Here is a 57,449-nt window from a genome sequence, read left to right on the forward strand (position 1 = left end):
GCCACCGACGTGGAACTCCATGCCCGCAGCCCCCGCAGCAACCCCCGATGGCCTGCTACCGGGACTTTCGTCCACCGCAACCACAGGCGGCCGGCGCAGCTCGCCACGTCCTTCCCGCGTCTCCTCGGCGTGGACGGACTGGACCTCCACGTCACCGACCTCGACGCCGTCCACGGCACCCCGGTCATCGACCTCGCCCCCTACTTCCCGCAGATGGGCCCCCGCGGAACGGTCACCGTCCCCGCCTGGCCTGGCGAAATGCTCACCCACTACTGGGACCATCACACCAACCGCCCCGCATAGCCGCGCACCGCCCTCCGGCTCGGCCAGCAGAGCGGGGGCGCCGCACGAGGGCGACGTAATGGCGGAATCAGGCACGACCACTCCTCGGTGATGCGACGCGGACGGGGCGGGGGCTGGGATTCAAGGGCTAGCTGGCGGACGCGCTGGCCATGGCCGTCCGCAGGAGCGGGATCAGGCAGACACCGTTGGTCAAGGTGGCGGGCTTCGGCTCGCTGGATGCCCAGGGCCAGGTGTCCCAACGCGATCCGCCCGAGGGCGGGAGAGTGATACGGCCACCTGGGCCCGACTCCACGCGCACACCGGCCACCCCCATCAGGGGCCTTGCGGTGTCTGGTGCGACGAGCAGCACCTTCTCGCCGCTTCTGTACGCAAGGGAGGGGATGGGAGGAAGGGTCTGGTCTCGGCGGTCGGCGAGGACCAGGAGATCCGAACCCAGGGCGGCGGGCACGATGACCGCGTCGAACGCGGAGCAGGTCGTCTGTAGTTCAAGACCAGGCGCCTCCTGCATCAGCGAGAGTGCGCGCCCGGCGGAGACGATTCCGGTCCCCAGGATCAGCGGCCAAGCCAGCACGCTCTCGTAGGCGAACAGAAGGCCGGGGACGTTCTTGCTGATCGGTGGCCAGTGGGCGGTCTGGAGCGGTGTCACAGCGCCCCACCTCCTGTCGCCGGTTCGGCGGCTGCCTGGCGCTGAGTCAACTCCGCACCGAAATGGCCGCATAGAGAAGGTGGCCCGCGGTGGCCTCGCGGTGCGCTGGTCGTACGGTTCGAAGGATCTCTTCTGCACATCGAACGACCCCTCCGTTACGTGGATTGGACTCCTGAGGCCCCATCAGGCTCAGGCAGTAGGTAAGAGTCGCCACGGCCCGTCTGGGCCTCAACCGTCGCACCCGCCGGATCCGGCGCATGCGGGGACAGATTTTGGGAATCTCACGGTTTCTCCGGCGCATCCGCCGGAGAATCGGGGGAACCCGAGGCGCTGCTGGGCGGTGCCCCTTGATCGGAGCCCACGTGACGACACCCGCGCTTCCTCACCGGCCAAGTTGTGCGCGCGCTATCCGTGTCCGCGAAGAGCAGGCTGGGCGGTCCCATCACGACATCGCCGACCTGATCCACCAGCACTGCGGAGTCTCGCGTCTCCGGGCCTACCGCCTGGCCCTGGGCAAGACGCTGGCCGTCGCTGGTGCAGAGGTCCGCACCCTGGCTCTGAACCACGACCCCGAAGGGCCTCGGGTCGAAGGCGACCAGCTGAGCTCCTGGGAAACCGGCGGGCGAGAACCACGAAGGGCCGTCGTCTCCGTGTTGTGTGCGTACTACGGCGCCACGCCACGCGCACTCGGTCTCTCCGGCGAGCCGCCGTCCGCCGGCCCCTCCGAGGAGGCGCTGCTCCCAGTACCTGCCGTTGCGAGCCCCTCGTCACTGGCAGACCGCGTTGATGCCGCACGACGGTCGACGAACTCGGCTCTCGCGGCGGGCACGGTCGCCGGCGGGCAGATCGACCTCTTGGACGAGCGACTCCTACTCCTCCGGAGGCAGTACCTGTACACGCCCCCAGAAGCCATGCTGACCCAGCTGCTGGAGGAGCTCGACGACGTCGAGGGCCTGGTGCGCGAGCGGCAGACGACCTCCGTGCACGTCCGCCTGACCGAGATGACGGCCCTTTTGGCCACGCTGATCGCCGACTCCCTCATGAAACTCGGCGACCTGCGCCGCAGCGGCGTCTGGTACGAGACCGCCCGATTCGCCGCGGAGGAGAGCGGCAACCTGGACCTACGCGCTCGAGTCCGGGCACAGGCCGCGATGCTGCCGTACTACTACGGCCCCCTCGATACCGCCATCGCACTCGCCCGCGAGGCAAGACTCCTCACCCGGGGCCGGCCGACCGCAACAGCAGCATTCGCCACGATGGCGGAGGCGAGGGCGCTGGCCCAGATCGGCGACAGCGCCCAAGCCGAGCTCCGGCTCCGAGAAGTGGCGACGATCTACGAGCGCCTTGCCACCGGGGCCGATGACGATGCCTTCGCCTTCCCCCGGCGCCGGTACCTGCTCTATCTCAGCGGCACGTACACCGCCCTGGGCCGAAGCTCGGCGGCGATGAAGACCCAGAGCGAAGCCATCGCCCTCTACCCGGTCACGACGGGGATTGACCCAGCCCTCCTGCGACTGGAGACAGCCATCTGCCTGGCTAGAGACCGCAGCGGGACCGAGGCCTGCCAGTTGGCCGCAGCCGTCTTTCTTCAGGTTCCGGAAGAGCACCGGACCCCCATCATCAGCGCGCGAGCACGCGGCGTCATCGAGAGCCTGCCGGGGTCGAACGGGAGGACGCGTGCGGCCATGGAGCTGCGTGAACTTCTGGCTATCCCCGGCGGACCGAAGTGACAGTTGGGCCTATCGTCAGACAGATTGACCCCATGACTGCACTGCGGACAGCACCCGGCGGCTACACCGAAGCGGACATGCGAAGCATCCTGCACCAGGCTTGCACGACGGTCGGCCTGGACGCCGAGGGCGCCCATGTCCTCCGAGGACACACCAACGCCGTCCTGCGCCTCTCCCGCCACCCCGTCGTTGCCAAGATCGCCCGGATCGGCACCCCGCCCGAAGCCGTCGAGCGCACGGTGCGGTTCACTCGCTGGCTGATGGACGCAGGGTTTCCCACAGTGCCTCTTCTCGAATGCGACCAGCCGGTCCTCGTCGACCGACGGCACTCGGTGACGTTCTGGGCCTACCTGCCCCAGTCGGGAGCCTCCGTGGCCGCGGAGCAACTGGCCAAACCGCTCCAGATGCTCCACACCCTCGACCATCCACCTTTCGACCTCCCGGAGCACGACAACGTACGCGCGATCCGGCGATCCATCTCAGCCACCTCGACGCTGCCGGCCTCCGATCTTCGATTTCTGTCCTCCCGCGTTGATCAGCTTGAGGAGGCGCTCGGCGAGGTCGCCTTCGAGTGCCAACCGGGCGTCATCCAAGGAGACCCGCAACACCGCAACGCCCTGCACGCGGCCGGGGAGTCGGTGGTCCTATGCGACTGGGACACGGCGGCGATCGGCCAACCCGAATGGGACCTCGTCACGGTCGAGGTCCACTCACGCCGATTCGGGTACGGCAAGCCGCACTACGACGATTTCGCCGCAGCGTACGGATTCGACGTGACGAAGTGGTCAGGTTACGAAACGCTCCGTGACCTCAGGGAACTCCGCATGATCACGACCAACGCACGAAAGAGTGGTCACACGCCCGGCAGTATCGACGAGGTCGAGCGACGAATCGGCGCCCTTAGGCGAGGCGAGAAGGACCTCGGGTGGCGGATCCTGTGACGAAACACGAACGTCCTGTGTGATCCGCCCAGCCCCCAGCTCCGGGCGATTCGCGGTCACCGCACTCGTCGGAGCTCTGGCCTCGGCAGCCCTGATGGCCCTGCTCCTCGACCTTGTCGACACCACACGCGTCTACGAAGGCACCGACACCCGCGCCTTCGGCCTGCTGCTCGGAGCGCTCGCCGCCATGCCGGCCCTACGGACGCGGATCGCGACGCTGTCCCCCGGACGGCGGGCCGCCTCGTGCTCCTTCCGGCGGGACTGCCGGCCGCCAGCTGGGCACTGGCCTCCGGCACCGGACAGCCATTCCTGTTCCAGGGCGGCCTGCTCCTGCACTCGGCGCTCGCCGCCACGCTCATCGCCCTGCTCGCACACGCCCTGGCCACCCCACTCGCCCGGACACTGGGCAGCAGGCCGCTCACCCGCTTCGGAGGACTCTCCTACGGGGTCTACCTCTGGCACTGGCCGCTGATCCTCCTCCTGGACCACACCGTCCCCCAACTGGACGGCTGGACCCGGACGCTCTGCATCAGCGCGCGTCCAGATCGCCTTGGAGGCTGCGGCGTGACCATCTCATGGCGTAGAGCGCTGTCCTGGACAGCGCGGCGGACCCACCGCAGGGCACCGGGATTTCGGGAAACCGGTGCGGCACCCACGGCGGGTTGGTGCGTTGCGCACCGCGTGATGCCCGGTCTCAGGCCGCCAGGCCGAGGTCAAGCAATTTGGCCGCCTGGCCGAGTGTCCCGGGCATGAGGTGCCGGTAGATCTTGAAAGTGACGTCTATATTCTTATGTCCCATCCATTCGGCGACATCTGTGATCGGGATTCCATTGCTCAGGCAGTTCGAGGCAAAGAAATGTCGGAGGCTGTAGATTGTCAGGCCGGCGGGGGCAGGTGAACCGTGCTGCTTCCTGAGCCGTTGCCATTGGTTTTGAAAGAGATACGGCTGAAATGGGCGAGCGGCGTCCCTGGGGTGCCGGAGAAGATAGCCGTCATTGGTTCCGTGCTTTTCGGCGAACCAGTTGATTGTGTCCCTGACGCGCGGGGGGAGTGGAACTTCGCGGTAATCCCCAGGCTTTCGATGTTTGAGCGGTCCGTACCTCTTGGTGGTCTGGTTGACCTGCTCGGTGATCCGATAGACATCGTCCGCGACCAGGTTGCTGATGTTGACCGCAGCGGCTTCACCATTGCGCAGCCCGCATCCGCTCATCAAGTCGATCAGTAGCCGGAAGGTGTCGTCACCGCTGGAACGTAGTGCTGTCAGCTGACTCGGATCCGGGATGACACTGCGGCTCGGCGTGTACTGAGGAGCCTTGACCCCATGCAGAGGGTTATCTTCGAATATCCCTAGGCGATGTGCATCAAGCAAGATGGATGCGAGCTTATCAAAGGCGTTCGATTGTGCTGCTGCGCCGATCCCGGCGGATTCCAAGTTGCGAATGAAGTCTTCGACGACCTTGTGGTCAAAACTGTTCATTCGCCGCCCGCCCAGAGCCGGCAACAGGTGGTTGTCGAGCAAAGAATCGAGGTGTCTAACTGAAGACTCGGCTAGATGGCGCTGCCCTGCTCTCCACTCGGCGGCGTACTCGCGAAATCGCATCGGCCCGTATTTTTCGATGCGTTCTATCTTCGCCTGGCTTCGCGACCTATTTCTCTTTGTGTCGTAGACTTCCGTGAGTCGCCTGATGGCCTTCTCTTGGGTGCCGAAGCCCGATTCTTGGATCTGGCGCCCGGATGCGTCGCGAAACCGAATCCGGTAGTCATGTGGGCACTTGGACCACCTGGCCTGTAGGTGATCGCAGGATTTGAAAAAAGTTCCCATCCCGCGGACCAGCTTGTTCGTTGTCACCTTGCGAATAATCCTCTGCTGTGAGTTGTGTCTATGACTGTCAGGGAGGAGTTACAACGCAGAGGGAACCTTCTGCTGGCCGATCCAGACTTGAACCTCGGACACCTTGAATTGGATCTTCGCGTTGCGACCGTTTCCGAACTTGTACGGCATCAGACCTGCGCGCGCGGCCTCTCGATAGACCCAGGGCAGGGACATGTTCAGATGTACTGCAAGTTCCTTCGCGGTCATGAACTGTGCGGGCGTGCTGGCCCTCCTGTCGGCTAGGACGTCGTTAGATCCAGGATGCGAAAAAACCCCGGTTTGGCTGACCGGGGATCATCGGCTATGTAGGAGGAGCCGGACAGTGGACCCGGGGGCGCATCTTGATTCCGGGAAGGTGCTCGTGCCGGCGCAACCGCGCGTCACGCAGCCAGCCCGGCGTCCAGGAGTTTGGCGGCTGTGCCGACCGAGCCGGGCATGAGGTGGCGGTAGATCTTGAAGGTGATGTCGATGTTGTTGTGCCCCATCCACTCGGCGACGTCCGTGATGGGGATGTTGTGCGTGAGGCAGTTCGAGGCGAAGAAGTGACGGAGGCTGTAGATGACCATGCCTTCGGGTATGTCGAGTTCACCTCCTCTCCTGAGCCGCTGCCACTGGTTCTGGAAGAGGTAGGGCTGGAAGGCGCGGCCGGAGTCCTTTGGATGCCGCAGCAGGTAACCGTCGGTGGTGCCGTGCTGCTCGGCGTACGACTCGATGACGTTCCTTGGTCCGCTGGGGAAGGGGCACGTCTCGGTACTCGCCGACTTTGCGGTGCTTGAGGCGGTCGTATTGCTTGGTGACTTGGTTGACTTGCTCGCTGACGCGGTAGACGTCGTCGGCCACGATGCTGTTGAGGTTGACCGCCGCGGCCTCGCCGTTGCGGAGGCCACAGCCCGTCATCAGTTCCACCATTAGTTGGAAGACGTCGTCTCCCCTGCGGCGTAGGGCGCGGAGCTGCTCAGGTGAGGGGATGACGGCGCGCTTGGGGTCGTACTGGGGTGGACTGACGCCCAGGAGGGGGCTGTCCTCGAAGATGCCCAAGCGGTGCGCGTCGAGGAGGATCGACTTCAGCTTGTCGTATGCGTTGGACTGTGTTGCTAGGCCGATGCCGTTGCGCTCCATCGTCCGGATGAAGTTGTCCACGACCTTGGGATCGAATGTGCTCATCCGCCGACTCCCGACGGCGGGGTAGATGTGGTGCTGGAGGAGCGAGTCGAGGCTGACAACTGTCCCGGGACCGAGGTGACGCTGACCGGCCTTCCACTCGGCGGCGTATTCCTCGAAGCGCATCTGGCCGTACTTCTCGATGCGCTCGATCTTGGCTTGGCTCGCCTCGTTCGCAGGGGAGGAGGCCTTCCTCGCTTTGTAGACACTGGTCAGTCGGTCGATGGCTTCGTCGGAGGTCTCGAACCCCGACTCCTCGACCTGGCTTCCGGCGGCGCCTCTGTAGCGGACCTTGTAGAAGTGCGGGCAGTTCGCCCATCTGGACATGGCGTGTCCGCAGTCCTTGAAGTAGGAACCCATCCCTCGGGCAAGCTGCTTGGTTGCCATGCGCGGCCTCCACGGATGCTGATGCTGACGGTTTGCTGACCGCCGACGATCCGAAGGTTTGCCTGAACTGCGAAAACGCTTCTACGCATCAAGTTCGAGTTCAACCAGATCTACCGTCGCCTGGAGAGCTCGATGACGGAGGCCGCGCAGTTCACCGAACTGCTGCTGACTCCGCCGACCGTGCTCGACCCGGTGGCGCCGGAGCCGCTGCGGTCGCAGGCCGCCGACGTGCGTTTCGAGCGGGTGGACTTTGCCCACGCTGGTGCGCAGCCGCTCTTCGAGGGCCTCGACCTGGCCGTGCCCAGCGGGGCGAAGATCGGTCTGGTCGGCCGGTCCGGCGGGGGCAAGACCACGCTCAGCCGGCTGCTGCTGCGGATGACGGACATCGACGGCGGCCGGATCCTGATCGGGGGTCAGGACATCAGCAGGCTGCGCCAGGCCGACCTGCGCAGCCTGATCGCCTACGTACCGCAGGACCCTGCGATGTTCCACCGCACGCTGCGGGACAACATCGCGTTCGCCCGGCCGGACGCCACCGACGCCGAGATCCGACGCGCGGCCGATGCCGCGCACGTCGCGGAGTTCGCCGACGCCCTTCCGGACGGCTTCGACACCATGGTGGGCGAGCGGGGGGTGAAGCTGTCCGGCGGACAGCGCCAGCGGGTCGCGCTCGCCAGGGCGATCCTGCGCGACGCGCCGATCCTGTTGCTCGACGAGGCGACCAGCGCCCTCGACTCGGAGAGCGAGATCCTCGTCCAGGACGCGCTGTGGCGGCTCATGGACGGGCGGACGGCACTCGTGGTGGCCCACCGGCTGAGCACGGTCGCCACCATGGACCAGCTCGTCGTCCTCGACCGCGGACGGATCGTCGAGCAGGGCACGCACCAGGAACTGCTCGCCGCGGACGGCGCCTACGCGAAGCTGTGGCAGCACCAGTCGGGCGGCTTCCTCGACGGCACCGCCGCGCGGGCCGACCTGCGCTGAACCGGGCCCGGCGGCTTCTTCCCCGCCGGGCTCAGGCGTCCGCCGGGTGGACCACCTCCACCCCCCGGGACCGGAGTTCCTCGACCACCGGCGAGTCCTGCGGTGCGTCCGTGACGATGAGCGCGATCTGCTCCATCGTGCAGATGCGTCCCAGCGCCGCGCGGCCGAGCTTGTCGGCGGTCGCCACCAGGATCACCCGTTGCGCGGCCGCCACGGCCGCCCGCTTCACCTGTACGTCGTCCAGGTTGTACGCGGTGGCGCCCTGGACCGGGTCGACGCCGCAGCAGCCCAGGATGAAGGTGTCGAAGCACAGGTCCTGGAACGTCTGGACGGGTGTGCGGCCGTAGAAGGAGAGCTCTTCGGGGCGCACCTGGCCCCCGGGCAGCACGAGCTGGATGCCCGGATGCCCGGAGAGAGTGAAGGCGGCGTGCAGGGACAGCGGGGTGACGGTGAGCTTCCGGCCCGCCATCGCCTTGGCGACGGCCACGGCCGTGGTGCCGGTGTCCAGGGCGACGGTCTCGCCGTCGGTGAGCAGTTTCACCACCGTGGCCGCGAGGCGCTCCTTGGCCTGGGCGCCGGACATGGCGCGGACCGCGTACGGCGGCTCGACCCCGCCCGGCAGGCTGCTCACCGCGCCGCCCCGCACCCGGCGCAGGGCCCCGCGGGACTCCAGTACCTCCAGGTCGCGGCGGATGGTCATCTCCGACGCACCCGTGGCCGCGGCCAGCTCCGCGACGGTCGCGCGGTTCTCCTTCATGAGCAGCGCGACCACGAACCTGTGTCTCTCCATCACGTTCATGTGTCTGCTTTTAGCACAGGGAGGAGCCCGTCGGGGACGGGAGTGCACACGGTTTCTGTGGCAACGAACATCAAATATGAGTAAAGTTCCTCGCTGTGTGTGATGTGGGGGCTCTAATGAACATCATGAATGTTCCTTCGATCAAGCAACGATGAGGAGAGCGATGTCCGCCACCCATGGGGCCCAACCGTCCGAGAAGGCGAAACCGCTGCTCAGCACCGTCGCGATCGTCGCCTCGTGTGCTGCTTTCGTGGTGATCGGCGCCCTGCAGGCCCTGTACGGCCCCGCGATCCCGGCACTGCGCGACGAGTTCGGCATCAGCCCCGCCGTGGCCGGGCTCAGCCTCAGCGCCCACTTCGTCGGCGCGCTGCTCGGAGTGCTGATCTACCACGTGCTGCGGGGGCGGCTGGGCAACCGCACGCTGCTGGGCGGCTCGTACCTGCTCATGGCCGCCGGCGCGGCGGTCTTCGCGTTCTCGCCGAGCTGGATCCTGGCCCTGGCCGGCACCCTCGTCATCGGACTGGGCTTCGGCGGCATCGACTACGGTCTCAACCAGCTCTTCGCCATCGGGTTCGGACGCCGCAGCACCGCGATGCTGAACCTGCTGAACGGCCACTTCGGGGTGGGCGCGATCGCCGGCCCGGCCCTCGTCGGCTGGCTCGGGGCGGAGAGCTATCCGGAGATCTTCGTGGGCATCGGCGTCGTCTGCCTGCTCATCCTGCTCACCCTGGGCGGCGTGGCCGCCCGGGAGCCGGAGCCGGCCGCCGCGGAGGCCGGCGGGACGGGCGGAGCGCGCGTTCTGCCCGTCATCGCCGCGTTCATCGGGGTCTACGTCCTGCACGTGGCCATCGAGACCGGCGTCGGCGGCTGGGAGCCCACCCATCTGGAGGCGGTCGGCTACGGCGCGGCCACCGCGGCCACCGCGACCTCCGCGTACTGGGCGGCGATGACCATCGGCCGGTTCGTCATCGTCCCGCTGAGCCTGCGCTGGTCCGCGCCGTCCATCCTGACCGTCTGCTGTGCGGGCATGGCCGGTTTCCTGCTGCTCGCGACCGTCCCGGCCCTCGCCCCGTACGCGTACTTCGGCGTCGGCCTGATGATCGCGCCCATCTTCCCCACCTGCCTGCCCTGGCTCAACCGGGCCGTACCGAGCGTCGCCGCGGCCGGGGCGTACGTGATCGCCGCCTCGATGATCGGCGGTGTGGCCTTCCCGCCGCTGCTGGGCGGGGTGATCGACACGATGGACGTGCGGGCGGCGCCGCTGGTGCTGTTCGTACTCGCCGCCGTCTGCGCCGTCCTCAGCGTGTGGCTGCGCAGGAACGCCCCCGACCCCGACGCGGCCCCGGCCGCCGCCCCCGGCGCCGATCACGACACCGAGGCCAGCCCGGACGCGGTCCCGACGCGAGGAGCCCAAGGATGAGCGCCGTGAGAGCCGTCCTCTTCGACATGTTCGGCGTCATCGCCCGCCTCCAGTCGCCCGCGTCGCAGGCCGTGCTGGAGCGCACGGCCGGCGCGGACCGCGAGGCGTTCTGGGCGGCGTACTGGTCGCGGCGCGCCCCGTACGACCGCGGGGACGTCTCCGGTCCCGCCTATTGGAAAGGCGTCTGCGACGCCCTGGACATCCCGCTCGACGAACGCCTGACCGCCGAGCTGATCGCGGCCGACGTGGCGAGCTGGAGCGAGGTCGACCAGGAGTGCGTGGACCTGCTCGGCGCCCTCGCCGGCCAGGGCCTCACGCTCGGGCTGCTGTCCAACATCCCCGAGGAACTGGCCGTCCGGTACGAGACATACGAGCCGTGGCTGAACCTGTTCGCGGTCGTCGGGTTCTCCTGCCGCATCGGCAGCGCCAAACCCGAGCTCGCTTCCTACGCCTGGTGCGTACGTGAACTGGGGCTGCCCGCCGGGGAGATCCTCTTCGTGGACGACCGGACGGACAACGTCGTGGCGGCCCGTGAACTGGGCTTGCGGGGGCATGTCTTCACCTCCACCGGGGCGCTCGCCGCGCTATTGACTGGCTGAAATTCCCGGTACGCGAAGTGACTCGCATGTCCCGAATTGGCACTTGCCAGCGTCACTTGAGATGTGATCGTATGAATGAGCAGGCGCCGATACCCGATCTGACCGGGTAAACAAACCGGGCCGCCGCCACCGGTTAATCGACCTCCGGTACGGCGGCCGCCAGTTCCCTGCCCCTTTGGATGAATCATGCATTGCTCTCACAGTCTTGACGTCTTTCCCTTACCTGCGTGAGAAGGAAAAATGGCCAGCACCGTTGTCACCGATCACCTCTATTACCCCGTCAGCGAGCGCAAGATGGAGCGGGGTGAGGGCGTCTACCTGTACGACGAGGACGGGAAGCGCTACCTCGACTGCGCGTCGGCCACGTTCAACCTGAGCCTCGGCTACTCCCACCCAGCCGTCATCGCGGCCATGAAGGACCAGCTCGACAAGCTGGTCCACCTGACCTCCTCCTACCAGAGCGACCCGATCAACGGGCTCGTCCGGCGGCTGGTGGAGACCTCGCCGGCCGGACTGACGAAGGTGCACCCCAAGGTGTCCGGCGGCTCGGCCGCCAATGAGGGGGCCATCAAGATGGCCCAGCTCGCCACGGGCAAATCCGATGTCATCACCCTGTTCCGCAGCCATGTCGGCCAGACGATGATGATGACCTCGATGTCCGGCAACTCGTTCCGCCGCGAACCGTTCCCCAACCTCTTCCCGGGCAGCCTCCAAGTGCCCGACCCGTACTGCTTCCGCTGCTTCTACGGGCAGCAGAAGGACACCTGCGGAATGATGTGCGTCGACCGCCTGGAGGATTTCGTCGACTACGCCAGCAGTGGCCGGGTCGCCGCCGTCCTGATCGAGCCGATATCCGGAAACGGCGGCAACATCGTCCCGCCGGACGGCTACATGCAAAAACTCCGGGCATTCTGCGACGAGCAGGGGATCGCCCTGATCTTCGACGAGATCCAGACCGGCATCGGCCGTACCGGCCACATGTTCGCCGCCCAGCACTTCGGCGTCGAGCCGGACGCGATCACCACCGCCAAGGGCCTCGGCGGATCGGGCGCGCAGGTGGCCGCCATCATCACCAACGAGCGGCTCGCCGGACTCCCCGCGAACCACCACTCCTTCACCTACGGTTCCAACCTGCTCGCGGCCGCCGCCGCGAACGTCACGCTGGACATCGTGCGCCGGCCGGAATTCCTCGCGAACGTGACCAGGACCGGCGACCACATCATGGAACGCCTCCGCGACATGCAGCGCCGCTACCCGGCCATCGTGGACGTCCGCGGCGTCGGCCTCATGATCGGCTTCGAGATCGCCGAGCTCGACGGCAAGCCCGCCGTCAAACTGACCAACCACCTGGCCGACAAGGCCATGGAGCACGGGCTGATCCTGCGCACCTCGCGCTACGGCTACGGCAACGTCCTCAAGATCCGCCCGCCGCTGATCCTCACGATGGCCCAGGCCGACGAGATCTGCGACAAGCTGGAGAACCTCTTCCTCGCGGAGCTGACCCGATGAAGGGGCAGCAGGAGCTGAAGAAGCTGCTGACGGAACTCGGCGGGCACGTCCGCTCCGAACTCCTCCACTACGCGGACCGCGGCCTGGCCCGCCAGGTCCACGGCGACTCGCCCGGCGGCGACGCCCAGTTCGACGTGGACGAGGTGGCCGAGCGGGCCGTGATCGACTACCTGCGCGCACACGCCGGGATCCCGCTCGCCCTCTACACCGAGGACGGATCGTACGTGGAGCTCGCGCCCGACCCGCAGGTCCTCCTCGTCGTCGACCCGATCGACGGCACCCGTCCCACCTCGGCCGGGCTGGAGATGGGCATGGTGTCCATCGCGGCCGCCCCCTACCGCGACGGGGCGCCCACCCTCGCCGACGTCAACGCCGCCTGCCTCGTGGAGATCAAGAGCGGCGCCTGGATCTACGGGGACGAGGAGGAGGGCCTCTCCAGCGGCGGCTTCCGCACTCCCGTGCCGCGCCTGAGCCGGAACACCGACCTGGCCACGATGTTCTGGTCGATCGAGTTCAACGGCCACCCGATGCGGCTGATGACCGAGGCCTACGCCCACCTGGTCGACCGGTCGGCCAACACCGGCGGCATCTTCGTCTTCAACAGCAGCACCTTCTCCATCTCGCGCATCATCACCGGCCAGCTCGACGCCTTCGTGGACATCGGCAACCGGGTCCTGCGCGACCACCCGCAGACGGAGGTCGACTTCCTGCGCGCAGGCCGCGGCTCGATCTTGCACCTCTTCCCCTACGACATCGCGGCCGCCGTCTACCTCGCCCGCCTCGCCGGGGTGGTGATCACCGACGCCTACGGCGACGACCTCGGCCCCACCTCCCTGGTTGACCTCGGCCCCATGAACCAGAAGTCGTGCATCGCCGCCTCCACCCCCGAACTCCACAAGCAGCTGCTCGACGCCGTCCACTGGGACCTCGGCGGCACCACCACCCCGGCCACGAGGGAGACATCATGAAGGCGCTGACGCTGGGCCCCGACCGCACGCTCGCCCTGGTGGACCACCCGAAGCCCGAGGCCGGCCGGGCCGATGACGTCGTCATCCGCGTCACGCAGAGCGGGATCTGCGGGACCGACCGCAGCGTCCTCGTCGGCAAGTTCCCCGCCGAGACCGGTGTGGTGATGGGCCACGAGGCCGTCGGAATCGTCGACTCCACCGGCCCCGGAGTCACCCGCTTCGCCGTGGGCGACCGGGTCATCGTCAACCCCACCCTCTACTGCGGCACCTGCCCCACCTGCCTCGAAGGCCACTTGAACTTCTGCGGGCACAAGACGGGCACCGAGGTCGGCCTGGACTACGACGGTTCCTTCGCGGAGTTCATCCGGCTCCCCGAACTCTTCTGCCACGCCATACCCGACGGCATGAGCTTCGACCGCGCCGTCGTCGTCGAGCCGCTCGCCTGCGCCCTCAACAACCTGGAAGCCGGACGGCTCGCCGCGGGCGAGACGGCGATCGTCGTCGGCGGCGGGCCCATGGGCGTGGTCACCGCCATGGCCGCCCAGCTGTACGGGGCCCGGGTGCTGCTCGTGGAACCCGACCCGGTGCGCCGACGGCTCGACCGCGAGGTGTTCGACGCCCCCGAGTTCGGCGGCCGCGTCACCGTCCACACCCCCGACGACGGCGAACTCGCCGAGCGGGGTGACCTGGTCGTCGACTCCGTCGGCAGCCTCCTGGAGCAGAGCATCGGCTACGCCGCACTGCGCGGCCGGGTCGTCATCATGGGCTTCAACAGCAACGCCTCCGCCACGGTGCGCCCGCTGACCCTGCTCCAGCGCGGCCTGCAGATCATCGGCGCGGGCGACTACAACAGCCAGATCTTCCCCAAGGCCATCGAACTCGCCCGGACCCTGCCGCTGGAACGCGTGGTCACCCACCGCTTCCCCCTCGCCGACCACGAAGAGGCGTTCAGGGCGCTGGCCGCCGTCCCCGGTGCCGAGTACACCGCGCTGAAGGTCGTCCTCGTACCCCCGCACCCCGGGGCGGCGGCATGACCCGGATCCACGACGCCCTGGTCCCGGCCGCGGGCCGTCCCGTCGTCATCGGCGAATACCCGTACTACCGGGCCGACCCCGCCAACTGGGCGGCCAACCTGCGCGAGTTGCGCAGGCTAGGCGTCGACGTCGTCTCCTGCTACCTGCCCTGGCGGTTCCACGAGACCGGCGAGGGCGCGGAGCGGACCTTCGACTTCACCGGCCGGACGGACCCCCAGCGCGACGTGACCGGGCTCCTCGACCTGGCCGCCCGCGCGGACCTGGCCGTACTCCTCAAACCCGGCCCCTTCATCCACGCCGAGGTCCAGCTCGGCGGACTGCCCGACCGGCTCTGCGGCCCCGCACACACCCCGTACCGCGGCCTGACCGGAGCGGTCCTCACTTCCCAGAACAAGCCGCTGCCCAGCCTGCTGGACCCCGCGGTCCGGGCCGAGGCCGAGACCTGGCTGCGTGCCGTCGCCGACGAGGTCGTGGCCAAGGCCGCGGCGCCCCACGGCCCGGTGGTCGCGCTCCAGCTCGGCAACGAGGGCATGGCCGGCGAGGCCAACCTCCGCGTCGACGCCCAGGACGCCTCACCGGCCGCCCGGGAGGCCTTCGCGCACTGGCTCACCGGGCGCGGCCTGGCCGCCGAGGCCGCACACGCGGCCCAGGACCTCGACCGGTGGACCGGCGCCCTGCGCGTGCTGTGGTCCCAGTGGTGCGGCCACGCCATCGTCGGCCTGTGGGACCGGATCTCCGCCCTCTTCCCGGCCGGTCCCGCCCGACTGGCCAACGTACCGCTGGCGAGCACCACGGCTCCCGGAGCACTCGACGCGTGGGCCGCCCGGCAGCGCGCCGTCCAGGGTTCCCGGCACCTGGCCGGCCACACCGAGTGGGTCGGAAACCCGGCCCGCGACACCGAGGCCTTCTCCTCCCACTTGACCGGGATCCTGCTCGGCGACACCGACGTGGTCGAAGCCAACTGGGGCTTCACCTGGACCGACGAGAGCTACGCCCAGCCGCGCACCCCGGTGTTCAACGCGCTGCTGGCGCTGCTCCTGGGCTCCACCACGGTGAGCGTCTACACCGCCTGCGCCGCGGGCAACTGGGGCGGCCTCGTGGACATGGACCCCGCGGGACTGCGCGCCGAAGGCGTCGACCCTGCCCTGCACGCGCCGCCGTACTGCCCGGGAGCCCCGCTCACCGAGGGCGGCGCGCACACCCCTAACGCGGAAGGGCTGCGGCTGCTGGCCGCCTTCCTCGACCGCTTCGGCGCCCTGCTCCTCGACAGCGAGCTGGAGCGCGACGCGCTGGTCCTCGTCGACCGGACGCTGCCCGAGGCCGGTGCCTGGCAGCGCGACGGCCGTACCCCGCTCGGGGAACTCGCCGACGCCGTACGGGACCAGCTGCGCGACCGCGGCCGGCTGATCGGCCTGGGATGGCTCGACGAGCACTCCCGGCAGGCCGGGGACGGCCAGGGGATCCCCATCGGGATCCTGCGTGCCGGTGCCCCGGACGGCCCCGGGGCGCCGGACACCCCCGCGGTACCCGGTGAGCTGAGGCTCGCGGCGGGTGCCCCGGCCGACGGAGCGGTCGCCGCGTTCGTCGCGGCGCTGCCCTCGGCAGGCGCGACGCGCCGTACGTCCGAGCACCGGCGGGCGGTCGTACTCGGCCGGACCGGCCCCGGCGCCGTACGGATCACCGGCGCCTTCAACCCCACCGACGGAGACGACCGGATCACCGGCCCCCACGGCGGCTGGGAGCTGGACCTGCCGGCGGGTTCCGCCGCCGTCGTCGTCACCCGCGGTGACGCCCTGCTGGGATGGCTGGCCACCCCGGCCCCGCCGTCCACCGCACCCGTCGCCCTCACCTGGGCCGGCGAACGGGCCGACGCGCTGCGCGTCGCGGCCTCCTGAGAACGCGGACGGCGGGACAGCGCACCTGACAGCGCGCCTCCCGCCGTCCGCCCCTCCCTTCACACGGCCGTACCGGTCGTGTGAAGGGAATTTGGCGGACGTATGGAGAAGCTTTGGAGGCCCTCTCCAGGATGGGGAGCACGAACCCCGATCCTGCGAAGGAGGTGCACAGATGAAGAAGATCCAGATCCGTAAGGCCGGCCCCGTCCGCCTCACGTCTTCCGCTTGTTCGGTCTACCCGAACCCCGCCTGAGCCCGCGTCAGGTGAGTCCGGCGCCGGTGCCCCGGCCACGGCCGGGGCCCGGCGCCACCCGGGGGAGCGGGAGGAGCCCCGGGAGCAGAAAAAGAGGGAGCGGGAAGAGAGGCAGCAGGAAGAGAGGGAGCAGCGCCATGGCGGACCACGATCTCCGCAGTTCCGACGACGCGCCGCTGGCGCTCCACCCGCTGGTCTACCTGGAGGACGGCGGCGAGGTCACCATCGGCCGTCAGGACACCGACTCCTACGCGATCTTCCCGCCCGACGGCGCCGAGCTGGTACGCCGTCTGCAGGAGGGGGCCACACCCGCGCAGGCCGCCGACTGGTACGAAGCCGAGTACGGAGAGCGCGCCGACGTCACCGACGTCGTCGAGGCCCTGTACGAACTCGGCTTCGTCCGCGCCGCGGACGAGGAACCGGCCGCGGCGGAGCCGGTGCGCTGGCAGCGGCTCGGACGGGCGGTGTTCTCAAGGGCGGCCTGGATCTGCTACGGCGCGATCACGGCCTGGGCGGTGCTGCGCATGCTGCTGGAGCCCGGTCTCGTACCGACCGCGCGGGACTTGCTGTTCAGCGACTACTACGCGGTGATCAACGTGGTCCTGCTGATCGTCGCCGTCCCGCTCATCGCCGTCCACGAGCTGTTCCACGCGCTGGCCGGCCGCCGCCTCGGCATCCGCTCCCGGACCCGGATGTCGTACCGCTTCTACTTCCTCGTGGTCGAGACCTCCCTGGACGGCCTGGTCGCCGTGGAGCGCCGCAAGCGCTATCTGCCGATCCTGGCCGGAATGGTCGCCGACGTCGTCCTGATCAGCCTGCTGATCACGGTGGCCGATGTCTTGGGGCCGGACGGCGGGACCGCGCTCGCCGGCCGGGTGTGCCTGGCCGTGGCCTTCGCCGCGGTCATCCGGCTGCTCTGGCAGTTCTTCCTCTACCTGCGCACGGACGTGTACGTGCTGATCACCACCGCGCTCGGCTGCGTGGACCTGCACACCACATCCGTACGCCTGCTCCGCAACCGGTTCAACCGCCTGCTGGGGCGGACCCGTCTGCTGGTCGACGAGGACGCGTGGCACCCCGTGGACCGGCGGGTGGCGCGCTGGTACTCCTGGCTGATCCTCGCCGGGTACACGATCAGCCTGAGCACGTTCCTGCTGGGACTCGGCCCGGTCTTCTGGCAGATGATCACCGCCTCGCTCGACCGCTTCGGCGCGGGCCACCGGGCGGACTGGGTCCTCCTGCTCGACTCCGCCGTCTTCCTGCTGCTGACCTTCGCCCAGGTCGGCCTCGCCCTCTGGATCGCCGTCAGGGAGCGCCTGCGCAGCCGGCGGTCCCGGCTCGACCACGTCATCGCCTGAATCGCCCGAGGGAACGCCCGGACGGGTCCCCCGACGGCCACTCTGTGAAAGGCAGGCCCATGAGCGGCCACTACTGGATCTCCGCTCCGCAGCGCTCGGAGCGTGACCGGCTGCGGGCCGGCCTCGAACTGCCTCCCCTCCTCGCGGTCGTGGACGCACACCGGCGGCTGCGCGGTCCGTACACCGCGGCCGGCAGCCTGCTCCGGGCCGTGGCCCCGCAGGCGCTCAGCCGCCGGCCCGCCCTCGCCGGCCGCCACTACATCGAACTCCAGGAGAGCACGCCGGAGTTGAAGCCGCTGGTACCGGCTATCACCCGCGCCCTGGAACAGCAGTCGTCGGCTCCCGGCGAGGTCAGCCGCTACCCGGCACGACTGCACTCATTGCGGGTCGCACACGGCCTGGTCGACTTCCTCCTCACGGCGCTGGCCGATCTCGGCGACGGGCCGCGGACCCTGGTGGTGGAGAACGTCCAGCACGCCGACGCCACCGACCAGGAGTTCCTGGCGGCGGCCGTGCGGAGGATCCCGGCCGGCCTGCTCACCCTCGTGGTGTGCTCCGGTGCCGAGGAACTGGTCGATCCGCCGGGCACGCTCTCCGTCTCGCTGCCCGCCGCGCTAGAGGCATACACGACCAGGATCACCGGAACCGACCCCGGCCCCGGCCCCGGCCCCGTCCCCGAGGCCGTGTCCGCCGGGACCATGGCGGCACAGCGGTACGTGGACGCCGACGGAGCCGACGACGACCCCGGGCTCCTCGCCGCGTACGAGCAACTGGCCCCCGCCGAACGGGCCGCCCTGCACGACCGGCGGGCCGCGGAACTGGCGGAGCGGGTGGAGGCGGGCGAAGCCTCGCTCAGGCTCGGCGCCCTGCCGTACCACCTCATGCGCGGCGGCGACCCCGGCGGCGCGGGACTGGACGCCCTGCGGTGGGCGCTCGACCGGTGCAAGTACCTGGGCTTCTACCACGCGGCCGCCGAACTGGGCGAGGCGGGCCGACGGGCCGTGGACCCGGCGGAGCGCCCCGACCTGTGGTGGGTCTTCATCCGGGAGACCGGGGTGTGCCTGGCGGCCGCGGGCCGGCCCGACGAGTCGGCGGTCCTCCAGGAGGAGGCGCGGACGGCCACCACCGATCCGGCGCACCACATGAAGCTCGCCTACGAGATCGGGATGCTCTACGCCCGCCACTACCCCGAGGAGCGCCGGGACGAGCGCAAGGCCCGCGCCTGGGTCAACCTGGCCATCGCCATCGCGGACCTGCTGCCCGACCCCAAGGAACGCGCCTTCTACTCGGTGTTCAACCGCAACGGCCTCGCCCTGGTGGAGGTCCGGGCCGGGCGGCCCGACGAGGCGCTCCGGCTGCTCGACGAGGGCATGGAACGGCTGGACCGGGAACTCGGCCTCGGCGAGCGGACCTGGCACCGGGTCGGGCTGCGCTACAACCGGGCCCAGGTCAACGGCATGAGCGGCCGACTGGAGGCCGCCCTGGAGGACTACGCCGAGATCATGGACGCGGACAACGACTTCGCCGACCACTACTTCAACCGGGGCAACATCCTGCGCAAGCTGGGCCGCACCGAAGAGGCCATCGCCGACTACGAGACGGCGCTCGGCCTCGAACCGCCCTTCCCCGAGGCGTACTACAACCGGGGTGACGCCCGGATGGAACTGGGCGACGCCCAGGGCGCGCTCGCCGACTTCGACCGCACCCTGGAGCTCGACCCCGGGCACGTGGAGGCGCTGCTCGGCCGCGCCGGTGTGCTGGACGACCTCGGTGACACGAAGGCGGCGCTGGACAGCGTGGCCGCCGGACTCGCGCTGGCCCCCGGCCACCCGCATCTGCTCTGCCTGCACGGGCGCCTGCTGGCCGAGGACGGTCGGCCGGCGGAAGCCGCCCGGGCCGTCGAGGCCGCGTTGCGCAGCGATCCGAAGCTCGCCGAGGCCTGGGCCGTCAAGGCCGAACTCGCCTACTCCGCAGGTGATCTGGGCGCGGCGACGGCGGACTTCGACCGCGCCGTGGAGCTCGCCGACCGCCCCGAGTTCCGCTTCAACCGGGCCGTGGTCCACGAGGCGGCGGGCCGCTTCACCGAGGCGGCGGCGGACTTCGACGCGGTGTTCGCCGCCACCGAGGACCCCGACGCGCTCAGCCACCGGGACTCCTGCCTCCTCGCGGCCGGATAGGACGATGAGCCTCCGGCAGGGCCGGGCCCCGCGCGACCGGGCCCGGCAGGACCACGCCGCGCAGGATCCGGGCAGGCACGAGCGGGCCCTGCCGGAGCAGGGCCCGCTCGCGGAGCGGTTCACCGAGGCGATGTCACGCCTGGTGTCCGGGGTCGCCGTGGTGTCCGCACGGCGGGCCGACGGCCGGCCGTGCGGGCTGCTGGTGTCCTCGGTCTGCTCGTACAGCGTGCGGCCGCCCTCCGTGCTGGTGGCACTGGCCCGCAGTTCGCGGACCTGCCGCGAGCTGGACCCGCGCCCGGGCACGCCTTTCGGGGTCCACCTGCTCGGCGCCGCGGACGCCGCCCTCGCCGCTGTCTTCGCCGGCGGCGCGGAGGACAAGTTCGCCGGTCTGCCGTGGAGCTGGGACGACCGGGTGCCCCGGCTGCTCGGCGTGCCCGTGTACCTGAACTGCCGGGCCGGGGCGGTGTTCCCCCACGGTGACCACGTGATCCTGGTGGGCGAGGTGGGGGACTGTGGCCTCGGCGAGGGCGAGCCGCTCGTCTACTACCGGCGGAGGCTCGACTGGCTGCTGGGCTGACGGGCCCTGGTCGCCAAGGCTCACGACAGCGTCTAGCCGCGGAGACACCGCTCGTGCCCGGCGTTCGCGGGCCGTCCGCCGCCCAGCAGCGTCCGCTGCGCCGCCTGGAGCGCGGGGCCGGGCTCGATGCCCATGCTCTCCACGACCGCGCGCCGCGCGCGGGTGTACGCGTCCAGTGCCCCGGCCCGCCGCCCGGTGTCGGCCAGGGCGAGCATCAACTGCTCGTGGAACACCTCGCGCAGCGGATGGCGGGCGCAGAGCTCCTCCAGCTCGCCGACCACCTCGCGGGCGCGGCCCCGGCAGATGTCCGCGCCGATCCGGTCGTGCACCAGCGCCAGGCGTTCCTCCTCCAGCCGCACGCCGTAGTGCGCGGGCAGTCCCGACTGGCCCAGGTCCCCCAGCGGGGACCCGCGCCACATGGCCAGCGCGTTGCGGAACTCCTCTCCCGCGCCCTTGCAGTCCCCCGAGGCGAGCAGGCCGCGGCCGAGCGCGGCCGCCTTGCGGAATCCGTCCAGGTCCAGTTCTCCCGGCCCCACGCGCAACAGGTAGCCGGAACCGGCGGTACGGAGGAGGGGGTGCTGCCGGGCGTCCCGGCCGCCCTGGCTGTGCCCGGGGTCCAGCGTCCGGCGCAGCCCCGATACGTACATCTGCAGGGCTGCCACGGCGGATCTGGGCGGCCGGCCGTCCCAGAGTTCGTCGATCAGCGTGTCCACGGAGAAGGTCTTGTTGGCGTGCAGCAGCAGGAGGGCGAGCAGGGCCCGGCGCTTGAGGGCCGTGGGGGTGCACGGGCGGCCCGCGAGGTGCACCTCTACCGGGCCCAGGATCAGGTACCTGGGGCGGTCCGCGTCGGGAGCGTGCTGTCGGACACCGTAGGCCGTCGTGGATCTCGCCCGTTTGGCTAACACCGCGTGCCACCCCATGTCGTGTCGGCGCCCCAGGGGCGCCTGTCCTGTCGGTCGACGTGCGAGCCGGATCCCCCCGGGTACGCATCGTCATGGATACGGGGTCACTCGACCGCGTGTCACCAGCCGGAACAGGCCAATCGGGACCGGCGGCAGAATCCGGCCGTCACGCGACGGCACCCCGGACGCGGTGCGTCCGGGGTGCCGTCGGCCGATTCGAGGAGGGGGCGGTCAGCGCTTCTCGCGCTTCATCCGCTCGGTGGCCTTCGCGGCCGTCTCCTGGACCTTGCCGGTCATCTTCTCCGCCGTGCCCTCGGTCTCCATGCGCGGGTTGTCCGTCGCATCGCCGGCCGTTTCCTTGATCTTGCCCTTGGCCTGCTTGGCCTTCGCCTTGGCCTGTTCCTTGTCCATGATGGGAATGTCCTTCCGCCGGCGGTACGCGGGCACCGCAGGTTCGACTGGCTTCCGTCACCGCCCCTGCCCGCCACCCGGCACATCATGCGCCGTCGAGGCGTATCTCCGTGGCTTCTGGGAAGGTGCAGGTAGCAGGACGGGAAGGGTGATGCCGGATGATTCCGGGAGCGGACAACGAACGCTTCACCGTTGGGGTGCAGACCGTGGACGGAGGGGTCGTCCTCGAGCTGGCGGGGGAGCTGGACCACGACACGGCGCAGCCCCTGCGCGACGCCCTCGACGAGGCTGTCACCCAGGGCGGCCGGCTCGTCGTGGACCTGTCGCGGCTGGGCTTCTGTGATTCCACCGGCCTGAACGTGCTGCTGCACAGCAGGCTCTCGGCGCAGGAGGCCGGCGGCAGCCTGGAACTGACCGGGCTGCGCGGGTCGGTTGCCCGGATGTTCCACATCACCGGCGCGGACGGGGTCTTCCCTGTGCACGCCGATGTGGCCGAAGCACTGAGCGGGGGGACCGGTCCGCCCGGCTAGCCGGCGGATCCGGGCTGCACGGGTACGCAGCCGCGCGGAGTCGGATGCGCCACGATGTCGACACGGAGGAGTCTGAGCGTCATGGAGGAGCGGGGGTCACCCGACCGCACCTGGTACCTGGTACTGGAGGGGGCCACCGACGTCGTGACGCGCAGCCGTGAATTCGCCCGTCGGGCGCTGGCCGCCTGGCACTGGCTCCCGGCCGCCACGCCGGAGGACAGGGACACGGCCGAGGACGTCCTCCTGCTGGTGTCCGAGGTGGTGGCCAACGCCTGCCTGCACGGCGGCGGGCCGGGCGCGCTGCTGCTGGACTGCGACGACGACCGGCTGCGGATCGAGGTGACCGACGGGAACCCGGCGCCGCCGGTCCCCCTGCGGGCGCGGTCGGCCTCGAGGTCCGGGCAGCCCGGCGGGCACGGGCTGCTGATCGTGGACCGGCTGGCGCGCAGCTGGGGTTCCCAGCCGAAGCCGGACGGCAAATGCGTCTGGCTGGAAGTGGCCGCCCCCGCCACGGCCAGGAATCCCGTCAGCGATCCAGGGCGGCAATGACCTCGTCGGTGGCGCTGACCTTCCCGATGCGCGGGAAGACCTTGCCGAAGCTGTGGGCGTGGGAGTCGGGGTCCGTGTCGGCGGTGGCGTCCTCCACGAACACCAGGTCGTAGCTGAGCTCCCAGGCCGTCCGTGCGGTGGACTCGACGCCGACGCTTGTGGAGATGCCCGCCAGGACGATGCGGTGGATGCCGCGCCGGCGCAGCTGGAGGTCCAGCTCGGTACCGGTGAAGGCGCCCCAGTGGCGCTTGGTCACCACCACGTCGGCGAAGGCCGCGAGGTCGGCCGGGATCTCGGAGAACGCTGCGGGCGGGGCGGCGGCCGGGCCCGGGCGGTCCACATTGGCGGTGGGCAGGTCACCACCGTCGGGGGACCAGGCCACCCTGACGAGGACCACGGGCAGCTTGCGGGCGTGGAACGCCTCGGCGAGCGCGATCCCCTTCTTGAGGATCTCGGCGGCGGGCCTGGTGATCGGCAGGTCCAGGATGCCCTTCTGCAAGTCGATGACGACCAGGGCGGTGTCCTCGCCCAGGGCGAGGCGGTTCGGGTCAGCAGTCATTTTCCCGACATTATTGGACATTCGGGCAAAGTCGCAAGGCTCTATAATCCGAACATGTATGCGAATGTGGGGGAGTTCCGGCCTGCTCCGACCCCGGCGCTGACCGGGGCGGAGCTGGCCCGCTGGTACTGGACGCTGGCCGAGCTGAGCGCGCTGGCGCGCGCGATGGGCCTGTCGGCCGGAGGCGGGAAGGCCGCCGTCACGGCCCGGTTGGCCGCCGCGCTCGACGGCCTGCCGCCCGAGCCCGCGCCCCAGGCCCCCACCGCCCGCAGGGGCGGCCGCCAGCTCGCCCGCCCCGTCGACCGCACGACCGTGATCCCGCAGGGCCAGCGGTGCAGCCAGGTGCTCCGGGAGTTCTTCGTCCGGGAGATCGGGCCCGGCTTCCACTTCGACGCCTTCATGCGGGAGTACGTGGCCCAGGGCGCGGGCCGCACCCTCGCCGAAGCCGTCGCCCACTGGCACGCCACCCGCGCGAGGGCGGCCGAACCCCAGGAGGTCGCCGCCCAGTTCGAGTTCAACCGCTTCCTGCGCGACTGGCACGCACACCACCCCGACGGCGCCCGCACCGAGGCCCTGGCCGCCTGGCGGGCCCACCGGAGCCGCCCCCGCGACTGACCCCACCCCTCCGCGGGAACGGCGGGTCGACCTCGGCGGCCGGCAATACTCACGCGGCGCCGTCCGGCTCCGGTACGGGTCCCGGTACGGCCGCGGAGACCGGCTCCGGCAGCCGCCGGGCCAGCGCCCACGCGAGTACCGGCAGGACGGCCAGCGGCACCAGGGCGACGCGCAGGGAAGCGGCGTCGGCGGCAGCGCCGATCAGCGGGCTCGCGAGGCCGCCCACGCTGACGGTCAGGCCCAGGGTGACCCCGCCGGCCGTGCCCATGCGGGTGGGGAGGTAGTCCTGGCCCAGGGTGACCTGCAGCGAGAAGGGCACGTAGAGGGCGGCGGCGGCCAGCGCCGCGCACGGGTACACCAGCGGCAGCGGCAGGAAGAGGATCCCGGCGACGGCGGGCACGGCGGCGGCGTAGGCACGGTGCACGGTGGTCACGCGGCCCCAGCGGCCGGCGAGCCGGCCGCCGAGCAGGGTCCCGCCCGCGCTGCCCGCGAACAGGGCGGACAGCGCCACGGCACCCGCGGTTTCCCCGCCGCCGCGCTCGCGTACGTACAGGGCGACGAAGGTGCTCAGGCCGATGAAGACGACGGAACGGACGATCACCACCAGGCACAGGCGGAGGAAGGCGGGCCGGTTCTCCTCCGGGGCGGTCGCCGGGGCCTTCTCCGGCCCGGCGGCGGGGGAGGCGGCCGCGGCGGTCCGGGCCGGCGGCCGGTTGAGGAGTACCCCGAGGGCCGCCGGGAGCGCCAGCAGACACCAGCCGGCCGGCCCGGGCGCAGCCAGGGCGCCGGCCACCAGCAGCGGCGCGCAGGCGAAGCCGGTGTTGCCGCCGAGCGCGAACCAGCTCATCGCCGTGTGCCCGGTCCCGCCCACCGTGGTGCGCACCAGCCGGGCGGCCGCCGGGTGGTAGGCGGCGACGCCCAGCCCGGACAGGGCCACGGCGGCCACCGTGGCCGGATAGCCGGCGTCCAGCCCGACCAGTGCGATGCCGAGCCCGGCGGCGCAGGTGGCCAGCGGTATCAGCCAGGGCATCGGGCGGCGATCGGCCAGCATCCCGAACAGCGGCTGGACCACGGAGGAGAGCAACGAGGCGGCGAGCACGATGCCGGACGCGGCGGCGTACCCGTACGCGCGCTCCGCCACGAGGAAGGGCACGAGCGCGGCGACGGCGCCCTGGTAGACGTCCACGCACGCGTGGCCTGCCGAGAGGGCGGCGGTGCGGCGCCGGACCGGAGTTGTTCTGATCACTGGCTTCACCGGTCGAGGATCGCCCTCGCCACAGGTGTCGCGCTTCCGATAAATTGCCTGGTGATGCAGAAGAACCGCCAGCAGGGCATCCGCCACACGCCGAGGGCCGCGACCAGCATCCGCGAGCTCGACACCGGCAAAGGGATCGATCCCCACCGCCACGACGACCACCAGATCGCCTACGCGGGTTCCGGGGTCCTCTCGATCACCACCGACGCCGGCACCTGGGTGGCCCCGGCGACCCGTGCCCTGTGGATCCCGGCCGGGACGGTGCACGAACACCGCGCCTTCGGGCGTACCGACCTGCACTCGGTGGGCCTGCCGGCCCGGGTCAACCCGCCGTGCCTGGACGCGCCGGCCGTGATCGCCGTCGGCCCGCTGCTGCGCGAGCTGATCCTGGCCTACACCCGCGCCCCCGAGGACACCGGCCCCGAGCGGCGCCGGCTGCTCGCGGTACTCCTCGACCAGCTGCGGGCCTCGCCGCTCCAGCCGCTGCACCTGCCCGCCCCGGCCGATCCGCGGCTCGCGGCGGTGTGCGCGCTGCTGCACGCCGATCCGGCGGACCCCCGCGGGCTGGCCGCGCTCGCCGCACAGGCGGGAGCCGGGGCGGGGGAGCGGACGCTGAGCCGGCTGTTCCGGGCCGAGCTGGGCATGACCTTCCCGCAGTGGCGCACCCAGCTGCGACTGCACCGGGCACTGCGGCTGCTGGCGGTCGGCACGCCGGTGACGGCAGTCGCCCACCGCTGCGGGTGGTCGTCCGCGAGCGCCTTCATCGACGTCTTCCGCAAGGCCTTCGGACAGACGCCCGGGGCCTACGGCCGTCCGTAGCGCAGGAGTACGACGCCGTTGCCGAAGGTGCGCGTGCCCTCCAGGCGCAGCGGCACCGGGTCGAAGTCGACCTGCGGGAAGAGCGGCTTGCCGCGCCCGATCCGCACCGGGTGCACACAGAGGTGGTACGCGTCCACGAGGTCGTGACGCAGGAACGAGGCGGCGAGCTCGGCCCCGCTCAGGGCCAGGTCACCGCCTGGGGCCGCCTTGAGCGCGGCGACCTCCGCCGGTACGACGTCCCGGACGACCGTGGTGTTCCAGCGTGCCTCGGTCTGCGGCAGGGTGCGCGAATACACGTACTTCGGCATGGACCGCCAGATGCCGGCGAACTCGGCCATCGGTCCGGTGTTCGCTGGGTCGGCGTCGGCGGTCGGCCAGAAGTCGGCCATCAGCTCGTGCGTGACGCGGCCGCTCAGGAATCCGCCCATCGTGCGGACTTCGTCGTTGAAGTACTGGTGCAGCTCCTCGTCGACGACGTGCCAGTCGATCTGCCGCTCGGGTCCCTCGATGTATCCGTCGAGGGAGACCCCCATCATGAGGACAATCTTCCGCATGAGGACTCACGCTACATACTGACCGGTGTGAAGACCGAAGACGACACCGTGCTGTTCGACATCGAAGGCCGGACCGGGGTGGTCACCCTCAACCGCCCCAAGGCCCTCAACGCCCTCACCCACCCCATGGTGCTGCGGATCGACGAGGCCCTCACCGGCTGGGCGCAGGACCCCGCCGTCCAGCAGGTCCTGATCCGCGGCGCCGGTGAGCGCGGCCTGTGCGCGGGCGGGGACATCCGGGCCATCCACGATGACGCCAGGGCCGGGAACACCGCCTCCGCGGACTTCTGGCGCGACGAGTACCGCCTCAACGCCCGCATCGCCCGCTACCCCAAGCCGTACATTGCCCTGATGGACGGCATCGTGATGGGCGGCGGTGTCGGTGTCTCCGCCCACGGCCGCGTCCGCGTCGTCACCGAGCGCTCCCGCGTCGCGATGCCCGAGACCGGCATCGGCTTCGTCCCCGACGTCGGCGGGACCTGGCTGCTCGGGCGGGCGCCCGGCCGGCTCGGCACCCATCTCGCCCTCACCGGCTCGGCCGTGGGCGCCGCCGATGCGCTGCTGTGCGGACTCGCCGACCACTTCGTCCCCGCCGGGCGGCTCCCCGAGCTGACCGCCGGGCTCGCCGCGGCCCCCGTGCACGAGGTGCTGGCCCGGTACGCCGCCACGCCCCCGCCCGGTGACCTCGCCGACCGGCGGGCCTGGATCGACCACTGCTACGCCGCGGACACCGTCGAGGAGATCGTGGACCGGCTGCTCGGCCAGGGCGAGCCGGCCGCCAAGGAGGCGGCCGAGACGATCCTGGCCAAGTCCCCGACCGCGCTGAAGGTCACCCTCGCCGCCCTGCGCCGGGCCGCGGCCCTCGGCTCGCTGGAGCCGGTGCTGGCCCAGGAGTTCCGGGTCTCCTGCAACGCCCTGGCCTCCCCCGACCTGGTGGAGGGCATCCGGGCCCAGGTCGTCGACAAGGACCGCAGGCCGCGCTGGTCGCCTCCGGCCCTCGCGGACGTGGCCGACGCGGACGTGGAGCGGTTCTTCGCCCCGCTCGGCGCCGGCGACCTCACCTTCGGCTGAGCCGGGGCCGTGCCGGCCGGCAGGCCCGGCCGGCGCAGGTCCTGACGATCTCTCATATTGCCTCTGACCTGGCTCTTTATGCTGTTCCGGCGTACGATTGACCCCTTGGGAAAGGGGACTTCATTGGACCGGAACATACGCTCGGTGGACGACGTGCTCGCCCTCTTGGACGGCCTGTTCGCCTCGGAGGCCGACCGCTGGACGACCGAAGGCGCCTCCTGGTGGGACGGCTTCTACGCCGACCGCTCGAAGCCCGTGCCGTTCTTCGTGGCGAAGCCCGACGAGAACCTGGTCTCGTACCTCGACCGCGGCCTGATCACCCCCGGCCGCGCCCTCGACCTGGGCTGCGGGCCCGGCCGCAACGCCCTCCACCTCGCCTCCCTGGGCTTCGAGGTGGACGCCGTCGACCTGTCACCGGAGGCCCTCGCCTGGGCCGGGGAACGCGCCCGCGAGGCGGGGGCCGACATCCGCTTCCACTGCGGCGACGCCTTCGCCCTCGCCGCCACCGAGCTGACCGGTCCGTACGACCTGATCTACGACTCCGGTTGCTTCCACCACCTGCCGCCCCACCGCCGCATCAGCTACCGGGCGCTCCTCGACCGCGCCCTCGCCCCCGGCGGCCACCTCGCCCTCACCTGCTTCGCGTCCGGCGAGATGGGCTCCGAACTCTCCGACGCCGCCTTCTACCGCCAGGCCCGGCTCGACGGCGGACTCGCCTACACGCCCGAGTCGCTGCGCTGGATCTTCTCCGACCTCACCGAGGTCGAACTGCGCCGCATGCGCGACGAACCGCCCGCGTCCCCGAACTTCGGAGAGCCCTTCCTCTGGACGGCCCTCTTCCGCCGGGCCGTCTAGGCTCTTCAAAGACACGGCTCAGCGGTAGCCGGCGGCGTCCGCCGGGCGCCCGGGGTCCTGGACCTCGACCATGTACCGCCAGGCGTCCGGGCGGCTGCCGTCGAGGTCCGTGAAGCCGTAGACCCGGGCGAGCCGGCCGCTGGAGAGGGACTGACCGTTCCAGCGCGCCACGTCCGGGTCGGCGGCCAGCGCCGCGACCGCCCGGCCCACGTACGACGGGGTCTCGGAGATGCAGAAGTGGGGGACCGACGCCAGCGCGTCCCGCCAGTTCTCCTCCGTCACACCGAAGTTGTCGAGCATCATCTCCGAGCGCAGCCAGCCCGGCGTCAGCGCCACCGCCGTGGCCCCGCGCGGGCCCAGCTCGTGCCCGAGGGCGAACGCCATGCGCAGGACCGAGGACTTGGCGATGTCGTAGAAGAACGACACCCGGTAGCGGCTCGCGTTGTACTCGGCGGTGCCGTCCGTCATCTCCACCACCAGCCCGCCCGGCTCGCGCAGCAGCAGCGGCAGCGCGTAGTGGCTGGTGACGGCATGGGTCTCCACCGCCAGCCGCAGCAGCCGCAGCCCCTTGTCCAGGTCGTGCTCCCAGACCGTGCTGTCCCACTCGAAGAGCAGCTCCCCGCCCCAGATGTCGTTGACCAGGACGTCGAGGCGCCCCTGCTCGCCGTCGATCCGCCCGACCAGGGCCTCGACCTCACCCGGCACCAGGTGGTCGGCCACCACGGGGATCCCGCGCCCGCCCGCGGCCGTCACCAGCTCGGCGGTCTCCTCGATCGTCTCGGGCCGGTCGTACTCCGACCGCTTCCCGCGGGTGCTGCGCCCCGACACGTACACGGTCGCGCCCCGCGCGCCCAACTGGACCGCAATGCCCCGGCCCGCGCCCCGCGTCGCCCCGGCCACGAGGGCGACCTTGCCTTCGAGTGTGCGCTGTGCTTCCGCCATGGCCCGACCCTACGACGCCTCCCCCCGCCTCGGCCCGCCGAACACGGCGACCCCCGCCAGGGACAGCAGCAGCCCCCCGGCCGCCGCGCCGAGGGCCGCTCCCGGCCCCCGCAGCGTCCAGGCCGCCCCGAAGAACAGCGAACCCGCGAACCGGGCCAGCGCCTGCGCCGTCTGGAGCACGGCGAGCCCGGTGGTGCGCAGTCCGGCCGGGAGCAGCGGCCCGGCCGCGGCCATCAGCACCCCGTCGGTGGCCGCGTAGAACAGGCCGAGGAGTACGAGGACGCCGCCGGCCAGCGCCGGCCCGGCCGGGACCGGGGCCAGGAGCAGCAGACAGGCGCCGACCAGCGGCACGTGCCCGCCGAGGAAGACCCTGCCGCGGCCGAACCGGTCGGCGAGGCGCCCCGCGGGCAGCGCGGCCAGCAGGAACACCGCCGCCGTCCCGACGGGCAGCAGCGGGAAGTACGCGGCCGGCATGTCGAGCCGGCGCTGGAGCAGGAGATAGAGGAAGGCGTCGCCGACGGTGAACAGGCCGAGCACGGCCGCGGTCGCGCAGAGCCGCCCCAGCCCCGGGATCCGTACGAGCGTGGCGACGCCCGGCAGCGGGGTGCGGACGGCGGGCGCGGGAGCCTCCCGTACGAACAGGACCAGCACGACCACCCCCAGCACCGCGACGCAGCAGCTCACGGTGAACACGGTCGCGTACCCGTCCACCACGGCCCACAGCACCCCGAACGCTGCGAGCGGCCCCAGCAGTGCGCCCGCCGTGTCCAGCGCGCGGTGGACGCCGAAGGCGCGGCCTTGGGCCTCGGGCGGGCAGGACAGGGAGATCAGCGCGTCGCGCGGGGCGGTACGGAGGCCCTTGCCCGCCCGGTCGGCGCCGAGCACCACCGCCACCGACCAGGGGGTGGCGACGGTGAGCAGGGCCGCCTTGCACGCGGCGGAGAGCGCGTAGCCGCTGCCGGCCACGAGTTTGCGGCGGCGGGTGCGGTCCGCGACGCGGCCGCCCGCGAGACGGAGCAGCGCGGTGGCGCCCTGGTAGAGCCCGTCCAGGGCGCCGAACGCGAGCGGGGACATCCCCAGCCCGGCCACCAGGTACAGCGGCAGGACGGCGGTGACCATCTCCGCCGAGACGTCCGTGAGCAGGCTGACCAGGCCGAGCGCGAACACCGTGCCGGGGACGGCCCGGAGGGGGCCGCCCCGGGCCGGAGCGGGCCCGGCGATGTCCGAGCCCCGGCTGGTCGACAGGTACACGGATGCCTCCTCGGGAGTGTCCGGAATCGGCGGGTCCAGAACCCGCGGGTCCAGAACCGGCAACGGCCTACAACCAGTTGATGGTGAGCGGGAAGGCGGCGGTGACGGTCGATCCCGTGGAGTCGGTGGCGGCGGCGGTCACCTGGACGGTGCCGCTGCCCCACGGCTTGCCGCTGATCCGGCCGCTGCCGGCGTCGACGGTCAGGCCCCAGGGCAGGCCCGTGGCCGCGTAGCGGATCGGGGACTTGCCACCCGTGGCACTGAGCTGGATGGTGCAGGACTGGTTGAACTTGCAGGTCTGCGGGCCCGGATCGGCGAGCTTCAGGTCACCCGGGGTGGGGCTGGGGGTCGGCGTGGGGGTCGGAGTCGGTGTGGGTGTCGGCGTGGGTGTGGGTGTCGGAGTCGGCGTGGACCCGCCGAACACCTCGCTGATCGGCTGGACGTTGGCCGCGTTGCCGGCGTGGGTGGCCGTGCCGAAGAGGTCCTCGAAGGTCCGCAGCAGGTGGTGGTGGTTGAACGCGGTGGTGTACTTGCCCGTCTTGACGTTCGCGCCGTAGAAGACGGTGGCGATCTGGTTCGAGCCGAGGTAGTTGTCCTCGTCCCACGTCAGCACCAGCAGGCTGTTGTTGGCCTTCGCCCACTGGGCGTAGGCGTCGATGTTGTTCTTGGTCCACGTGTCGCCGGTGCCGACCGAGCACGAGTGCATGTCGTTGCACTGGTTCGGCACGACGAAGGACAGGTGCGGCAGGGCCGCGAAGTTGTTCTGCGGGAACTGCGCCCAGGTCTTGCCCGTGTTCAGCGGCACGTTCTTGAAGGCGAACCACGGATTGTGCTTCTGCGCGTACTGGCCGTTCGTGCAGGCCGTGGAGCCCTCGCTCGGCAGGTCCTCGTTGTAGGTCGCGAAGGTCTTGCCGGCCGCGATCAGCTCCTGGCCGAGGTTCGCCGCCGTCATCGACTGCGGGGTGTAGCAGCCGTCGCCCGTGATGCCCTGCGTGGCGCCGGAGAAGAGGTTGAAGTAGTTGGGCTGGCTGGGGTGGGTGAGCGCCTTCATACCGGTGAGGCTCGCGCCCGCGTTCGCCAACTGGTTGATGTACGGGGCGTTGGCGCTGCCGATGATCTCGCCGTACTGCTTGTTCTCGTACACGACGACCACCACGTGGTCGTAGCTCGGAAGCGCGGCCGCGGCCGATGCCACGGCCGAACCGGTTGCGGAACCGCTTTCCGCAGCCTGGGAGTTGGCGACGGTGAAGGCGCCGAGCAGGCCGAGCGCACCGAGTCCGGCCACGAGCGCGGACCAGCGGGACCCCCGTCTCGGGCGAGTCGCGGGTGAGGGAACGGGCATGGGTGATTCCTCCTCGTAGGTGGTGTCATTCCTCGCGCCGGGCCGCACCGGCCACGGCGATGTTCAGGAAGCGCGGTACGGGCCGCCCGCGGTCGCGGAACTCCTCCGCGACCGCGGCCCGCACTGCCGTCAGCCGCGCCTCCGGCAGCAGCACCAGCACGCTCCGTCCCGGCTCCGGTCCGGGCGGCCAGGCGCTCAGCGCCCCCGCCCGGCGGGCACAGGCCACGGCCCGCGCCAGCTCCGCCGCCCGGTCCGTGCTCCCGGAGCCGCGTACGGCCACGAGCACCAGCCGCGCTCCATAGGCGGCCGGGTCGAAGGGGACGTACCGCTGCGGCCGGGGTCCGGCGCCCAGCAGCAGGGCCGTGCCGGGCCGCGCGAAGAGCACCGCCCGGCGCAGGGCGTCGTCCCCGTCCGGCAGGGCCGCGGCCAGCAGCCGGGCCAGACCCGAGCGGTCCGGCTCTTCGCCCGGACCGGTGTGTACGTCGGCCACCGCCAGCGCCACCGCGCATTCGGAGGGCTCCGCCGTGGCCAGCCCGGCGGCCGCCGTGAGCGAGCCCTGCACGTGCAGGTCGGTCCCGCCGCGGCCGAAACCGGCCCGGGCCAGCGCGCGCAGCACGGCGTACGGCCGGACCGCCCACGCGGGGGCCGCGGGCGGCGCCCCGGACAGGGTCAGCGGCAGATCGCAGCTGTCCGCGGGGTGGCCCAGCGAGCTGAGCCGCACCAGGCCGTCGGTACGCGGCGCCGCCGCGGCGGCCGCGGGCCAGCCCGCCGCCGCGACCAGACCCGGGGACCCGAGGTGGAAGGCGTACGGCGCGCTCCACACGGCGGCCGGAGCCCGGCCGTGCGCGGCCTCCAGGGCATAGGCGACGAGCCGGTAGAGCGGATCGGCGGTGGCCCGCCGGGCCAGGTCGCCTCCGGCGCGGTCGGCGGCGGAAACGGTGACGCCGGGCTTGCCTTCGGCGGGCGTGTGGGCGGTGGTGCCGGGTTCGGCGGCGGTGGGCGCGGTGGCTCCTGCGGTGTCGCGGCGCGTGGCGGCCGGGGCACCTGGTGCGCTGCGCGAGTCGGCGGTGCCCGGCGGAGCCGTTGCCGTCGCACGGGCACCGGCGGCTTCGGCGGCCGTCACCGGGCGTCCTTGCGGGCCAGGAGGCGGTAGGCGTTGCCGCCGTCCGTGGTGCGGGCGGCCGCCGTGCGCAGGGCGTCGAGCAGCACCGCGCCGGCGAAGAACGGGAGCGACGCCGCCCGTACCGCGTGGGCGCGGGCCCGGGCGCGGGGCGTGGGCGGCGGGCCCCACGGGCGGTCCGGGTCCGGGGCCAGCCGCGTCGCGCTGAGCGCCACCGCGCCGACGAAGTCGTTGCCCTGGTGGGCTTCACCGTGCTCCTCGGTGAGCACGGTGAAGCCCCGGTCGGCCAGCGCCTCGCGCAGGTTCGCGGCCGGCACCAGGTGCTGGTGCTGCGGCTGGAACCACGGCAGCCACGCCGGGCCGAGGAGCCGGGCCATGCGCGACTCCGGGTCGGGGACCTCGATGGTCAGGTACCCGCCGGGGGCGAGGACGGCGGCCGCCGCGTCCAGTTCGGCCATCGGATCCCGGGTGTGCTCCAGGTAGTGGTACATGCTGACCACCTCGTACTGGCCCGCCAGCTTTGACGCGAACTCGGGGAACTGGCCCTGGTACCCGGTCTCCACCCAGCCGCGGCGCTCGGCCGCACGGACCCCGTCGCCCATGTCGAGCCCGTCGAACCGGGTCCGCGGCCAGACGGCCCGCGCCGCGTTGCAGAAGTGGCCGTGCCCGGTGCCCACGTCGAGCCAGGACGAGGGCTCCGTGTGCGGCAGCAGCATCCGGGCGCGCGCCCGGTAGGCGGGGCCGAGCCGTCCGAAGAGCGTGCCCGCACCCTCTCCGCCGCGCCCGTCGTAGAAGTCGCGGTAGTAGAACTCCAGTCCCTCCGGGCTCAGTCGGGGATTCTGGAAGACGTGCCCGCAGTCCCCGCACCGCTCCAGGGTGAACCGGCCGGGCTTGCCCTGGAGCAGGTCGGGCACCCGGACCCGGACGCTGAGCCGGGGGGAGCCGCACCACGGGCAATCCGGGCGGCGCGGTTCGAGGAAGCGCCCGGTGCCCGCCGCCAGGTCCGCCCGGTACGCGGCGGCCCGCGCCGTGTCCGGTCCCCCGGACGGGGTACGGGTGACCGCCGCGGCCGTACGCAGGGCAGCGCCGAGGGAGCGCAGCGGCCGGGCGGCGGTGGCCCCGGCCAGATCGGCGGGGCGCAGCGGGGAGCCGGGCCCGCCGAGGGCGAGGTACGGCTGGAGCCAGTACAGCCCGGCCGCGGCGGCGCCCCACCGGCCCTGGCGCAGGGCGACGCCCGCCAGCAGGGCCAGCCCGGAGAGCTGGGCCGCGGCCAGCGCCCCCGGCGGCAGCCCCTGCGCGCGCAGCTCGGCGGCCCGGGCCGGCCCGGTCGCCTCGGACTGCGGTCCGCAGCTCAGCGAGGGAGCTATGGCCAGGCCCGTGGCCCCGGCGGCGTACTCCTTCAAACGGCGGGTGAGCGCGAGGAGTTCCGCCGGACCGGGGCGCGGCCCGCCCGGTTCCACTCCGGCCCGGTCGAGCACCTCCTCGGCGACCAGCACGGCGAAACCCGCGCCGCGCCCCTCGCCGAGCCGGTCCTGGCGGTAGCGGCCCGGGTCGACCAGCCGCAGCAGCCCCAGGGCCCGCTCGGCGGCCAGGTCGGCCGGCAGCAGGTCCAGGACCCGCAGCCCCTCCCGGTCGGCGTGTGCGCAGGCGGCGAGGAAGGTCACCGCGTCGGGTTCGACCCCTTGGGCGGTGAGCAGCCGCCACCCGGCGGCCCGGGGCACCCCGGCCGCGCCGGGCGGGACCGAGGGCAGCACGGGGATCGCCCGCAGCCGGCGGCCGGCCCGCACGGTGCCCGCGCCGAGCGCGGCCAGCACCACGGCGGAGGTCCACCGGACGCGGGTGATCGGGGGTGGCGTCATATCAGCTTCTCCAACCGGTCGGCCGCGGCGGCGGCTCCGCCCGCCGCGGCGAATGAGGCCTGGATCCGCCGGGCGGACCGGCGGTGGCCGGGCTCGTCCAGCACGGCCGTGAGCGCGTCGCGCAGTTCCTCGGCCCGGGTCCTGCCGAACCGCACCCGGACCCCGGCCCCGGACTCCACGACCTGCCGGGCCACGATCGGCTGGTCGTCCCGGATCGGTGCGACCACCAGGGGCAGCCCGTACGCGAGGGCCTCGCAGACGGTGTTGTGGCCGCCGTGGCAGACCACCGCGTCCAGGTGCGGCAGCAGGTCCAGCTGCGGGACGCTCTCCTGCAGCAGGAGGTGCCCCGGTGCGGACCCGACCAGTGCGGCCGGTGCCGCCAGTACCAACTGGACCTCGTCGGCGAGGCGTTCGGCGGCGCCCAGCACCGCCGCGTAGAACCGGCCGCCGGCCTCCTGGTTGAGGGTGCCCAGCGACACCAGGACCCGTCGCCGGGCCGGATCCAGGCGCTGCCAGGGGAATCCGGGTGCGGGCGGCCGGGCTCCGAAGGCCGGGCCGACGAAGGCGTAGTGCGGCGGGAAGCCGTTCCGCGCCCCCACGAGTTCGGGAGTGGAGAAGACCAGGACGAGCCGGTCCGAGAACCGCGGATCCCAGTCAGGTGCATCCGGCCCGAACTCCGCGAGCAGGCCGGATATCTGCCCGGCCACCCATTCCCCGACCTTCGGGAAGTCGGCGAAGGGCCGGGTGAGTTCGGCCGAGGTGCTGGCGGACGTCGCCCACGGGAGGCCGAGCCGACGGGCCACCAGCGGCCCGGCCAGGGCCTGCTGGTCGGCGACCAGCAGGTCGGGCGCGAACTCGTGGACGGCCCGGGTCACCCCCGGGACCATCGCCCGGGCAAGCGGCACCAGTGCCTCCTCCCACAGGAACCGCAGTGCCCCGACTCCGCGCAGGTCGCGCCAGCGCTCGTGCAGCGTCGCGTAGCCGCCGCCCGCTTCCTCGCCGGAGGGCAGGATCCGGGCCGACGGGGGCAGCAGCCGGGCCAGCACCGCAGCCGGTCCGGTCCAGGCGGTCTCGTGCCCCCGGGCGGCCAGTTCGGCGCCGACGGCCACGGTCGGGTTGACGTGCCCCGCCAGCGGCGGCACGGTGAAGAGCACCCTCACAGGACCAGCGCTCCCGCCCGCGGCCCAGCCGCCGCCGAGACCGCCGCGGCCGTCGCGTCGAGATGGGCGAGCACGGCCTCCCGCAGGGCCCCGCTGCTCTCCTTGAGGACGTCGTGGCCCAGGTCCGGCAGGACCCGCAGCCTGCCGTGCGGCGCGTGGCGGACCAGTTCCCCCGCGCCCGGCACCAGTTCGGAGTGCTCGCCGCAGACGACCAGCACCGGGCAGCGCAGCCGTGCGTGGTCGGCCGCGGTGAAGGTGCGGCTCGCGGCGATGTCGTCGATGAGCGTGGTGCGGTTGAGCAGGTCGTCGGCGATGGCCGTGAGATGGGCGGCCTTGCGCAGGCGCAGGGTCAGCAGCTCCGTGGGTACCGGGCTGTCCTCCAGGCTGAGCGCGGCCGCCGACAGGGTGTCGACCATGTTCTCCACCCAGGCGCCGCCGAGAGGGGGTTCTAGGAGGGTGAGGCCGGCGACGAGGTCGGGCCGGGCCAGGGCGGCGTGCACCGCGAGGGTCCCGCCGTAGCTGTTGCCGACCAGGTGCACCGGGCGCTGCCCGAGGTCCAGCGCGCCGAGCAGCGCGAAGAGGTCCCGTACGGCGGTGCGGCTGTCGTAGCCGGTCGCGGGCCGTTCGCTACGGCCGTGGCCGCGCAGGTCGTAGAGGACGGCCTCGTGCCCGGCCCGGGCCACGGGCACGGCCAGGGGACAGTAGAAGGAGGACAGGTTGTCGACGACCAGGCCGTGCAGGAAGACGACCACGGGCCGGTCGGGGCGGGCGGCCCCGGCGGTGGCCGGGAGCCGCTGGACGTGGAAGCGCAGGGAGTTGGCGGGGACGACGGCCATGGCGGGCTCAGCCCGCGGAAGCGGCCGGGGCGGCCTGGGTGGCTGCCGACCGGGCGAGGGAGGCGTGCGTGATCCGGCCGATGTGGGTGACGAGTTCACCGACCGACATGGCCAGGATGGCGTCCATGTCCTTCTCCGCCAGGAAGCCCATCAGGTCCACCTCGGCGCCGTAGCGTTGGTGGAGCAGCTCGGCGAGGGCGACGAACTCGATGCTTTCCAGGGCGAGGTCCTCGTTGAACGTCGTCTTCATCGTGACCTCCTCCGCGAGCAGGTACTCGTCGCCGACGATCTCCACGAGCATTCCGGTGATCTCGGCGAGGATGTCAGGTGCCATGACGGGTCTCCGTGAGGTGGAAGGGGACGGGGGACGGCGCCGCGCCGTGGGCGGTCCAGGCGACGACGTGGTCGAGCGGGGTGAGGGCGGGCCGGCCGGCGGGCTGATCGAGGGGCTGACCGGCGGGCGGACGGGCGGACTCGTCGGTGGGGACACGGGTGGTGCGGACCGGGTACGGGTGCCCGTCTGGGGAGCGCACCAGCAGGGCGCCGGCGTCCGGATCACCGGACACCCGCCAGTCCCGTGGCCGGCCGCCGAGCCCGCTGCCCGCCGCCTTGGCAGCGGCCTCCTTCGCGCACCACAGGGCGGTGAGCGCGGCCGGCAGGCCGGCGCCCTCGCAGGCAGCCAGCCGCTCGGCGAGGCGGAGCTCCTCCGGCCCGAGGGCGATGCGGACCAGCGCGTCCGGGTCGGCGGTCACCGGCTCCACGTCGATGCCGACCGCGTCGGACGGGTGGGCGAGAGCGACCGCGATCCGGTCCTTGTGGGCGATCGACAGCCGGAAGCCGCGGGTGAGCGGGCCCTCGGCCACGGGCCGGCCCGCGGGGTCGTTGCCGACCGCCACTTCCACCGGGAACACCGGCCCGGCCCCGGCGTCCCACAGCAGCCCGCGCAGCGCGTCCTTTGCGGCGATCCGCCCCAGCAGCCAGGGCGCCCGGGCCCGCGGCGACAGCCTCTCGTACACCGCCCGCTCCCGCGCGCCGAGGTAACGGCGCATCACCAGCTCCTGCGAGGCGGGGTCGGTCCAGCGGCGGCGGGCCAGGCACCACCCCTCGGGCCGGGCCTCGCCGATGCCGCACACCTCCGGGGTGAACTTCATCGGCCAGACCCGCTCGTCGGCGCCGAACCGGCGGTACGTCCACCCTTCGATGCGGGCCCACACCTGGCCCGTGGCACGGCGCAGTTCGAGGTCACCGCGCACGGTGACGTCCCGTACCTCCCGGATCCGGGCCGTGGTGGACACCAGCTCGCCCGGGGCCGGCGGGGGGCCGAAGAAGCGGGCGCGGTCCACGGTGGCCGGGAACACCAGCCGGTCCACCGGCAGGCGCAGCTGCATCCAGTGACCGAACAGCTGACCCGCGGCGTCGAGCAGCGCCCCCGGGTCGGGGAGCGCCCGCAGCACGCCCTGGACGCCGTCCTGGCCGACGGCCCGTACCTCGTGCACCCCGGCGAAACGGGGTCCGTGGAACATCCACCGGTCACGGTAGAGCGCCTCCGCGCTGACGGGGGCCGGACCGGGGTCGCGCAGGGGTGTGGTGTCGGGCGCGGGCGGCTGGCCGTACCGCTCGCCGAGCAGCACGACCACCGAGGCGAACTCCCCGAGGACGACGCGCGACCGGCCGGGCCCGTCATCGCGGACGGTGACCTCGACGTCGACGGCCGGTTCGACGGCCAGCCAGCGCAGGGCCCGTACGTCCTCGTAGCCGATGACGGCGAGGCCGGGCGGGGCGTACCGGAGTGCGGCCTCGGCGGCCAGCTCCAGCATGGTGGTCATGGGTACGACGGGGAACCGGTCGGACTCCTCCGGCCAGCCGTCCGGCTGGAGGTACACGCAGTGGTCCCGTACGTAGGGCAGCGCGGCGAGCGAGCAGTGCAGGGTGTGCCTCCCCGCGGCCCTTCCCGAACCGTCGGGGCGCTGCCCCGCACCGGGCCCGCCCCCGGGTTCCGCCGGTCCCACGGGCCCCCCGGGACCTGGCCGGGGTGCGGCCGACCAGGCCTCGGTGACCGTACGCGCGGCCGAGCGGGTGTCGTCCAGCACGGTGTCCAGCGCGGAGAGCAGGACCGGGCGGTGGCTGACGGGCACGCCGTGGACAGGTGGGCCGGGCGGTACAGGTGGGACTGAGGGGACAGGCGGGATACGCGTGGCTGGTGGCGCCGGTGGCGGCGTGGGCCACAGGCCGCGCAGGGAGTCCCGCGCGGCCTCGTCCAGCCGGACCAGGGGCGAACCGAGGTCCAAGGCCACGGCCCGCCCCGGCCCGGCCGGCGCGGGGACGGGGCCGGTGGAATCACCGGGTCGCGGGCCCCTGACGGCGCCGGGCCCCGGCCGTGCCGACGCCGATCCGGCCGTGTCCGACAGCAGGTCCCAGCGCGGTGCGTGTCCCTCGGCCCAGAGCGCGGCGCAGGTGCGCTCCAGCGCCGCCAGGCCCGGGAGCCGGGGGGAGGAGGTGGACACCGAGAGATGGGGACGGTCGCGCAGGGTGTCCTCCACGAAGCCCGGCAGGCTGCCAGGGCCCAGCGTGACGAACTGGCGCACGCCCTCCTCCTCGTACAGCCGCAGCGTCAGTTCGCGGAACCGGACCGGCTCCAGGAGGTGGCGGACCACCAGGTCCCGTACGTCCCGCGCCCCGGCGGGGAACGGCGCGCACGTGGTGGCCGACCAGACCGGAAGGGACCCGGGCCGCAGCGGCAGGCGGCCGAAGGCGGCGCGGACCTGTCCCAGGTACGGCTCCCACATCGGGGTGTGGAATCCCGAGCGGAACGGCAGTTCCCGGCCGAGCACCCCGTCGGCGCGCAACCGGTCGACCACGGCGGCCACTTGGTCCGGCTCGCCGCATATCACCGACTGGTGCGGGCAGTTGTCGTGACTGACCACCACCCGGTCCAGGCCGTGCAGTGCCGCTTCCGCCCGGTGCGCACCGCAGCCCAGCGCCGCGTACACGAGGTCGGGGACCAGCAGGTCCGACGGCCGCAGCTCGTCCAGGAAGGTGTCGGCCGCTTCCTGCGGATACATCCCGGCGGCCACCATCGCCGCCCACTCGCCCAGGCTGTGGCCCGCCAGCACCTCGGCCCCGATGCCGAGCGCGGGCATGACCCGGGCGAAGAAGCGGCCCGTGACGATCGCGTCCAGGGCCCGTTCCACCAGGGACGTGCCCCGGGTGAGCCGGGGCCGCGCCGTGCCGAGCCGGTCCGCCACATCGTCCAGCACGGGGGCGAACTCCGGCTCCAGACCGGGGAAGAGGAACGCCACCCGGCCGCCGAGCGGCTCCGGTGTGAACCAGACGTCCCCGCGCCCGCGCCAGGCACGGCCGCGCGCCACCACCTTCGCGGCCAGCGCGAGCCGCTGCGGTGTCGGCCCGAACACCGCGAGCCGGCAGGGCCCGTCGCCGCCGGACAGCGGCGAGCCCGTCGCCAGCCGGGCCGACAGCTCCGCAGGACCGTCCGCGCCCAGCAGGAGTACGTCGCCCCGCGCGGCCGCCCCCGCAGCCGCCACAGCCCCCACCGGCGCGGCCGAGCCGCCCAGCGGCAGGAACCGGCGGGCCCGCGCCGCCGGGCGCGGGGCCGCCGGAGCCTCCTCCAGCACCACGTGCGCGTTGATGCCGCCGAAGCCGAACGCATTGACGCCCGCCCGGCGGGGCTCCGGTCCGCGCTCCCACAGCTCCGCCGCCGTCACCGGCCGCATCCGGGTGCGGGCCAGGTCCGGGTGCGGCTCCTCCAGGTGCAGCGTCGGCGGCAGCACCCCCTCGTGCACCGCCAGCGCGGCCTTGATCAGCCCGGCCATGCCGGAGGCCTGCATGGTGTGCCCGAGCATCGACTTGACGGAGCCGAAGCCGACCCCCGGCCCGGAGTCCTCCGGTGCTCCGAACACCTGGGCGAGCGTGTCGAGTTCGGCCGCGTCCCCCACGGGCGTCCCGGTGCCGTGTGCCTCCAGCAGTCCCAGCGCCCCCGGCGCCCGGGGATCCAGGCCGGCCTCCCGCCAGGCCCGCTCCAGCGCCCGTACCTGCCCCGCGACCAGGGGGCTCATCAGGCTCGCGGCCCGGCCGTCCCCGGCCACACCCGTCCCCCGTACCACCGCGTAGACGCGGTCGCCGTCGCGCTCCGCGTCCGCCAGCCGCTTCAGCAGCACCACCCCGGTGCCCTCGGAGAGCAGGGTCCCGTCGGCCCGCCGGTCGAAGGGCCGGATCCGCTCACTGGGGCTCAACGCCCGCAGCTGCGTGAACACGCTCCACAGCGTGGCGATGTGACAGTGGTGCACGGCGCCCGCGACCACCGCGTCACAGCGCCCGGCCGCCAGCAGCCCCACCGCCTGGTCCACCGCGAGGAGCGAGGAGGCGCAGGCCGCGTCCAGGGTGTAGGCGGGGCCCCGGAAGTCCAGCCGGTTCGCGGTGCGGGCGGCGGTGAAGCTCGGTACCAGCCCGATCGACGCGTCCGGCCGCTCCGGCCCCAGCGCGTCCTGGAACGCCGCCCGCACCTGCGCGATCCGCCGCTCGCCGAGCTCCGGCGCGAGCTCCCGCAGTGTCTGCGCCAGCTGGTGGGCCGTACGCACCCGTTGGTCCAGCCGGGCGGTGGCCACCCCCATGAACCCGCCGCGCCCCAGCACCACCCCGATCCGGGAGCGGTCGGCCGGCAGCCGGTCCTCGCCGCCCGCGTCGGCGACGGCCTCGGCCGTCGCGTGCAGGGCCAGCATCTGATCCGGCTCGGCCCCCTCCACGGCGGCGGGCATGATCCCGAAGCGGGTCGGGTCGAAGGCGGCGAGGCCGTCGACGAAGCCGCCGCGCCGGCAGTAGAACCGGTCGCCGGACGCGGGGCCGGTGGCACCGTCGGGGTCGTAGTACACCTCGGGATCCCAGCGACCCGGCGGGACTTCGCCGATGGAGTCCGTACCGGCGAGCAGATTGCGCCGGTAGGCGGCCAGATCGGCGGCCCCGGGGAACACCGCGCCCATCCCGACGATCGCCGCGTCCGCCGGCCGCGGGCCGCGCCGCTGCCGCTCACTCATCGCCGCGGCCCTCCTGCGCCATCAGGACCACCTGTACGTCGGTTCCGTGCGCGAGCTCGGCGAGGAACGCGGCGGTGCCCGCCTCGGGGCTGATCAGCGGGATGCCGCGGCGGGCGTACGCGCGTTCCAGCTCGGGCGTGACCATCCCGCCCGCGTCCGCCGCCCACGGGCCCCAGTCCACGGCCAGCACCCGGCCCGGGAAGGACTCCGCCCAGGTGTGCGCCAGGCCGTCGAGGGCGTCGTTGGCCGCGGCGTAGTCGCTCTGGCCGCGGTTTCCGTACACCCCGGCGACACTGCCGAACAGGGCCAGGAAGCGGGGCGCGGGCGCCGTGCCGTGCTCGGCGGCCGCGGCGGCCAGGTGGCGGGCGCCGGCCACCTTGGTGGTGAACACCTCGGCGAAGTCGGCCGGTTGCTTCTCGCGCAGCAAACCGTCGCGCAGGACGCCGGCGCCGTGCACGATGCCGTCCAGCCGGCCGTGCCGGGCGCGCACATCGGCCACGACGGCCTGCACGGCCCGGGCGTCGGTGACGTCGGCGCAGTGGTAGCGGACGGAGGCCGCCGCCGTGGCGAGGGCGGCGAGAGTGGCCCGTACCTCGCGTTCGGCGAGGATCCGCGAGGCCGCCGCCTCGATCTCGGCGGGCGTACGGAGTCCCGTGGCGATCAGCGCGGCGCGCAGTGTCACCCGGTCCTGGGCCTGGCCGAACTCATCGCCACCGGGGGCCGGTTCGCAGGTGCGGCCGACCAGCTCGACGTGACAGCCGGTGGCGCGGGCCAGGGCCAGGGCGGTGCGGGCGGTGATCCCACGGGCCCCGCCCGTGAGCAGGACCACGGAGCCGGGGCCGAGGGGCGGACCGTCCGTCCCGTCTCCGGCCGGGGCGAGCGGAGCGGACACCGGGCCGCGCGTGACGCGGGTTCCCTCGGCGGTGTACCCGACGGAGGCGGGGGCGTCTGCCGGGCAGCTCAGCTCGGCGAGCAGCTGCGCGGCGATCCGTTCCGGGTCCTCCTTGGGGTGGATGTCCACCGCGCGGATCAGCGTGCCGGGGAATTCGAGGGCCGCGCTGCGGGCGAAGCCGTGCAGGCCGGCGCCGGGGGTGCCGGGCGCGGTGACGAGGAGCAGCCGCCGCACCCCGCCGGTCAGGGCGCGCCGCAGCGCCGGGAAGGCCTCGGGGAGCAGGGGCTCGGACCCCGAGCGCAGCGCGGACAGATCGACGATCCCGTCGAACCCGGCCTCGGCCTCGAACAGCACCTTCACCTCGGCGCCCCGCGTGCCCAGGGCCGCGCCCAGGGCGAGCGCGACGCCCTGACCGTCCTCGACGACCCCGATCCGCAGGCCGCGGAGGTCCTCCGGGTCCCCGTCGGCCGCCGGTACGGGTAGCAGGTCCACCCGGAGCCGGCGGACCGGGGCCGGGGGCGGGGCCTGGGCCGGGGCGGGCATCGGGTCGGGGGACGGCTCGGGCGGCGTCGCCGCGTGGGAGGTGACCCAGTCCACGATCCCGCGCAGGGTCTTGATCCGGGACAGCTCCTCGACGGCGGACTCGGCGGAGCCGCCCGGGTCCTGGGGCAGACCGATCCGGTCGGCCAGGGCGCCGATGATCTCTACCCGCTTGATGGAGTCGATGGACAGGTCCGCCTCCAGGTCCAGCCCGGGGTCGAGCATGTCCCGGGGGTACCCGGTCCGCGTGTGCACGATCTCCAGGACGACGTCCATGACTTCCTCGGCGGTGGGCGCCGCGCCGGCCCGGGCCCCCGGCCGACTCGCGTCACCGGTCCCGGCCGGTGCCCAGGGGGCGGGCCCGGAGCCGCCGGGCATCCCCGTGCCCCCTGCGGATCCGGAATCCCCGAACACCCCGGGCGCACCGGCCGGAACCCGGCCGTCGGCCGTGGACCCCGGCCGGGCTCCCGGCTGACTCGGATCTTCGGCCGCCGCCGGCCCCCGGGAGGCGGGCCCTGAGCCGCCGGGCATTCCGGGGGTCCCTGCGGGGAGTTGGCCGTCGGCCGGTGTGCCCGGCCAGGTTCCGGGCCGGCTCGGGTCGTCGGTGCCGGCTGGTGCCCAGGGGGTGTGTCCGGTGCCGCTGGGCATTCCGGGGGGCCCCGCCGGGAGCTGGCCGTCGGCCCCGGTGCCCGGCCAGGCTTCCGGCCGAGTCAGGTCGCTGGTCCCCACCTGCGCCCAGGGGGTCGGCAGGGTTGAGGCGTCCCCGGGCAGGGGGCCGCCGCCGAACCCGGGAGCGGAGGCCGGCGCGGCGAGGGACGGCAGTTGCTCGCCGGCGGCGGCCCGGCTCTGCCACGCCGCAGGCGGCACCGCACCGAGGTAGCCCAGCAGGACGTCCCGCTGCGCCTCGATCAGGTGGCGGGTGCCGCGGAGGTACTCCAGCACCGCCTCCTCCCGCCGATCGGCGGGAGGAAAGACCGGAGCCGGACGCGACCCGGCACCCGCATCGGCGGCCGCAACCGGACCCGGAACCGGACCCGGGCGTGAGTCGGCACCGGCAGTGGCACCGGCCCTGGCCCCGCCTCCGGCACGGGCCTCGGTCCCCCCACCCCCACCGGCACCGGCATTGGCCCCGTCACCGGCCATGGCGGCCGGAACCGGAGCAGGACCCGAACCGGCACCGCTACCGGCCCCGGTACCCCCACCGGCGCCGGTGCCGGCCCCGCCACCGGCAATGGCGGCCGGACCCGAACCGGCACCCGCCCTGGCCCTGGCCCCGGCATCAGCCCTGGCCTCGGCCCCGGCACCGGCCCCCGCCCCGGCCCTGGCACCGGCGGCCGGAGCAGGAGCCCAGTCCGTGGCCTCCGCCGGAGACAGTCGGTGAGGTGGCCGGAGGCCTCCGGCCACCGGGGTGCCGTCGGCCGTGCGCACCAGGTGGCCGTCGACCACCCAGCCCGGGCGCCGCGGCGCGCGGTCCGGAAGGGGAGAGGTCCGGCCGCGGAACAGCGCCTCCGGCGCCACCGGCACGCCCGCCGACGCCAGTTCCGCCAGCGCCGTGACCAGCCGGACCAGGCCGTGCTCGCCCGGCACGTCCAGCGGGACCACGGTGTGCGGCCGGTCGCGCAGGATCCGGCCGGTCAGTCCGGACAGGACCCGGCCGGGCCCCGCCTCCACGAAGGTCCGGACACCGGCCGCGTACATGGCCTCCACCTGTTCCACGAAGCGCACCGGCTCCGCGAGCTGGCGTGCGGCAAGGCCCCGTACCTCATCGGCGGGGGCCGGATAGGGGCCCGCCGTCGTGTTCGACCAGACGGGGAGGAGCGGCGCGGACACCGCCGTCGCCGCCAGTTCCGCTGCGAGCGCGGTCGTCGCGCCCGCCACCACCTCGCTGTGGAACGCGCAGGCCACGGGCAGCGGTTCGGCCGACAGGCCCGCCTCGCGCAGCGCCGACACCGCCGCGGAGACGGCCGCCGTCGGGCCCGATATCACGCACTGCCGGGGCGCGTTGTGGTTCGCCACCACGCAACCGGCGCGCGCGGCGATCTCCCGTACCTCCTCCGGCGCGGCCGACACCGCCGCCATCGACCCCGGATCCTCGCCGGCGGCCGCCACGATCGCCTCGGCCCGGCGGGCGCTCACCCGCAGCAGGCCCGCCGTGTCGTAGGCCCCCGCCGCCCACAGCGCCGTGAGCTCCCCGTACGAGTGCCCGGCCACGCTGTCGGGCCGTACGCCGAGCCCTGTGAGCAGCAGGTGCGCCGCCGCCCCCGCCAGCCCGAGGGCCGGCTGGGCCACCCGGGTGTCGGTGACCGCCGCCCGCTGCGCGGCCCGCCCCTCGGCGGTGAAAGCCGTCGGCGGGAACACCGCCGAGACGACGGGCGCCGGCGCCTCGTCCAGGAGCCCGCGCAGCGCGGGGAACGCCATGAACAACTCGCCCAGCATGCCCGTGCGCTGGCTGCCCTGCCCGGGGAACAGGAACGCCACGCGGCCCGGATCCGCCGTCTCCTCCCGTACGTGGACCCCCGCGCCCGGAGCGAAGGCCCGGGCCTGCTCCAGCCGGGCCGCCAGTTCGTCCAGACCGGCGGCGACGACGGCCACCCGGACCGGGCCGGAGCCCGCGGCAGCCTCCGCCGCGAGGTCGCGCAGCGCCCACGGCCGCCCCGCCGCGTCGTTCTCCTCCAGCCGGGCCGCGAGCCGCGCCATCGCCCGGCCCGCCGCCCGCCGGTCCTCGCCGCGGAAGCAGAACAGCTCGGCCGGCCACTCCTCCAGGCCGTGACGCGGCTCCTCGGATCCTGCGTAACCGGCGAGCACCGCGTGGTAGTTGGTGCCGCCGAAACCGAAGGCGCTCACCCCTGCGATCCGCCGCTCCGGGGGCACCGCCCAGGGCCGGGCCTCGGTATCGAAGGAGAAGGGGCTGGTCTCGGCCTGCCAGGCCGGGTTCGGCGACGCGAGGTGCAGGGTCGGCGGCCGGACGCCCGCGTGGACCGCCCGCGCCGCCTTGATCAGCCCGGCGAGTCCCGCCGCGCACTTGGTGTGGCCGAGCTGCGATTTCACGGAGCCCAGCGCGCAGGAGCCCGCGGCGGCTCCGGACGCGGTGAACAGCTCGCTCAGCACGGCCAGTTCGGTGCTGTCGCCGACCACCGTGCCGGTGCCGTGCGCCTCGACCAGGCCCACCTCGCCCGGGGAGACGCCGGCCCGCGCGTAGGCCCGTTCCAGCGCCCGCCGCTGGCCTTCCGGCCGGGGCGCGGTCAGACCGAGGGACCGGCCGTCACTGGCCGCGCCGACCGCCTTGACCACGGCGTACACCCGGTCGCCGTCCCGCTCCGCGTCCGCGAGCCGCTTCAGCACCAGCGCGCCCACGCCCTCGCCGAGCGCGATCCCGTCGGCCGCCGCGTCGAAGGGCCGGCACCGGCCGCGGGGCGACAGGGCGCGTACGGAGGAGAACATCAGGTAGTCGTTGATGCCGTTGTGCACGTCGGCGCCGCCGCAGACGACCATGTCGCTGTCGCCGTCGCGGAGTTGGCGGCACGCGAGGTCGAGGGCGGCGAGGGAGGACGCGCAGGCGGCGTCGACCGTGCAGTTCGCGCCGCCGAGGTCGAGCCGGTTGGCGACCCGGCCCGCGATCACATTGGCGAGGATGCCGGGGAAGGAGTCCTCGGTGAGGCGCGGCAGTTGACCGTCCAGGGCGGGAGGGAGGCCGCCCAGGTAGGCCGGGAGCAGAGCGCGCAGCCCGTACGCGCCCGCCAGTTCGGTACCGGCTTCCGCGCCGAACACCACCGAGGTCCGGGCGCGGTCGAACTCCCGGTCCTTGCCGTAGCCCGCGTCGCCGAGGGCCCGCGCGGAGATTTCCAGCGCCAGCAGCTGCACCGGTTCGATCCCGGCCAGGGAGGCGGGCGGGATGCCGTGCGCGAGGGCGTCGAAGGGCACCGGGCCGAGGAAGCCGCCCCAGCGGGAGGGAGTGCGCTCGCCGGCCCGGGCCGGGTCGGGGTCGTAGTAGAGCTCGGGGTCCCAGCGCTCGGCCGGCACCTCGGTCACCGCGTCCGCGCCGGACAGGATCCGCGCCCAGTAGGCGGCGAGGTCGGGTGCGCCGGGGTAGGCACAGGCCATTCCGACGATGGCGATGTCGAGCGGATCGCCCGCCGGTGACTCCGCCGGGTCGGCGAAGTCCCGGGCCCTGCGTTCCAGCAGCGCGGTGGCCCCGTCGGTGACCTGCGCGTGCAGTGCGGCGACCGTGGTGGTCTCCGTGCGCAGGGTGGCGGCCTGCCCGAGCATGAACAGTCCCTCGGCGTACTGCTGTTCCGCCTTCACCGGTTCCAGGACGGAGCCGTCGGCGGCCCGCCGCAGGCCCTTGCTGGCGATCCGCAGCCGGCCCAGGTTGAGCCGTTCCAGCTCCTCCCACGTCTCGCGCGGCTCGGCGCCGCTTTCCGTGAGCCGTCGCCGCGCCGCTTCGAAGGTTTCGGCGTACGGAGTGGGCGCGCAGCGGGTGGCGTGGCCGGGCGCGGTGTGCAGCAGTACGGTGTCCGCGCACTCCACGGCCGCCCGCTGGAACACGGGCAGGACCGCGCCCGCCGCCACGGCCTCCTCGGTGAACAGGTAGGCGGTGCCCATCAGCACCCCGATCCGCGCGCCCAGCTCGGCCAGCGGGGCGGCCGCCGCCACCGCCATGGCGGCGGAGCGCTCGTCGTGGATCCCGCCCGCGAACAGCACGTCGAGGGCCTCCGGTTCGGGGCAGGACAGCAGCCGGTCGATCTGCTCCTCCCACAGCGGGAACGAGGCGCGCGGCCCGACGTGCCCGCCGCACTCCAGCCCCTCGAACACGAACCGGCGTGCCCCCTCGGCGAGATACCGCTCCAGCAGCCCCGGCGAGGGCACGTGCAAGTGGGTCCGGATCCCGGCCGCCTCCAGGGGGGCGGCCTGCGCCGGGGTGCCCCCGGCGATGATCGCGTACGGCGGACGGGCCTCGGCCACGGCCGCCAGTTGCTCCCGCCGCAGTGCGGCCGGGGCGAAGCCGAGCAGTCCCACCCCCCAGGGGCGTTCCCCGAGCCGCTCGGTGCTCTCGGCCAGGAGCCGGCGTACGTCCGGGCCCTCCATCACCGCGAGCGCCAGGTACGGCACCCCGCCGGCCGCGGCCACCGCCTCGGCGAAGGCCGCCTGGTCGCTGACCCGGGTCATGGGGCCCTGGGCGACGGGCAGGGGCTGCCCCGGCGCCGGCCCGAGGGGCCGGGCCCGTACGGCGGCCGCCAGATGCCCGGTGACGGCCGCCCGTACGGCCTGGAGCACCCCGCCCGTGGTCCGGTGGCGCGCGGCCAGCCGGGAGGCCGAGGCTCCGTCCTGTCCGACGGGCAGCAGCTGCGTCCGCAGGTCCCGGGCACCCAGCAGGGCGGGCACCGGTCCCTCGGGCGGGATGAGGTCCGGACGGGCGAACACCCGGTGCCCGTCGGCCAGCCGGGTCTCGGAGCCGTCCATCGCCCGCAGCGCCTGCGCCACTTCGGCGGGCAGCCCCGGCTCGCCCTCGGCCGTCAGGGCGAGCTGTACGTCGAGCAGGACCCCGGCGGCCCCGCCGGCGACGGCCGCGGCCGCCGTATGCGGCCCGATCCCGCCCTGGGCCAGTACGGGCACCCCGGCCGCGGGGTCCGCCAGCAGCCGCTGGAGCAGCACGAAGGTGGTGGCCGTGCCCACCCGGCCCCCGGCCTCGTGGCCCTTGGCCACGAGTGCGGCGGCCCCCGCGGCCACGGCGCCCGCAGCCTCCGCCGGGCTGGTGACCTCCGCCCACACCCGGGGCCGGCCGGCGGCGGCCGCCCAGCCGGCCACCCGCTCCGGGGTATGGAACGCGGGGTCCGCGAGCAGTACGGTGTCCACCGCGGCCGGCAGCTCCTCGGGCCCGAGCGGACAGCCCGCGGGCACCCGGACCCCGTAGCGACGGTCGCCGCCGAGCCGGCGGGCCAGTTCCGCGAAGGCGTGCCGGGCGGCGTCCGGGTCCCGGCCGAGGTCGAGCAGCCCGAGGGCCCCGGCGCGCTCGGCGGCGGTCACGATCCGTGGGTGGGGCTCCTCGAACGGGCTCACCACGACGACCAGGTCGCGGGTGGCGGCGGACTGCGGGGGCTGGGGGGTCACGGGCGCTCCTCTTCCAGTGCTGTGTGGCATGGCGCAGTACAGGGCGGAAGAACCGGGGGAGTGCGGCGGGCGAGGGGGCCCCGCGGTACGGGTGGTGAGTCTGCTGCGGGCTCACGGCGTTCCGCACCGGCGGCGGGGTCCACCTCCGGTGCGGCGGGCTTGAACAGTGGTCAAACGGCCCGACACCGGGATGCATCGTGCGGGGGCAGCCGTGCACTGTCAACAGGCATGCGGAGTCCTTCGTTTCGCACCCGCGGCGCGCTCGGCCCCATCGGAACGCGCCCCTGCACGACCCGCTGAACGCGCTCCCCACACCGGTGGCCTGCGGTGATTCCCGCCGGGCGGGCCGACCCCGGCACGCGGGCCGGTGTACGACACGCAGCGGGTTCATGCCGCACCGGCATGTCTTTCCGCCGACCCGGCATGAACACCCCTTTCAGGTCGGGCAGTTGTTCACCCGGTGGCCCTTACGGGTACAACCTCGCGCGGATACCGTCCGGTCATGACCCCCACGCTCGCGCAACTCCGCTACCTCGTCGCCGTCGCCGACTGCCGCTCCATCACCGGAGCGGCCGCCGCCGTCTTCGTCGCCCAGTCCGCGCTGTCCCGGGCCGTCCAGGCCATGGAGCGCGACCTCGGCGTCGAACTTCTCGCACGCCGGGGAAGGGGGGTGGATCTCACACCGGAGGGAGCCCGGGTCGTCCGGCTGGCCCGCACCGTACTCAACGCGGTGGAGGCCATCGACGACATCGGGACCCCCCACGGCAAGGACACCCGGGCCGTCCTCACCCTCGTCACCACGCCCACCCTCGCCCTCGACCTGGCCACCGACCTGGTCGCGGCCTTCACCGAGAAGCATCCCGGCGTGGACGTCAGGATCCAGCAGCACGACAGCCGGGAGGCGCTGGTCCAGGAACTCAAGTACGGACGCTCCGAGTTGGCGCTCGTCGACCTGCCCGTCGACAAGGAGCTCTCCACCCACCACATCCAGGAGCGCGAGGTGGTGCTGATCTCGCCGATCGGCTCCCGGCTGCCCCACCCGCTGCCGTTCCGCATGCTCGACGGACTGCCGATGGTGCTGCCCACCCCCGGAACCGGCCGGCGCACCGAGATGGAGGCCATGTTCAGCTGTCTGGGAGTGCGGCCCGTGCCCTCCCTGGAGGTCGACGAGCGCCTGGCCTGGGTCACCGGCGTGACCGACGGCCGCGGCTCGCTCATCTGGTACCGCGACGTGGTGTCGAGGGCCTTCGGCAGCAGGGCGGAGATCCGCTCCTTCACGCCGCCCCTGCTGCGCCCGGTGGGCATCGCGCACGCACGGCGGCCGCTGAGCCGCGCGGCCCGCGCGTTCATCGCGCACGCGGGTCGGACCGCGCCCGTACGGGAACCGGTGCGCTGACCGGTCATGCCGACTCGGCATTGAACGATGCTCGAACGGGAGGGGAGGGGGTCTGGTACCACAGACTGACGTGCCATCACATGGTGGGCATGTCCCGACTCCTGACACCCCCACGGGCCGCCGCACTCGCGACCGCGGCCCTCGCCACGCTCCTGCCCGCGGTGGCCTGGATGGCCACCGCCACCGCCACCGCCACCGCCTCGCCCGCCGCCTCGGTCACGCCCTCGGCGGCCACGCCCGCCCCCTCGGTCGTTCGGGCCCCCTCGGCCGCCGGCTCCCTGGTGCCGGAGAAGAAGTGCACCCTCCCCGGCGGCCTGGCCGAACTCAGCGGCCTCGCCATGAGCCGCCGCCACCCGGGCGTCTTCTACGCCGTCAACGACAGCGGAAACACCAACCAGGTCTTCGCGATCGACTGCACCACCGCCACCGGCCGGCTCGCGGCCACGTTCACCGTCTCCGGCGTCGGCAACACCGACTGGGAGGGACTGGCGATCGGCAAGGACGCCGCGGGCGGTCCCACGATCCTGGTCGGCGACATCGGGGACAACTTCAGCGGCCGCGCGGAGATCACCGTGCACGGCTTCGCCGAACCCGCGCAGCTCACCAACGCCACGGTGACGCCGGGCACCTACCGGTTCACCTACGCCGACGGCAGGCACGACGCCGAGTCCCTGCTCGCCGACCCCGTCACCGGACGGCTCTACATCGCGAGCAAAGTCATCGGCGCGACCGGTCAGCTGTACCAGGCGCCGCTGCCACCGGTGACCGGACAGGTCAACACCCTCACGGCGGTCCGGCCGGGCCCGGTGTTCGCCACCGACGGGGCGTTCTCGCCGACGGGAGCCTCGTACACGCTCCGCAGCGGCGGGCCGCTCGGCGCCAACACGGCCTCCGTGTACGACACCTCGGGGCTCAAGCTCGCGGACGTCGCGCTGCCCGCCCAGTCGCAGGGCGAGACGGTGACGTACGCCGACTGTGCGAGCCTGCTCGTCGGGTCGGAGAACGACACCCAGATCTGGCGGGTACCGCTGCCGCCGGAGGCCGCCCCGGGCTGCGGCAGCACCCCGACGCCGACGCCCACTCCCACGCCCACTCCCACGCCGACGCCCACTCCCACGCCGACCCCCACTCCCACGCCGACACCCACGCCGACCCCCACTCCCACACCAGGGGATCTGAAGCTCGCCAACCCCGGCCCCCAGACCTGCAAGTTCAACCAGTCCTGCACCGTCCAGCTCACCACCACCGGCGGCAAGCCCCCCGTCCGGTACGCGGCCACCGGACTGCCGTGGGGCCTGACCCTCGACAGCGCCACCGGACGGGTCACCGGAAAGCCCTGGGGCAGCGGCACGGTCCAGGTCACCGCCACCGCCACCGACTCCACCGGGGCCACCGCCGGTACGGCCTTCGCGCTGACCGTCAACTGGTTCTGAGACGGGGCGGGGCGGACTTGTACAACCCGCCCCGCACGTCGCACTGTTGGCCGAGTCCCGTTCCTCAGGTCAGGAGATCCGGCTTGTCGTCCCACACTTCACCCGCCCCGCACGCCTCGGACACCCCGCACGTGATCGACCCCCTCGGCGGCTGTCCGCACGCCCTCAACGCCCGGCTGCGTGCCCGGGGCGCCGTGGCGGAGGTCGTCCTGCCCGGAGGAGTGCCCGGCGCGGTCGTTCTCGGGCACGACGCGTTGAAGGAGTTCCTCGCCCACCCCGACGTGGCCAAGGACGCACGGCACTTCCCGTCCCTGCACGACGGCACGATCCCCCCGGACTGGCCGCTGCGGGTCTTCGCCAACGCCCAGGGCATGCACACCGCCGACGACGCCGACCACCGGCGCCTGCGCTCGCTGGTCGGCAAGGCCTTCACGGCCCGCCAGGTCGAACGGCTGCGGCCGCGCGTCGAGGAGCTGACCGCAGAACTCCTCGACGACCTCGGGCGGGCGGCTGCCGAGGCCCCCGACGGGGTCGCCGACCTGTACGCGCACTTCGCGCTCCCGCTCCCTATGAACGTCATCTGCGAGCTGCTCGGCGTGGACCCCGAGCACCGGGGCAGACTGCACCACCTGACCAACACGGTCATCATCGCCACCGACGTCACCCCTGCCGAGAAGATGGCCGCCCTCCAGGAACTCGTCGCCCTGATCGGCACCATCGCGGCCGTCCGGCGGGAGACCCCGGGCGAGGACCTCACCAGCGCCCTGATCGCCGCGCGCGAGGACGACGGCGACCGGCTCAGCGAGGCCGAACTCATCGGCACCATGAGGCTGATGCTCGTCGCGGGCCACGAGACCACCCTCAACCTCGTCACCAACGCCGTCCGCGCCCTGTGCGCCCACCGCGACCAGCTCGCCCTCGTCCTGGACGGCAAGGCGACCTGGTCGGACGTGGTGGACGAGACCCTGCGCTGGGACGGCCCGGTCAGCTGGTTCCCCTTCCGCTACCCCACGCGCGACCTGACCCTCGACGGCACCGTGATCCCGAAGGGCACCCCGGTGCTCGCCGGATACACCGCGGCCGGCCGCGACGAGGCCTTCCACGGCCCGGACGCCGACCGCTTCGACATCACCCGCCCCACGGCCGCCCGCAGCCTCTCCTTCGGTCACGGCGCCCACTACTGCATGGGCGCCCCGCTCGCCCGGCTGGAGGCCACGGTCGCACTGGAGCGCCTCTTCACCCGCTTCCCCGACCTCCATCTCGCGGTCCCCGAGGGCGAACTCCCGTACCAGCGCAGCTTCATCAGCAACAACGTGCAGTCGCTGCCGGTCCGCCTGGTGGAGCCCTAGGACTCCTGACGGAATGCCTCTGTGGGTCGGCCCCTCGTCGAGATCCAGGGGAACGGCGCACCGGTCAGCGCCACGGCTCACCCACCCGGCCCGACGCGGACCGTCACCGTGTGCCAGCCGGTCGCCCCGTCGGGCAGGGTCCCGGCGCGTTCCCCCGTCTGGGGAACGCCGGTACGGTCCGTTGCGCGGACCTCCAGGGTGTGCCGGCCGGCCGTCGCCTGCCACGGCCATACCCACTGGCGCCAAGTGTCGTCGCCGTCCGAGGCCCCCAGCCGCGCCTCCTGCCACGGGCCGCCGTCCACCCGTACCTCGACCCGCGTGATTCCGCGGTGCTGTGCCCATGCCACCCCCGCGACCGGCACCGGGCCCGGCACGAGCGTCGTGGACGGGCGCGGGGTGTCGATCCGCGACTGCGTCTTGACCGGCCCCATCGCCGCCCAGGACCGGCGCACCCAGTACGCGTCGTACGCGGCGAAGGTGGTCAGGCGCAGCTCGCTCAGCCATTTGCAGGCGGAGACGTACCCGTACAGGCCCGGTACGAGCATCCGGACCGGGAAGCCGTGCGCGAAGGGCAGCGGTTCACCGTTCATCCCGACGGCCAGCAAGGCGTCCCGGCCGTCCATGACGGTCTCGACGGGCGTGCCCAGCGTCATGCCGTCCACCGAGCGCGACACCAGCTGGTCGGCCGGACCGCCCTGGGACGGCGGCCGGACCCCGGCCTCGCGGAGCAGGTCCGCGAGACGGACGCCGAGCCAGCGGGCGTTGCCCGCGTAAGGGCCGCCGACCTCGTTGGACACGCAGCAGAGGGTGATGTCGTGCTCGACCAGGGGGCGGGCGAGCAGCTCCCGAAGATCGAGGGTGAGCGGCCTGCTCACCCCTTCCCCGTGGATGCGCAGCCGCCAGGTGTCCGCGTCCACGCGCGGTACCACCAGGGCGGTGTCCACACGGTAGAAGTCCCGGTTGGGGGTGACGAAGGGGCCGACTCCGGGCACCCCGAGATCCGCTCCGGGGGGCACCGGCGGCGCGGGCACGGCGGGCCGCGGGAGGCGGAAGCGGGCCCGGGAGGCCGTCGCTCCGGCGGAGCCGTGGGCACCGAGGCGCCGCCCGGCGAATCCGGCCACGGCAGAAACCGCGAGGATGGCGGCGACCAGCCGGCCGAAGCCGCGGCGGTCCATCGACCGGGCGCCGCCGGACGGAGCCCCGGCCGGCCGGGCCCGTCTCACCGCCGTGACGAGCAGGTACAGCACCCCGGCCGCGGTCGCCCCGGCCACGAGCGACGGCAGCGCGTCCCGCCAGGACGCCGCCGGGCGGCTGAGCGCGGCCGCCGCCCCCAGCAACCCGAAGCAGGCGGCGACGGCCATCCCGGCGACGAGATGACGGACGGCGAGCATCCCGGCCGCGACGGCGACCACGCCCAGGACGGCGACGATGCCGAGCGTCAGCACCAGCTTGTCGGCGGTGCCGAACTGCTGGATCGCCCACTCCTTGAGGGCCGCGGGCGTGCGGTCGACCACGGCCGCCCCGACCGCCGTGACCGGGGAGGACTCGGGCCGGACGACGGCTGCGGCCAGCTCGGCCAGGGCCAGCCCCGCGGCGGCGGCCACCACCCCGCTGACCGCTCCGAAGAAGAGGAGCCGCCGGCGCCCCGGGTCTGCCTTCGCACGGTCCATGCGGGTTCACCGTTCCGTTCTTCTGCCGACAAGCCCACGGTAGGTCAGCCCCCGGCGGCGGCGCCCGCGGCCGGGCCGCGCGCGCCGGCCGCCCGGGCGAGCGGCACCGTGCCGTCGTCCACGGAGCGGTCGTCCGGGATGTCTTCGCCCCAGCCGTGATCGGGCATGGCCCGGCGCTTGCGGAGCTCCACCACCCCCTCGGCGACCAGTACGGCCGGGGCTTGCTCCTGTTCGGTCTCGGACATGCCCAGATCTTTTCCAAGTCGGCCCCACGCGGCGGAGGGCCCGGTGTCCGCTCCCTCGAACGGGGAACGGCTTTCCCCCGGCCGGGTGATGATCACCCGATAAGGCGATCATCACCCCGCTCGGCGGTGACATCAATGCGTTGTCGCCCCGGCCACCGCCGTCGCCGCCGGGAGGGACGCGGCGATCCCGGCGGCCAGGGCGTACGGGTCCCCGGTCGGCCGGACCGGATGCCGGGTGGTCCGTCGGGCCCATTCCTCCTCGAAGGCGTGCCAGTCGATCTCGCGCGGTGTGGCCCGGCCGACCAGCGCCTCCTCCAGAGAATCGAAGTACGCGTCCCACCTGCGGGCGTACAACTCCGAGATCAGGCCGCTCCATTCACGGTTCGCGTAGTCGTGCAGGAACCCGCCCTCGCTGGTGCCGCGCGGCCCCCACACGCTGAGGACCGAGCGGGCGTCGTACTCGTACCGGTCCTGCTCGGCCCGGTCGGCGCCCGCCGCGCGGGCCCGGTCGAGCCAGCGGCCCAGCAGGAAGTTCGGGTCGGAACCGGTGATGGCGTCCAACTTCCCTTCTGCGTCCCGCCATTCGGCGGTCAGCTCGCGGAAGAGTGTCAGGTTTCCGGCCTCGTACGCCGCCTTGATCTTCGGCAGCAGCACCCGCGAGTGGTTGGCGAGCGCCTGCCGGGCGGTGTCCACCAGGTCGAAGCGGTAGGCGCTGGAGGCGCGCAGCCGTGGGTCCACCTTGAGCAGGTGGTCCAGGGCCCGGCGGGCCGAACCGGGCGGGTAGCGCATGGACTTGGGGCTCCAGTACGCCGCCCCCGCCGCGGTCAGGCTCGGCCGGGCGGTGAACAGGCTGTCCTGAGACTCCGACCACAGCCCCGACGAGGTGCTGTACGGCCCCTTGCGCAGCTCCTCCCACGCCGCCGCGGCCTCGGCGTCCGGCCGGCCGTAGCGGCGGGCCGCGAAGTCGGCGAACCACCGGCGCTGGTCGATCGGACCCGGCTCCCAGGCCAGGTCGGTGAAGAGGTCGAAGGCCGCCGGATTGGTACCGGTGGCCTCCGGCAGGTAGGCGATCCCGCTCAGCGCGCTGTTGCTCTTGGCGCGCCAGGGGCCGAAGCGCTCGATCCACACCGACGTGTTCGCCCCGACCGTGGTGTGCCCGCCGAAGTTGAAGATGGTCCCCATCGCGTACGGGGCGCCGCCCCAGCGGGTCTCGCGGTCCAGCCGGTTGTACCGGTCCGACAGCCCGTCCAGGATCAGCAGCTTCGAGGTGTCCACCCCCGACAGGAGCTCCGGGGTCGGGTCGTCCTGCCAGCCCAGCACGGCCCACAGCGCGCCCGGATGGGCGGCGTGCAGAGCGGCCTGGATGGCCCCCGCGGCGGATTTCACGTCCACCGAGCCGGTCTGGCCGCCCTCGTGCAGCGGGCTCATCCGGTACATCGTGCTGTCCCCGAACACCGCGCGCTGCTCGGCGTAGTACGCGGCGGCCAGCTTCCCGAACGCCGGTGAGGCCGGGTCCAGCCAGTC

At 73.1% G+C, this 57,449-nt stretch carries 45 protein-coding genes and 2 pseudogenes (2 of these 47 cut by a window edge); 24 read left to right on the forward strand and 23 right to left on the reverse strand.

The window, feature by feature from the left end; all coding sequences use genetic code 11:
- A protein-coding gene (locus tag AB0D48_RS16245) for a TrmO family methyltransferase (protein WP_362396214.1) crosses the window boundary here: on the forward strand, positions 1–303 show its 3' portion. 192 nt of this gene lie to the left of the window's left edge; the window shows 303 of its 495 coding nt (coding positions 193–495); its start codon lies beyond the left edge, outside the window; its stop codon occupies positions 301–303.
- 127 nt (positions 304–430) lie between these two features.
- Here the strand turns inward: AB0D48_RS16245 and AB0D48_RS16250 are convergent, their stop codons facing one another.
- On the reverse strand, positions 431–949 hold the full coding sequence (locus AB0D48_RS16250) for a hypothetical protein (RefSeq protein ID WP_362396217.1): 519 nt from the start codon (positions 947–949) through the stop codon (positions 431–433).
- Between the two features lie 257 nt (positions 950–1,206).
- On the opposite strand from AB0D48_RS16250, the pseudogene AB0D48_RS16255 reads away from it, so the two are divergent.
- The 4 genes and pseudogenes from AB0D48_RS16255 to AB0D48_RS16270 all read left to right on the forward strand — a co-directional run.
- A pseudogene (locus tag AB0D48_RS16255) lies at positions 1,207–1,620 on the forward strand (hypothetical protein); the annotation flags it as partial.
- A 240-nt stretch (positions 1,621–1,860) separates the two neighbouring features.
- Entirely contained in the window at positions 1,861–2,679 is an 819-nt protein-coding gene (locus AB0D48_RS16260; RefSeq protein WP_362396547.1) for an XRE family transcriptional regulator, read from the forward strand.
- A 32-nt stretch (positions 2,680–2,711) separates the two neighbouring features.
- Complete coding sequence (locus tag AB0D48_RS16265) at positions 2,712–3,620, forward strand: phosphotransferase (RefSeq protein WP_362396220.1); 909 nt, start codon at positions 2,712–2,714, stop codon at positions 3,618–3,620.
- A 243-nt stretch (positions 3,621–3,863) separates the two neighbouring features.
- Positions 3,864–4,373 carry an acyltransferase family protein gene (locus tag AB0D48_RS16270; RefSeq protein ID WP_362396223.1) on the forward strand — a complete coding sequence of 170 codons (510 nt, stop codon included), beginning with the start codon at positions 3,864–3,866 and terminating at the stop codon, positions 4,371–4,373.
- Here AB0D48_RS16270 and AB0D48_RS16275 read toward each other — a convergent pair.
- The 3 genes from AB0D48_RS16275 to AB0D48_RS16285 form a co-directional block, all read right to left on the reverse strand.
- Positions 4,315–5,469, reverse strand: a complete 1,155-nt coding sequence (locus AB0D48_RS16275; RefSeq protein WP_362396226.1) for a site-specific integrase — start codon at positions 5,467–5,469, stop codon at positions 4,315–4,317. The two genes, AB0D48_RS16270 and AB0D48_RS16275, sit on opposite strands and share 59 nt — an antisense overlap.
- A gap of 51 nt (positions 5,470–5,520) precedes the next feature.
- Entirely contained in the window at positions 5,521–5,700 is a 180-nt protein-coding gene (locus AB0D48_RS16280; protein ID WP_362396229.1) for a helix-turn-helix domain-containing protein, read from the reverse strand.
- 173 nt (positions 5,701–5,873) lie between these two features.
- Entirely contained in the window at positions 5,874–6,380 is a 507-nt protein-coding gene (locus tag AB0D48_RS16285) for a site-specific integrase (protein WP_362396232.1), read from the reverse strand.
- A gap of 745 nt (positions 6,381–7,125) precedes the next feature.
- Between AB0D48_RS16285 and AB0D48_RS16290 the strand changes: the two are divergent.
- Positions 7,126–8,025 (forward strand): annotated as a pseudogene (locus AB0D48_RS16290) (ATP-binding cassette domain-containing protein); the annotation flags it as partial.
- 31 nt (positions 8,026–8,056) lie between these two features.
- Here the strand turns inward: AB0D48_RS16290 and AB0D48_RS16295 are convergent.
- A complete protein-coding gene (locus AB0D48_RS16295; RefSeq protein WP_362396235.1) occupies positions 8,057–8,824 on the reverse strand; it encodes a DeoR/GlpR family DNA-binding transcription regulator in 768 nt (255 codons plus the stop codon).
- 163 nt (positions 8,825–8,987) lie between these two features.
- Between AB0D48_RS16295 and AB0D48_RS16300 the strand changes: the two genes are divergently transcribed.
- From AB0D48_RS16300 to AB0D48_RS16340, 9 genes are all read left to right on the forward strand, one after another.
- Entirely contained in the window at positions 8,988–10,244 is a 1,257-nt protein-coding gene (locus AB0D48_RS16300; RefSeq protein ID WP_362396238.1) for an MFS transporter, read from the forward strand.
- Positions 10,241–10,843 carry an HAD family phosphatase gene (locus AB0D48_RS16305; RefSeq protein ID WP_362396241.1) on the forward strand — a complete coding sequence of 201 codons (603 nt, stop codon included), beginning with the start codon at positions 10,241–10,243 and terminating at the stop codon, positions 10,841–10,843. Before AB0D48_RS16300 ends, AB0D48_RS16305 begins: the two co-directional genes overlap by 4 nt.
- Before the next feature lie 240 nt (positions 10,844–11,083).
- On the forward strand, positions 11,084–12,352 hold the full coding sequence (locus tag AB0D48_RS16310) for an aspartate aminotransferase family protein (protein WP_362396244.1): 1,269 nt from the start codon (positions 11,084–11,086) through the stop codon (positions 12,350–12,352).
- Positions 12,349–13,320: an inositol monophosphatase family protein gene (locus tag AB0D48_RS16315; RefSeq protein ID WP_362396247.1), complete on the forward strand. Its 972-nt coding sequence runs from the start codon at positions 12,349–12,351 to the stop codon at positions 13,318–13,320. Before AB0D48_RS16310 ends, AB0D48_RS16315 begins: the two co-directional genes overlap by 4 nt.
- Positions 13,317–14,354: an alcohol dehydrogenase catalytic domain-containing protein gene (locus AB0D48_RS16320; protein WP_362396250.1), complete on the forward strand. Its 1,038-nt coding sequence runs from the start codon at positions 13,317–13,319 to the stop codon at positions 14,352–14,354. The genes AB0D48_RS16315 and AB0D48_RS16320 overlap by 4 nt, the downstream gene beginning before the upstream one ends.
- The gene (locus AB0D48_RS16325) at positions 14,351–16,249 is read left to right on the forward strand and encodes a beta-galactosidase (RefSeq protein ID WP_362396253.1); all 1,899 of its coding nucleotides are present in this window, start codon (positions 14,351–14,353) and stop codon (positions 16,247–16,249) included. The genes AB0D48_RS16320 and AB0D48_RS16325 overlap by 4 nt, the downstream gene beginning before the upstream one ends.
- A 390-nt stretch (positions 16,250–16,639) precedes the next feature.
- Complete coding sequence (locus AB0D48_RS16330) at positions 16,640–17,860, forward strand: hypothetical protein (protein ID WP_362396256.1); 1,221 nt, start codon at positions 16,640–16,642, stop codon at positions 17,858–17,860.
- A gap of 59 nt (positions 17,861–17,919) precedes the next feature.
- Complete coding sequence (locus AB0D48_RS16335) at positions 17,920–20,037, forward strand: tetratricopeptide repeat protein (protein ID WP_362396259.1); 2,118 nt, start codon at positions 17,920–17,922, stop codon at positions 20,035–20,037.
- Positions 20,038–20,041: 4 nt separating this feature from the next.
- On the forward strand, positions 20,042–20,614 hold the full coding sequence (locus tag AB0D48_RS16340; protein ID WP_362396262.1) for a flavin reductase family protein: 573 nt from the start codon (positions 20,042–20,044) through the stop codon (positions 20,612–20,614).
- A 32-nt stretch (positions 20,615–20,646) separates the two neighbouring features.
- On the opposite strand, the gene AB0D48_RS16345 is transcribed toward AB0D48_RS16340, so the two are convergent.
- Both AB0D48_RS16345 and AB0D48_RS16350 read right to left on the reverse strand, forming a co-directional pair.
- A complete protein-coding gene (locus AB0D48_RS16345) occupies positions 20,647–21,420 on the reverse strand; it encodes an AfsR/SARP family transcriptional regulator (RefSeq protein ID WP_362396265.1) in 774 nt (257 codons plus the stop codon).
- A 327-nt stretch (positions 21,421–21,747) separates the two neighbouring features.
- Positions 21,748–21,930 carry a CsbD family protein gene (locus AB0D48_RS16350; protein ID WP_362396529.1) on the reverse strand — a complete coding sequence of 61 codons (183 nt, stop codon included), beginning with the start codon at positions 21,928–21,930 and terminating at the stop codon, positions 21,748–21,750.
- A 155-nt stretch (positions 21,931–22,085) separates the two neighbouring features.
- Here AB0D48_RS16350 and AB0D48_RS16355 point away from each other — a divergent pair, with 155 nt between their 5' ends.
- Both AB0D48_RS16355 and AB0D48_RS16360 read left to right on the forward strand, forming a co-directional pair.
- A complete protein-coding gene (locus AB0D48_RS16355; protein WP_362396268.1) occupies positions 22,086–22,457 on the forward strand; it encodes an STAS domain-containing protein in 372 nt (123 codons plus the stop codon).
- 81 nt (positions 22,458–22,538) lie between these two features.
- Positions 22,539–23,006: an ATP-binding protein gene (locus AB0D48_RS16360; RefSeq protein ID WP_362396271.1), complete on the forward strand. Its 468-nt coding sequence runs from the start codon at positions 22,539–22,541 to the stop codon at positions 23,004–23,006.
- Here the strand turns inward: AB0D48_RS16360 and AB0D48_RS16365 are convergent.
- On the reverse strand, positions 22,984–23,565 hold the full coding sequence (locus AB0D48_RS16365; RefSeq protein ID WP_362396274.1) for a hydrolase: 582 nt from the start codon (positions 23,563–23,565) through the stop codon (positions 22,984–22,986). The genes AB0D48_RS16360 and AB0D48_RS16365 overlap by 23 nt on opposite strands.
- Positions 23,566–23,619: 54 nt before the next feature.
- Here AB0D48_RS16365 and AB0D48_RS16370 point away from each other — a divergent pair, with 54 nt between their 5' ends.
- Positions 23,620–24,180 (forward strand): DUF6434 domain-containing protein, encoded by a 561-nt coding sequence (locus AB0D48_RS16370; protein WP_362396277.1) that lies wholly within the window; start codon positions 23,620–23,622, stop codon positions 24,178–24,180.
- A 49-nt stretch (positions 24,181–24,229) separates the two neighbouring features.
- Here AB0D48_RS16370 and AB0D48_RS16375 read toward each other — a convergent pair whose 3' ends face one another.
- Positions 24,230–25,435: an MFS transporter gene (locus AB0D48_RS16375; protein WP_362396280.1), complete on the reverse strand. Its 1,206-nt coding sequence runs from the start codon at positions 25,433–25,435 to the stop codon at positions 24,230–24,232.
- A gap of 54 nt (positions 25,436–25,489) precedes the next feature.
- On the opposite strand from AB0D48_RS16375, the gene AB0D48_RS16380 reads away from it, so the two are divergent.
- The gene (locus AB0D48_RS16380; RefSeq protein WP_362396282.1) at positions 25,490–26,254 is read left to right on the forward strand and encodes a helix-turn-helix transcriptional regulator; all 765 of its coding nucleotides are present in this window, start codon (positions 25,490–25,492) and stop codon (positions 26,252–26,254) included.
- On the opposite strand, the gene AB0D48_RS16385 is transcribed toward AB0D48_RS16380, so the two are convergent.
- Entirely contained in the window at positions 26,239–26,808 is a 570-nt protein-coding gene (locus AB0D48_RS16385; RefSeq protein ID WP_362396285.1) for a dihydrofolate reductase family protein, read from the reverse strand. The genes AB0D48_RS16380 and AB0D48_RS16385 overlap by 16 nt on opposite strands.
- Before the next feature lie 27 nt (positions 26,809–26,835).
- Between AB0D48_RS16385 and AB0D48_RS16390 the strand changes: the two genes are divergently transcribed.
- Both AB0D48_RS16390 and AB0D48_RS16395 read left to right on the forward strand, forming a co-directional pair.
- Complete coding sequence (locus AB0D48_RS16390) at positions 26,836–27,879, forward strand: enoyl-CoA hydratase/isomerase family protein (RefSeq protein WP_362396288.1); 1,044 nt, start codon at positions 26,836–26,838, stop codon at positions 27,877–27,879.
- Between the two features lie 123 nt (positions 27,880–28,002).
- Positions 28,003–28,734, forward strand: a complete 732-nt coding sequence (locus AB0D48_RS16395; RefSeq protein ID WP_362396291.1) for a class I SAM-dependent methyltransferase — start codon at positions 28,003–28,005, stop codon at positions 28,732–28,734.
- Positions 28,735–28,752: 18 nt separating this feature from the next.
- On the opposite strand, the gene AB0D48_RS16400 is transcribed toward AB0D48_RS16395, so the two are convergent.
- The 10 genes from AB0D48_RS16400 to AB0D48_RS16445 form a co-directional block, all read right to left on the reverse strand.
- Complete coding sequence (locus AB0D48_RS16400; protein WP_362396294.1) at positions 28,753–29,676, reverse strand: SDR family oxidoreductase; 924 nt, start codon at positions 29,674–29,676, stop codon at positions 28,753–28,755.
- Between the two features lie 9 nt (positions 29,677–29,685).
- The gene (locus AB0D48_RS16405) at positions 29,686–30,921 is read right to left on the reverse strand and encodes an MFS transporter (protein WP_362396532.1); all 1,236 of its coding nucleotides are present in this window, start codon (positions 30,919–30,921) and stop codon (positions 29,686–29,688) included.
- A gap of 73 nt (positions 30,922–30,994) precedes the next feature.
- On the reverse strand, positions 30,995–32,269 hold the full coding sequence (locus AB0D48_RS16410; RefSeq protein WP_362396297.1) for an alkaline phosphatase family protein: 1,275 nt from the start codon (positions 32,267–32,269) through the stop codon (positions 30,995–30,997).
- A 25-nt stretch (positions 32,270–32,294) separates the two neighbouring features.
- Positions 32,295–33,392 carry a galactokinase gene (locus tag AB0D48_RS16415; RefSeq protein ID WP_362396300.1) on the reverse strand — a complete coding sequence of 366 codons (1,098 nt, stop codon included), beginning with the start codon at positions 33,390–33,392 and terminating at the stop codon, positions 32,295–32,297.
- The gene (locus AB0D48_RS16420) at positions 33,389–35,248 is read right to left on the reverse strand and encodes a class I SAM-dependent methyltransferase (RefSeq protein ID WP_362396303.1); all 1,860 of its coding nucleotides are present in this window, start codon (positions 35,246–35,248) and stop codon (positions 33,389–33,391) included. Before AB0D48_RS16420 ends, AB0D48_RS16415 begins: the two co-directional genes overlap by 4 nt.
- Positions 35,245–36,402 (reverse strand): glycosyltransferase, encoded by a 1,158-nt coding sequence (locus tag AB0D48_RS16425; RefSeq protein ID WP_362396535.1) that lies wholly within the window; start codon positions 36,400–36,402, stop codon positions 35,245–35,247. The genes AB0D48_RS16420 and AB0D48_RS16425 overlap by 4 nt, the downstream gene beginning before the upstream one ends.
- Before the next feature lie 2 nt (positions 36,403–36,404).
- Positions 36,405–37,244, reverse strand: a complete 840-nt coding sequence (locus AB0D48_RS16430; RefSeq protein ID WP_362396306.1) for an alpha/beta hydrolase — start codon at positions 37,242–37,244, stop codon at positions 36,405–36,407.
- Positions 37,245–37,251: 7 nt separating this feature from the next.
- Positions 37,252–37,578 (reverse strand): acyl carrier protein, encoded by a 327-nt coding sequence (locus AB0D48_RS16435; protein WP_362396309.1) that lies wholly within the window; start codon positions 37,576–37,578, stop codon positions 37,252–37,254.
- A complete protein-coding gene (locus AB0D48_RS16440) occupies positions 37,568–42,292 on the reverse strand; it encodes a beta-ketoacyl synthase N-terminal-like domain-containing protein (protein ID WP_362396312.1) in 4,725 nt (1,574 codons plus the stop codon). The genes AB0D48_RS16435 and AB0D48_RS16440 overlap by 11 nt, the downstream gene beginning before the upstream one ends.
- Positions 42,285–49,832, reverse strand: coding sequence for an SDR family NAD(P)-dependent oxidoreductase (locus AB0D48_RS16445; protein WP_362396315.1), 7,548 nt, complete (start codon positions 49,830–49,832; stop codon positions 42,285–42,287). Before AB0D48_RS16445 ends, AB0D48_RS16440 begins: the two co-directional genes overlap by 8 nt.
- A gap of 502 nt (positions 49,833–50,334) precedes the next feature.
- On the opposite strand from AB0D48_RS16445, the gene AB0D48_RS16450 reads away from it, so the two are divergent.
- From AB0D48_RS16450 to AB0D48_RS16460, 3 genes are all read left to right on the forward strand, one after another.
- Positions 50,335–51,228 carry a LysR family transcriptional regulator gene (locus tag AB0D48_RS16450; RefSeq protein ID WP_362396318.1) on the forward strand — a complete coding sequence of 298 codons (894 nt, stop codon included), beginning with the start codon at positions 50,335–50,337 and terminating at the stop codon, positions 51,226–51,228.
- Positions 51,229–51,317: 89 nt separating this feature from the next.
- Positions 51,318–52,661, forward strand: coding sequence for an Ig domain-containing protein (locus AB0D48_RS16455; RefSeq protein WP_362396321.1), 1,344 nt, complete (start codon positions 51,318–51,320; stop codon positions 52,659–52,661).
- Positions 52,662–52,744: 83 nt separating this feature from the next.
- The gene (locus AB0D48_RS16460; RefSeq protein ID WP_362396324.1) at positions 52,745–54,010 is read left to right on the forward strand and encodes a cytochrome P450; all 1,266 of its coding nucleotides are present in this window, start codon (positions 52,745–52,747) and stop codon (positions 54,008–54,010) included.
- Positions 54,011–54,087: 77 nt separating this feature from the next.
- Here AB0D48_RS16460 and AB0D48_RS16465 read toward each other — a convergent pair whose 3' ends face one another.
- The 3 genes from AB0D48_RS16465 to AB0D48_RS16475 form a co-directional block, all read right to left on the reverse strand.
- A complete protein-coding gene (locus AB0D48_RS16465; protein WP_362396327.1) occupies positions 54,088–55,680 on the reverse strand; it encodes a molybdopterin-dependent oxidoreductase in 1,593 nt (530 codons plus the stop codon).
- Between the two features lie 44 nt (positions 55,681–55,724).
- A complete protein-coding gene (locus AB0D48_RS16470; protein WP_362396330.1) occupies positions 55,725–55,925 on the reverse strand; it encodes a hypothetical protein in 201 nt (66 codons plus the stop codon).
- Between the two features lie 132 nt (positions 55,926–56,057).
- Positions 56,058–57,449, reverse strand: the 3' portion of a protein-coding gene (locus AB0D48_RS16475; protein ID WP_362396333.1) for an alpha-N-acetylglucosaminidase. 1,014 nt of this gene lie beyond the right edge of the window; the window shows 1,392 of its 2,406 coding nt (coding positions 1,015–2,406); the start codon falls outside the window, past its right edge; the stop codon is at positions 56,058–56,060.

It is taken from the genome of Streptomyces sp. NPDC048269 (assembly GCF_040652395.1).
Lineage (GTDB): Bacteria > Actinomycetota > Actinomycetes > Streptomycetales > Streptomycetaceae > Streptomyces.

What these genes read in the sequence shown, in the direction of transcription:
- AB0D48_RS16260 (WP_362396547.1), top strand. Translation starts at nt 1,861, where the DNA reads ATGCTGACCCAGCTGCTGGAGGAGCTCGACGACGTCGAGGGCCTGGTG.
- AB0D48_RS16265 (WP_362396220.1), top strand. Translation starts at nt 2,712, where the DNA reads ATGACTGCACTGCGGACAGCACCCGGCGGCTACACCGAAGCGGACATG.
- AB0D48_RS16280 (WP_362396229.1), bottom strand. Translation starts at nt 5,700, where the DNA reads ATGACCGCGAAGGAACTTGCAGTACATCTGAACATGTCCCTGCCCTGG.
- AB0D48_RS16295 (WP_362396235.1), bottom strand. Translation starts at nt 8,824, where the DNA reads ATGAACGTGATGGAGAGACACAGGTTCGTGGTCGCGCTGCTCATGAAG.
- AB0D48_RS16300 (WP_362396238.1), top strand. Translation starts at nt 8,988, where the DNA reads ATGTCCGCCACCCATGGGGCCCAACCGTCCGAGAAGGCGAAACCGCTG.
- AB0D48_RS16305 (WP_362396241.1), top strand. Translation starts at nt 10,241, where the DNA reads ATGAGCGCCGTGAGAGCCGTCCTCTTCGACATGTTCGGCGTCATCGCC.
- AB0D48_RS16310 (WP_362396244.1), top strand. Translation starts at nt 11,084, where the DNA reads ATGGCCAGCACCGTTGTCACCGATCACCTCTATTACCCCGTCAGCGAG.
- AB0D48_RS16315 (WP_362396247.1), top strand. Translation starts at nt 12,349, where the DNA reads ATGAAGGGGCAGCAGGAGCTGAAGAAGCTGCTGACGGAACTCGGCGGG.
- AB0D48_RS16320 (WP_362396250.1), top strand. Translation starts at nt 13,317, where the DNA reads ATGAAGGCGCTGACGCTGGGCCCCGACCGCACGCTCGCCCTGGTGGAC.
- AB0D48_RS16325 (WP_362396253.1), top strand. Translation starts at nt 14,351, where the DNA reads ATGACCCGGATCCACGACGCCCTGGTCCCGGCCGCGGGCCGTCCCGTC.
- AB0D48_RS16330 (WP_362396256.1), top strand. Translation starts at nt 16,640, where the DNA reads ATGGCGGACCACGATCTCCGCAGTTCCGACGACGCGCCGCTGGCGCTC.
- AB0D48_RS16335 (WP_362396259.1), top strand. Translation starts at nt 17,920, where the DNA reads ATGAGCGGCCACTACTGGATCTCCGCTCCGCAGCGCTCGGAGCGTGAC.
- AB0D48_RS16340 (WP_362396262.1), top strand. Translation starts at nt 20,042, where the DNA reads ATGAGCCTCCGGCAGGGCCGGGCCCCGCGCGACCGGGCCCGGCAGGAC.
- AB0D48_RS16355 (WP_362396268.1), top strand. Translation starts at nt 22,086, where the DNA reads ATGATTCCGGGAGCGGACAACGAACGCTTCACCGTTGGGGTGCAGACC.
- AB0D48_RS16360 (WP_362396271.1), top strand. Translation starts at nt 22,539, where the DNA reads ATGGAGGAGCGGGGGTCACCCGACCGCACCTGGTACCTGGTACTGGAG.
- AB0D48_RS16365 (WP_362396274.1), bottom strand. Translation starts at nt 23,565, where the DNA reads ATGACTGCTGACCCGAACCGCCTCGCCCTGGGCGAGGACACCGCCCTG.
- AB0D48_RS16370 (WP_362396277.1), top strand. Translation starts at nt 23,620, where the DNA reads ATGTATGCGAATGTGGGGGAGTTCCGGCCTGCTCCGACCCCGGCGCTG.
- AB0D48_RS16380 (WP_362396282.1), top strand. Translation starts at nt 25,490, where the DNA reads ATGCAGAAGAACCGCCAGCAGGGCATCCGCCACACGCCGAGGGCCGCG.
- AB0D48_RS16385 (WP_362396285.1), bottom strand. Translation starts at nt 26,808, where the DNA reads ATGCGGAAGATTGTCCTCATGATGGGGGTCTCCCTCGACGGATACATC.
- AB0D48_RS16400 (WP_362396294.1), bottom strand. Translation starts at nt 29,676, where the DNA reads ATGGCGGAAGCACAGCGCACACTCGAAGGCAAGGTCGCCCTCGTGGCC.
- AB0D48_RS16410 (WP_362396297.1), bottom strand. Translation starts at nt 32,269, where the DNA reads ATGCCCGTTCCCTCACCCGCGACTCGCCCGAGACGGGGGTCCCGCTGG.
- AB0D48_RS16420 (WP_362396303.1), bottom strand. Translation starts at nt 35,248, where the DNA reads ATGACGCCACCCCCGATCACCCGCGTCCGGTGGACCTCCGCCGTGGTG.
- AB0D48_RS16430 (WP_362396306.1), bottom strand. Translation starts at nt 37,244, where the DNA reads ATGGCCGTCGTCCCCGCCAACTCCCTGCGCTTCCACGTCCAGCGGCTC.
- AB0D48_RS16435 (WP_362396309.1), bottom strand. Translation starts at nt 37,578, where the DNA reads ATGGCACCTGACATCCTCGCCGAGATCACCGGAATGCTCGTGGAGATC.
- AB0D48_RS16440 (WP_362396312.1), bottom strand. Translation starts at nt 42,292, where the DNA reads ATGAGTGAGCGGCAGCGGCGCGGCCCGCGGCCGGCGGACGCGGCGATC.
- AB0D48_RS16450 (WP_362396318.1), top strand. Translation starts at nt 50,335, where the DNA reads ATGACCCCCACGCTCGCGCAACTCCGCTACCTCGTCGCCGTCGCCGAC.
- AB0D48_RS16455 (WP_362396321.1), top strand. Translation starts at nt 51,318, where the DNA reads ATGTCCCGACTCCTGACACCCCCACGGGCCGCCGCACTCGCGACCGCG.
- AB0D48_RS16465 (WP_362396327.1), bottom strand. Translation starts at nt 55,680, where the DNA reads ATGGACCGTGCGAAGGCAGACCCGGGGCGCCGGCGGCTCCTCTTCTTC.
- AB0D48_RS16470 (WP_362396330.1), bottom strand. Translation starts at nt 55,925, where the DNA reads ATGTCCGAGACCGAACAGGAGCAAGCCCCGGCCGTACTGGTCGCCGAG.